The organism is Acidovorax sp. FW305-C-20-28 (assembly GCF_058783375.1).
Map to the genome: position 1 here is coordinate 1 of NZ_JBYSYM010000044.1, position 41,427 is coordinate 41,427.

38 protein-coding genes and 1 tRNA gene are annotated in these 41,427 nt (G+C 67.7%); 18 read left to right on the forward strand and 21 right to left on the reverse strand.

Annotation, left to right across the window (positions count from 1 at the left end; genetic code table 11):
* The 3 genes from AC3WOH_RS31310 to AC3WOH_RS31320 form a co-directional block, all read left to right on the forward strand.
* Positions 1–576, forward strand: a 576-nt coding sequence (locus AC3WOH_RS31310; RefSeq protein WP_492233211.1) for a hypothetical protein, incomplete at its 5' end; no start/stop codon positions are given.
* A gap of 10 nt (positions 577–586) precedes the next feature.
* A complete protein-coding gene (locus AC3WOH_RS31315) occupies positions 587–862 on the forward strand; it encodes a hypothetical protein (RefSeq protein ID WP_492233212.1) in 276 nt (91 codons plus the stop codon).
* Between the two features lie 207 nt (positions 863–1,069).
* Complete coding sequence (locus tag AC3WOH_RS31320) at positions 1,070–1,723, forward strand: hypothetical protein (RefSeq protein ID WP_492233213.1); 654 nt, start codon at positions 1,070–1,072, stop codon at positions 1,721–1,723.
* A gap of 592 nt (positions 1,724–2,315) precedes the next feature.
* Here the strand turns inward: AC3WOH_RS31320 and AC3WOH_RS31325 are convergent.
* Positions 2,316–4,169: an RCC1 domain-containing protein gene (locus AC3WOH_RS31325; protein ID WP_492233214.1), complete on the reverse strand. Its 1,854-nt coding sequence runs from the start codon at positions 4,167–4,169 to the stop codon at positions 2,316–2,318.
* Positions 4,170–4,616: 447 nt separating this feature from the next.
* Between AC3WOH_RS31325 and AC3WOH_RS31330 the strand changes: the two genes are divergently transcribed.
* Both AC3WOH_RS31330 and AC3WOH_RS31335 read left to right on the forward strand, forming a co-directional pair.
* Entirely contained in the window at positions 4,617–5,069 is a 453-nt protein-coding gene (locus AC3WOH_RS31330) for a hypothetical protein (RefSeq protein WP_492233215.1), read from the forward strand.
* A 51-nt stretch (positions 5,070–5,120) separates the two neighbouring features.
* Positions 5,121–5,468: a hypothetical protein gene (locus AC3WOH_RS31335; protein WP_492233216.1), complete on the forward strand. Its 348-nt coding sequence runs from the start codon at positions 5,121–5,123 to the stop codon at positions 5,466–5,468.
* A gap of 118 nt (positions 5,469–5,586) precedes the next feature.
* On the opposite strand, the gene AC3WOH_RS31340 is transcribed toward AC3WOH_RS31335, so the two are convergent.
* The 5 genes from AC3WOH_RS31340 to AC3WOH_RS31360 all read right to left on the reverse strand — a co-directional run bounded on the left by AC3WOH_RS31340 (position 5,587) and on the right by AC3WOH_RS31360 (position 14,386).
* A tRNA-Arg gene (locus tag AC3WOH_RS31340) sits at positions 5,587–5,661 on the reverse strand.
* Positions 5,662–5,826: 165 nt separating this feature from the next.
* On the reverse strand, positions 5,827–6,732 hold the full coding sequence (locus AC3WOH_RS31345) for a GSU2403 family nucleotidyltransferase fold protein (protein ID WP_492233217.1): 906 nt from the start codon (positions 6,730–6,732) through the stop codon (positions 5,827–5,829).
* Positions 6,729–7,844 (reverse strand): type IV toxin-antitoxin system AbiEi family antitoxin, encoded by a 1,116-nt coding sequence (locus AC3WOH_RS31350; protein ID WP_492233218.1) that lies wholly within the window; start codon positions 7,842–7,844, stop codon positions 6,729–6,731. Before AC3WOH_RS31350 ends, AC3WOH_RS31345 begins: the two co-directional genes overlap by 4 nt.
* 193 nt (positions 7,845–8,037) lie before the next feature.
* A complete protein-coding gene (locus AC3WOH_RS31355; protein ID WP_492233219.1) occupies positions 8,038–12,465 on the reverse strand; it encodes a translocation/assembly module TamB domain-containing protein in 4,428 nt (1,475 codons plus the stop codon).
* A 64-nt stretch (positions 12,466–12,529) separates the two neighbouring features.
* Entirely contained in the window at positions 12,530–14,386 is a 1,857-nt protein-coding gene (locus AC3WOH_RS31360; RefSeq protein WP_492233220.1) for an autotransporter assembly complex protein TamA, read from the reverse strand.
* 363 nt (positions 14,387–14,749) lie between these two features.
* On the opposite strand from AC3WOH_RS31360, the gene AC3WOH_RS31365 reads away from it, so the two are divergent.
* From AC3WOH_RS31365 to AC3WOH_RS31395, 7 genes are all read left to right on the forward strand, one after another.
* A complete protein-coding gene (locus tag AC3WOH_RS31365; protein ID WP_492233221.1) occupies positions 14,750–15,724 on the forward strand; it encodes a Bug family tripartite tricarboxylate transporter substrate binding protein in 975 nt (324 codons plus the stop codon).
* Positions 15,725–15,761: 37 nt separating this feature from the next.
* Positions 15,762–17,000, forward strand: a complete 1,239-nt coding sequence (locus AC3WOH_RS31370; RefSeq protein ID WP_492233222.1) for an amidase — start codon at positions 15,762–15,764, stop codon at positions 16,998–17,000.
* Positions 17,001–17,035: 35 nt separating this feature from the next.
* Complete coding sequence (locus AC3WOH_RS31375) at positions 17,036–17,413, forward strand: cupin domain-containing protein (protein WP_492233223.1); 378 nt, start codon at positions 17,036–17,038, stop codon at positions 17,411–17,413.
* 10 nt (positions 17,414–17,423) lie between these two features.
* Positions 17,424–18,326, forward strand: a complete 903-nt coding sequence (locus AC3WOH_RS31380; protein WP_492233224.1) for a LysR family transcriptional regulator — start codon at positions 17,424–17,426, stop codon at positions 18,324–18,326.
* 170 nt (positions 18,327–18,496) lie between these two features.
* Positions 18,497–19,189, forward strand: coding sequence for a hypothetical protein (locus tag AC3WOH_RS31385; RefSeq protein WP_492233225.1), 693 nt, complete (start codon positions 18,497–18,499; stop codon positions 19,187–19,189).
* Positions 19,190–19,572: 383 nt separating this feature from the next.
* Positions 19,573–19,959, forward strand: a complete 387-nt coding sequence (locus AC3WOH_RS31390; protein ID WP_492233226.1) for a hypothetical protein — start codon at positions 19,573–19,575, stop codon at positions 19,957–19,959.
* A gap of 423 nt (positions 19,960–20,382) precedes the next feature.
* A complete protein-coding gene (locus AC3WOH_RS31395; protein ID WP_492233227.1) occupies positions 20,383–23,169 on the forward strand; it encodes a hypothetical protein in 2,787 nt (928 codons plus the stop codon).
* 142 nt (positions 23,170–23,311) lie between these two features.
* On the opposite strand, the gene AC3WOH_RS31400 is transcribed toward AC3WOH_RS31395, so the two are convergent.
* Positions 23,312–23,743 carry a GNAT family N-acetyltransferase gene (locus AC3WOH_RS31400; RefSeq protein WP_492233229.1) on the reverse strand — a complete coding sequence of 144 codons (432 nt, stop codon included), beginning with the start codon at positions 23,741–23,743 and terminating at the stop codon, positions 23,312–23,314.
* A gap of 247 nt (positions 23,744–23,990) precedes the next feature.
* On the opposite strand from AC3WOH_RS31400, the gene AC3WOH_RS31405 reads away from it, so the two are divergent.
* Together AC3WOH_RS31405 and AC3WOH_RS31410 are read left to right on the forward strand one after the other, a co-directional pair.
* Positions 23,991–24,824, forward strand: coding sequence for a Bug family tripartite tricarboxylate transporter substrate binding protein (locus AC3WOH_RS31405; protein WP_492233230.1), 834 nt, complete (start codon positions 23,991–23,993; stop codon positions 24,822–24,824).
* Positions 24,758–24,976 (forward strand): hypothetical protein, encoded by a 219-nt coding sequence (locus tag AC3WOH_RS31410; RefSeq protein WP_492233232.1) that lies wholly within the window; start codon positions 24,758–24,760, stop codon positions 24,974–24,976. Before AC3WOH_RS31405 ends, AC3WOH_RS31410 begins: the two co-directional genes overlap by 67 nt.
* A 24-nt stretch (positions 24,977–25,000) precedes the next feature.
* On the opposite strand, the gene AC3WOH_RS31415 is transcribed toward AC3WOH_RS31410, so the two are convergent.
* The gene (locus AC3WOH_RS31415; RefSeq protein WP_492233233.1) at positions 25,001–25,993 is read right to left on the reverse strand and encodes a Bug family tripartite tricarboxylate transporter substrate binding protein; all 993 of its coding nucleotides are present in this window, start codon (positions 25,991–25,993) and stop codon (positions 25,001–25,003) included.
* A 46-nt stretch (positions 25,994–26,039) separates the two neighbouring features.
* A complete protein-coding gene (locus AC3WOH_RS31420; RefSeq protein ID WP_492233234.1) occupies positions 26,040–27,020 on the reverse strand; it encodes an amidohydrolase family protein in 981 nt (326 codons plus the stop codon).
* 108 nt (positions 27,021–27,128) lie between these two features.
* Here AC3WOH_RS31420 and AC3WOH_RS31425 point away from each other — a divergent pair, with 108 nt between their 5' ends.
* Positions 27,129–28,127, forward strand: coding sequence for a LysR substrate-binding domain-containing protein (locus AC3WOH_RS31425; protein ID WP_492233236.1), 999 nt, complete (start codon positions 27,129–27,131; stop codon positions 28,125–28,127).
* A 12-nt stretch (positions 28,128–28,139) separates the two neighbouring features.
* On the opposite strand, the gene AC3WOH_RS31430 is transcribed toward AC3WOH_RS31425, so the two are convergent.
* From AC3WOH_RS31430 to AC3WOH_RS31450, 5 genes are all read right to left on the reverse strand, one after another.
* Entirely contained in the window at positions 28,140–28,709 is a 570-nt protein-coding gene (locus AC3WOH_RS31430) for a 2OG-Fe(II) oxygenase (RefSeq protein WP_492233238.1), read from the reverse strand.
* 75 nt (positions 28,710–28,784) lie between these two features.
* Positions 28,785–29,330 carry a hypothetical protein gene (locus tag AC3WOH_RS31435; RefSeq protein ID WP_492233240.1) on the reverse strand — a complete coding sequence of 182 codons (546 nt, stop codon included), beginning with the start codon at positions 29,328–29,330 and terminating at the stop codon, positions 28,785–28,787.
* 162 nt (positions 29,331–29,492) lie between these two features.
* Entirely contained in the window at positions 29,493–29,849 is a 357-nt protein-coding gene (locus tag AC3WOH_RS31440; protein ID WP_492233241.1) for a hypothetical protein, read from the reverse strand.
* Between the two features lie 33 nt (positions 29,850–29,882).
* Positions 29,883–30,203, reverse strand: coding sequence for a MafI2 family immunity protein (locus tag AC3WOH_RS31445; protein ID WP_492233243.1), 321 nt, complete (start codon positions 30,201–30,203; stop codon positions 29,883–29,885).
* 706 nt (positions 30,204–30,909) lie between these two features.
* Complete coding sequence (locus AC3WOH_RS31450; RefSeq protein WP_492233245.1) at positions 30,910–31,068, reverse strand: hypothetical protein; 159 nt, start codon at positions 31,066–31,068, stop codon at positions 30,910–30,912.
* Between AC3WOH_RS31450 and AC3WOH_RS31455 the strand changes: the two genes are divergently transcribed.
* A complete protein-coding gene (locus AC3WOH_RS31455) occupies positions 31,067–31,630 on the forward strand; it encodes a dihydrofolate reductase family protein (protein WP_492233246.1) in 564 nt (187 codons plus the stop codon). The two genes, AC3WOH_RS31450 and AC3WOH_RS31455, sit on opposite strands and share 2 nt — an antisense overlap.
* Positions 31,631–31,644: 14 nt before the next feature.
* Complete coding sequence (locus AC3WOH_RS31460) at positions 31,645–32,001, forward strand: hypothetical protein (protein ID WP_492233248.1); 357 nt, start codon at positions 31,645–31,647, stop codon at positions 31,999–32,001.
* Positions 32,002–32,012: 11 nt separating this feature from the next.
* On the opposite strand, the gene AC3WOH_RS31465 is transcribed toward AC3WOH_RS31460, so the two are convergent.
* From AC3WOH_RS31465 to AC3WOH_RS31495, 7 genes are all read right to left on the reverse strand, one after another.
* The gene (locus tag AC3WOH_RS31465; RefSeq protein ID WP_492233249.1) at positions 32,013–32,576 is read right to left on the reverse strand and encodes a hypothetical protein; all 564 of its coding nucleotides are present in this window, start codon (positions 32,574–32,576) and stop codon (positions 32,013–32,015) included.
* A gap of 120 nt (positions 32,577–32,696) precedes the next feature.
* The gene (locus AC3WOH_RS31470) at positions 32,697–33,314 is read right to left on the reverse strand and encodes a hypothetical protein (protein WP_492233251.1); all 618 of its coding nucleotides are present in this window, start codon (positions 33,312–33,314) and stop codon (positions 32,697–32,699) included.
* Between the two features lie 324 nt (positions 33,315–33,638).
* The gene (locus AC3WOH_RS31475; protein WP_492233253.1) at positions 33,639–34,943 is read right to left on the reverse strand and encodes an aminotransferase class V-fold PLP-dependent enzyme; all 1,305 of its coding nucleotides are present in this window, start codon (positions 34,941–34,943) and stop codon (positions 33,639–33,641) included.
* Positions 34,940–35,086 (reverse strand): hypothetical protein, encoded by a 147-nt coding sequence (locus AC3WOH_RS31480; RefSeq protein WP_492233255.1) that lies wholly within the window; start codon positions 35,084–35,086, stop codon positions 34,940–34,942. The genes AC3WOH_RS31475 and AC3WOH_RS31480 overlap by 4 nt, the downstream gene beginning before the upstream one ends.
* Before the next feature lie 137 nt (positions 35,087–35,223).
* Complete coding sequence (locus AC3WOH_RS31485; RefSeq protein WP_492233257.1) at positions 35,224–35,664, reverse strand: hypothetical protein; 441 nt, start codon at positions 35,662–35,664, stop codon at positions 35,224–35,226.
* A gap of 120 nt (positions 35,665–35,784) precedes the next feature.
* Positions 35,785–36,057: a hypothetical protein gene (locus AC3WOH_RS31490; RefSeq protein WP_492233258.1), complete on the reverse strand. Its 273-nt coding sequence runs from the start codon at positions 36,055–36,057 to the stop codon at positions 35,785–35,787.
* 71 nt (positions 36,058–36,128) lie between these two features.
* Complete coding sequence (locus AC3WOH_RS31495; RefSeq protein ID WP_492233260.1) at positions 36,129–39,506, reverse strand: InlB B-repeat-containing protein; 3,378 nt, start codon at positions 39,504–39,506, stop codon at positions 36,129–36,131.
* A gap of 457 nt (positions 39,507–39,963) precedes the next feature.
* Between AC3WOH_RS31495 and AC3WOH_RS31500 the strand changes: the two genes are divergently transcribed.
* A complete protein-coding gene (locus AC3WOH_RS31500) occupies positions 39,964–41,064 on the forward strand; it encodes a hypothetical protein (protein ID WP_492233261.1) in 1,101 nt (366 codons plus the stop codon).
* Positions 41,065–41,427 lie beyond the last annotated feature (363 nt).

Below are 41,427 nucleotides of genomic sequence, written 5' to 3' on the forward strand. Positions count from 1 at the left end.
AAGGACGGTGCGGGGGCGGCGTCGGAGAAAGGCCCGGTGGGGTCGGAGAACAATCCGCGTCCGGTTCCGCTCACAGACCTCAAGGTTCGGATATTTTCGCAATATGATCCAAATAACGATATTGCGATGCTCGTGGACGGTGAGTATGTGGGGTTTGCCAACATCGATGATACGGATGATGGCCCTAGTCTGAGTATTGCCAAAGTAGCAAAAATAGAATCAACAGGAGAATTCGTGAGGATCGATGCCCCTGGAGTGACGGAGGCAATGTTGAGAACATTGATTTCTTATTACGTTGAAACGAGGGGGGAGCCTCCAGTTGGGTTGCCGGGTAAGCTGGCTGATAGTAATCTTAGGAATTTTCAAAAAGAATTCGACAAGCATCGCGAAAGCAATCAAAATGGGACAGCAGATGATTGGGCGCAGGCCGCGATAAGGGATATATCGTTCGGTAAAGCCAGGCATAAGGTTGGGTATGGGATATTCGAGATAACGTTGAAAGATCCTGTTGGTGTAGATGGATTTAAAAATGTTCCTAGCAAGGTAAATATTATTGCAAGGATGAATGGTCGTTAAAGGAGTTTTTATGGCTGGGTTGCGTGATTCCACTTTGGAGTTGCTGAAGCACGATCTCGGGAGGGATGTTTCCCAGGAGGGTGGGAGCTGTCGTGACTATATGGATGTGTACAATTCACATTTGGAGGATGTCCGAAAACTTGCGCCATTGCATGCGGAAAAATACATAAGATATCTTCTTGGGGGAGGGGCTCGTCTTGGAAATGCAAAACTGTTTGTGTACTTTGTCGCCAAAGAGGGCATGGACATTGGCCACTGGATGAAAAATTATTACGAAAGCGAATGAAGTAAATTTCTGCAAAAGTTAAATCGTTGGCAGTGATGGGCGCGTTGGCTCTGGAGCGCCGAAACCGTTGAGAAAACCCTCCGGCGGAAGAACGGCGCCGCATGTCCGTCCGGGATCTGTCCGCCCGGTCGTTGGAATGGGTGAGTTGACGCCGACGAACTGCTCGCTGCCCTGACCGCGCCCACCTCACGCCAGCGCCCGGTGTGGGTGCACCCCACCACCAATCCACGATCCACCTTCGGCGCCACCCAGCCCCAGGCCGAGCAAACCTGGCAGCCCGAGCAAACAGAGCAGCCCCTCACCGCGCCCGACGAGGCCCCCGCCCAGCCCCTGGGCCTGCAGATGTGGCCCACCGACAGCGCCACCGAGGCAACGCCCGAGCCCCTGCTCGCCCAGCCCCTGCACACGCCCGAGCTGCCCCCGCTGGAGCAGGCCTTTGCGCAGACCGGGCAGGAGGACGGGGACGGCTACAGCTACAGCCCCGCCCCCGTGTTCGAAGCACCCACCCAGCCCTGGGAGCAGGGCGCCCAGAGCGCCCCCAGCGCCGGCGCCCGCAACAACAACGCAATCCACAGCAGCGACTACAGCTTCATCAGCGACAGCCTGCAGGCGCTGGCACAAGAACAAGCACAGGCACAGGCACAAGCACAGGCACAGGCACAAGCACAGGCACAGGCACAGGCACAGACCAGCGCACGGGCCGCAACGCCCGCCCCACGCCAGCCCGGGGCACGCTATCGCTTGAACAGCAAGCGCTGCAGCTGGTGCAGCAGCCCACTCTTGCGGGGCGCAGGCGCGCGCCACCAGTCGACATCGTGGGTCGGTGCGGACAGGCTGGGGTCGCGGCGCGGCATGGTGTAGTGGATGCGGCGATGCCACGCGAGGGCCGGGTCGCGATCGCCGCCACTGCTGCTGCCACTTCTGCTTGCGCTGCCGTCATCGCCAGCGCTGTCGTTGCCGCATGGGCCCACCAGAATGCCGCCGTCGAGGCCTTGGCGCTGTGGGGTTGAGGCTTGTTGCTGTTGCTGCTGTTGTTGTTGTTGTTCCATGGAGGTGCTCGCAAGAGACAGACAGACAGACAGACAGGCAGACAGGCTGCTGCTGCCTGCACCAAGGCCCCGGAAGTCTGGCACGCCCTCGGGGACAACCCCCGACCGTTGCACCATTCCCCCGCGGCCATGTGCATGGTAGCCCCGGCTTCGGGGATCGTGTAGCACTGTCTGGGGGGCTCTATGCCGTGACCGGCGCGCCCGGTGCGGTGACGCAAGGCGCGTTGGCCCCCGCCGCCCACGCGCCTGGCGGAGCCGGCACCACCGCATGCGTGCGCCATGGCAAGGGCGGGCAGGGCCTGCCCGGGGCTTTTATCGCCAGGCGCTAAAACGCACTAAACCAGACAGGGCAGGGCGGGGCATGCCGCTGACCGCGTGGCGGGCACCGGCCCCATCTGGCGACCTCACTTGCAAAAGCGCGCGGAGTAGGGGTTGACCTCGGCGGTGCCGGCGTAGGTGAAGGCGTACATCACCGAGTAGACCTGCGAGTTGAGGGTGAAGCCCTGGGGGTAGTAGCCCAGCGCGAGCACGCGGCGGTCGGTGAGCACGGTGCCAAAGCCCAGGTAGTCGGGTTGGTAGCGCAGCGCCGCCAGGCTCAAGATGGTGCTTTGGCCCGAGATGATGTCCACGCGGTCGGCGCCAAAGCCGAAGCGCAGGGGCTCGATGAAGCGGCCGCCGCCGTTGTAGCACAGGTAGGTGCGCGCAGCGGGCGGGAAGGCGAAGTCCGCCGGGATGACCGGGGTGGGCACGGGCACGGGTGTTGGTGCGGGTGCTGGCGTCGGGGCGGGTGTGGGTGCAGGTGTGGGTGCCGGCGCTGGTGTGGGCGCGGGTGTCGGGGCTGGCGTGGGCGCTGGTGCCGGGGCCGGTGGGGGCGGTGGCACGGGCGTGGGGGTGGGCGTGGGGGCCGGCACATCCACGGGGGCCGAGGGCGTGTTCTGGTAGATGGTCTTCTGGTAGGTCTTGCCGGTGGCGGCCGACGAGTAGCCCGCCGTGACGATGAGCCCGGGTAGGCCCGACACGTCGAGCGCGCTGGTGATGGCGAGCGTCTTGCCCGCCAGGGCCACGGGGCTGGCGAAGTAGGGCACGGGCTTGGCGAAATCGCCCGCCACCCAGCCGGCCTGGGTCAGGTTGAGCACAATGCCCGAGGTGGGCTCGGTGGCAGAAATAAAATAATTGCCCTGGCCTGCGTGCAGCGTGGAGGGCTTGAACACCGCGTCCAGCGTCAGCTTCTTGGCGTCGCCGGTGACCTTGGCCTCGATGCGGTAGTGCTCGGGGTTGTACACGTCGCCCAGCGAGGCGCCTGAGGGCAGGAGGATGGGGTTGGTGTTGGCCGAGCCGCCCAGCGTTGTGTAGATGGTGCCGTCGTCGAACACCACGGCGGTGCTGCGGTTGCCCGCCGCGATCAACGAGACGCCCTTGCCATTGGTGGGAATGTTGAGCTGGCCTTCGCCATACGCGCCCCAGGCCACCACGGTGCCGTCGCGCTTGAGCGCCACGGAGTGCAGGCCCCCGGCGGCGATGGCGACCACATCGGTCAGGCCCACGGGCACATCGCTCTGGCCGTGCTGGTTTCTGCCAAAACCGACGACCGTGCCATCCTTCTTGAGCGCCAGCGTGTGCATGTAGTTGACGGAGATGGCCGCCACGTCCTTCAGCCCGGCGGGCATATTGGTCTGCCCGTAGCCGTTGCCTCCCCAGACGCGCAGCGTGCCGTCCTTGAGCAGCGCGACGGCATGCTCCTCACCGGCGGCCACAGCCACCACGTCGCGCAGGTCCGCTGGCACCTTGGCCGGCGGCTGGTCGCCCCAGGAGACGACCTGGCCGTCATCGCGCGCTGCCAGGTGGTAGCGGTTGCCCCCCGCGATGCTGACGAACCGGCCCGGGTACTCGCGCGCCAGCACGGTCTTGGTGAAGCTGCCGATCCAGTTCTTGTGCACCTCGATGGAGCCGTCGGACTTGAGCAGCATCGCGTCCCACGCGCTGTTGTCGATTTTCTCCACGCCGCTGGTGCCCGGCTCGATCCACGGTGCGGTGCTCCAGTTCTTCTCGCCAAAACCCATCACCCGCCCATCGCGGCCCAAGGCCGTGTAGTGGGACGAGCCACCAACGATCGCCGGCTGCGCGGCCTGCGCTAGCAGAGGGAACGCGGCCAGGCAGGCCAGCACCACCAGGCCGCGCTGGAAGCTGGCGAAGGGCTGGCGGGGGTGGTTGTGTTGGTGGTGTTGGCGGAGGCGGCTGTTGCGTTGCTGTTCTTGCATGGCGTGCAGTGCCCCGTGGTGGGCACGAATGGTTCGTTCAGGTGGATTGGCCGCCGCAGGCCCTGTTGTTGTGGTGGTGCTGGTGCTGCTGGGCGCGCGGCGTCGTGCAGGGGCTGCTCCCATCGGCCTTTCCATGGCATCCCTCAATGCGCGTGGAATGGACTGGGATGGGGGTGTCTTCTGCGTGGGGGAACGTACCACATCGGGGTGACGGGGCCAAGGGGAATTGGGGTGGGGCGGGGCGGGGGCTCTGCACCCCGCCGATGCGCGCCGCAGCGGTGGCCAGCGATGGCCATCGATGGCCATCGTTGGCGGATTACCAGCTGCGGGCCCTGCCGAGCGCGCTACTGCCCATTCGGGTGGCTCGGGCCGTCACCGTTCCACGCCATACTAGACATCACACCATGGCTAGCAGAACAGGGAGGAGATGGAATGAAGGTTTGGATGATGGCGGGCATCGCCGCCGTGGCGCTGGCCGCATGTGGCGCACACCACGACGCCAAGGTCGCAGTCAAGAGGCTGCTCAATGACCCCGACAGCGCGAAGTTCAGCGAGATGCGGGACGGCAAGAACCCGGGCGACGCATGCGGGCTGGTGAATGCCAAGAACCGCATGGGCGGCTATGTGGGCAGCACCCCGTTCTTCTACCAAAAGAGCACGGACACCGTCGCCATCGTGAAGGGCCCGGAAGACTCGGATTTTCGGATGCTCTGGCTCGGCATCCAGGCCGGCAATTTTTCGGACGACCTGGACAAGGTGCTGGCGAAATGCCGCGTGGCAAGCCAGTGGGACACGGTCTGCACCAACTCCTTGCCCCAACCCGTGCACCCCTATTGCTCCGTCGTGCAGGGCAACGCGAGCGGGATCTATGAAAAGCTGAGGGACGCCTACGGCCGGTGATTGGTTGCCGCCCGGCGCCGTCCCTGGGTGCCAGAACCAGAAGGGAAAAAAATGCACCGACATCCCATCATTCTTGCCGCGGCAATGTGCCTTGCAACAGCGCCAGCCTGGGGCCAGCGACCTGCCGAGATCCGCGGGGCAGCCCATGCCACGTGTGGCGATTTCTCCAAGGCCCGGGGCACTGCGGGTGAGGGCCTGTACACCCAATGGCTGATGGGCTATCTCTCCGGCTACAACAACTTCGCCGCGCACGCGGAGGTGGACATCCCCGACAGCGCAAAAATCTTGCGCTATGGCGACAAGTTCTGCCGCGACAACCCCCACCTGCATGTCCGCGACATGGCCGTCGGCCTGATCGCAGATCTTGGCGGGTATAAGACACCCACACCGGGCAAGTGACCCCTGCCCGTTTCCATTTCTGCTTGTTGCCATTGCGGTGCCATCCCCGCGCTGAGGGGGCGCAGGCTCTGGACGTGGGGCGCCGCCGCGCGGTTGATTCCCCCAGGGCGGGGGAAATTGGTCCCCTCGACAGGAATCGAACCTGTATCTAGCGCTTAGGAGGCACTCGTTCTATCCATTGAACTACGAGGAGGACGCAGCCGGCGATTGTAGGGGCAGTGCGGGGCGGCCTTCCGGTGCGGCCGGGTTTTTGTGCCGCAGGGTGCGGTGGCGCTGCCCTTGCCATGGTGCATGCATGCCGCAATGCCACGGCATGCCCTCGCATGCGGCCATGCCTTTCTTCAGCCGCACGCCACGATCAGCTTGTGGTGAGGCGGTCCCTGGCCAGTTGTACGAAGTGTTCCACCAGCGCGCTCACCTGGCGTCGCTCCTGCACGTTGACGTCGTCGCCGGGCGCTCCGATCTTATGAAAGTTGGCGAACTTGGTGGGCCCTTCCTTCTGCCAGCCTTCCTGGCCTTCCTGGTCGACAAAGTGCCGCACCAACAGCGCCAGCGTTTCCTCCAGCGCATCCCGGTGGTGGCCTTCAAGAGCGCGCTGGGCAAAGAGCGCTGCCAGGTCTTCGACACGCCCCCAGTGCCGCATGACGTGGATCAGGTCGGCGACATCCTTGCGCTCGCGGCGGTGATCGAATGCCAGCGTCTTGAGGACCATGAACGCCACGGGATCGGCATAGCGAACCGTCTCGGTTGCGCGCCCGTCGCCGCTCGGCAAGTCCACCGTCACTTCGCGCTCGAGGTACCACTCGTGGACGAGGCCCGCGTGCAGGAACCGTATTGCGGAGATCCCCTCGCCATCCAGCGATTGGAGGGTGCCGCTCTCGTCGGGGTTTTCGGTGCCCTGGATGAATTCCACGCAGATCTCACGGCCATCCAGCAGGTAAACCCATTGCCAGCTGCTGGGGCTGCCTTTGTCGGTCACATGGGGCGTGAAGCCGAGCTTCTTGAGTTGTGCACGGAGCCGGGCGTAGGCGCCCTTTGCGGCCAGCACGGAGACGTTCAGGACCACGTCCACATCCGTGGTGCCCACGTGCGCGGGGATGTCCGGCGGTGCCTCGGGGGCCAGGTACCTCGGGGTCAGCCCACCGACCAGGCGGACCGATCCTTTGAATGTACCGAACGCCTGCAGCAGCAGAACCAGAACGGTGTCGCAGGCCCGGCTGAGGTCTGCGCTGTAGCCGTCCCTGGTGCCAAACTTTTCGCTCATGTTGTTGTGTGCTTGAGCTGCAGAACCGTGCTCCTGTACTGGTGCGCGAGTTCCTGGTTGCGGCCATACCCGTCCAGCAAATCCAGGTACTGGATGAATGGGCTGGCAAACCGGGAGTCAGGGCGGTCAGGGTGCTGGCTGCAGAACATCAGTGCTGCCCCGGTTCGCTCGATGAATTCCACGTTGGAGCCTTTGTCGGCCCGCTTGAAGCCCATCTCCTTCGCCCAGGCACCACTGCAGTCAGGCGGCACGATGACCTGGACCCTTTCCACGCTGGTGAGCGTGGGGGCGACGGCATTGGCCGCAGCCGCGCCGGTGAGCGCCCATCCTGAGTGTTCGGCGAACTTCGACAGGATGTGGTCCACCAGGTGGCCACGGGGTGAGTAGGTGAACCAGTGGGAAACCTTTTCGCGGCGTGTCGCCCAGTCGGCCGCCCAAGCGTCCAGCAGACGCCCTGGGTCGAGCAGCCGTCTGCGCTGGGCTGGTCCTGAGCCCTTGGTTTCGACCCATCCCTCGCGTTCCAGCTCCTGCATCGTCTGCGACACGGTGTATGCAGAAACCGCCGCCTCGGCGGCCAGTTCCGAGCCCGACAGGAAGGCGCTGGTTTTCGTTCGCAAGCCATGGTGGAGCAGTGTATGGATGACCTGTTCCCGCGCCCCGATGAACAGCCGTACGGGCCGCCGTTCTTCGCGTGGCTTCTCGCCGATCTCCTTGAGGATCAAGACCGAGCGGTGCTGGAACCGCATCGAGCCGGTGCTATCGAAGTAGTTGATGCCGGCTTCGGTCAACTCTTTGCGCGATGTGGGAGTGAGGTAGTTGGCCACGACGCAAAGTGGTGTCGCTTCACCCTCAAGGCCTTGGGCTTGTGCGTAGGCACGCAGGGTTTGCATCGCCAATCGCACGTCGCGGGGATAGCCAGCGCTCAGCTGTTCCACGGCCATGTCAAGAACTCCCCCCCCGGGCATTTTCAGCCGCACAAGGTAGTCCAGTGCAAAGCGCCTCTCGCCCATGGCGAACCCATGCTCCACCTTCAGGTGCTGAAGCCTGATTCCAGCGTCGATGCCAAGACTCTGGATGAACTGCTCGACCAGATCCTGGGGCTTTGCTGGCATGTTAGGTGCTGGGCTCATATTTGCTGCTGCGCAAATATAGAACAAACAGCTAACTTAGGCAAATTTTGAATATTTGCTGCACAGCAAATATGCCACCGGGCTTTTGTGCCGCGCGGGGGCAGTGGTGCTGCCCCTGCCATGCCGCCGCACTACCACCACGGCGTGCCTTCGCATGCGGCTGAAGGCCAGGCCATCAGTCGTACTTCACCGTATAGATGATATCCACCGCACTCTGCGCCCCCGTCTGCCCGCGCAGGGTCAGCCGGCGCGACAGGTCATAAAAGATGTACAGCGTGCCCAGCGTGCCCGACAGGCTGCGCTCGTACGTCACGTACAGGTCGGTCGACAGCCGCTTGCCAAAGGTCAGCGCCGCGCCGGTGGCGTCTTCCCCCGCGCCGGGGCCCTTGAAGCCGATTTCGTCCAGGCCCAGGCGGCTGGCCATGTTGGCGGTGGGGCTGCCGGCGCCGCCTTTGCGGCCGAGCAGGGCCAGGGCGGCTTGCTGCAGCACGGCGGCTTCGGCGCCGCCGGCGGCGGCGTCGCGGCCCAGCACCACCCAGCTGAGCTTTTCGGCGTCGGGCAGGTCGGGGTCGGAGTACAGGCGCACGCGCGGGGCCAGGGCCGAGCCGCTGACCTGCACGCCCGCGCGCACGCTGATGTTGGGGCGCAGCGCCAGGATGTCGAGCGAGGGGTTGTTGTACGGGCCGCTGAAGCGGATGAGCCCGGTCTCCACGTCCAGCACCTGGCCCCAGGCGCGGTAGCGGCCCTGCTCGGTGCGCACCTCGCCGATCACGCGCGGGGGCGCGCCGGGCACGGGGCTGCTGCGCACGTCGAGCTCGCCCGTCAGCCGTGTGGTGATGCCGTGGCCCTGCAGCGCGAAGTCGCGCCCCAGGTTCAGGGTGATGGCGATCTCGGGCGGCTTGGCGGTGGTGGGTGCCGTGCTGGCGCCCGCGGGCTGCTCGGCCGCCTGGTTGGCCTTGGCGATGGCCTGGGCCTTGGCCTGGGCCTCGCGGTCTTTGGCGGCCGATCGCACCACCACGTCGCTGCCCAGGCTGGGGGCGGTTTCGTCGGGCAGGATGATGGTGGCGCGGTCGGTGGTGAGATTGCCGCGCACGCTGAACTGGCCCTGCTGCAATTGCGCCTGCAGCTTGCCCGACACGTTGACCTGCCGGTCGGCCCGGCCCAGCACCTGCAGGGCCTTGGCCTCGGCCTGGAAGTTCATGGCCAGGCCCGAGGTGGTGTCGCTGTCCGCGCCCCAGCTCACGCGGCCGGTGCCGCTGAGGCTGCCGCCGTCTTGCGGGGCGCTGGTGCGGTTGCCGCTGTAGCCGGGGATGCGGGCCTTGCTGCCCGTGCCGCCGCGCAGGCGGAACTCGGTGATATCGAGCTGGTTGCCGTTGAGCGCCGCGCGCAGGCGCCCGCCCTGCAGGTCCACCCCGTCGAGGATGGAGCGCACGGCCAGCTCGTCGGCCCCCAGCGTGCCGGCCCAGCGCGGCGCGGCGCGCGTGCCCGACAGGGTGGCATTGGCATCGAGCGTGCCGCGCACGCGCCAGCCCGGCGGCGCCAGGGCCGACCACACGCCCACATCGGGCAGGCGCGCGCGCAGCGTGCCGGCCAGCGGCGCATCGGGCGCCAGCGTGGTGGCGCCCAGGGTGCTGCCCAGGGTGAGGCGGGTGCTGGCGGTGGCGTCCACCTCGCCGGCGCGGGCGCTGGCCCACACCAGCTTGGCGCGCAGGGCGTCGCCCTCGGCCTCCACGCTCAGCTCTGCCTGGCGCACGCCGGCGTTGCTGCTGCTGCCGGGCTCTTCGGTCACGGTCGCCTTGGGGCTGCCAGCGCCCGCGCCCTGGCCGCTGCTCTGCACGGTGGTGATGGGGGCCGAGTCCACGGCCAGAATGCGCAAATCGCCCGAGGCGCGGCGCACGCTGGCGCTGGCTCGCAGCGGGCCACTGGTGGTGTCCACATTCCACTGCCCGTCGAACACGATGTTGCCGGCCAGGCCCAGGCGGGCCAGCAGGGGTTGCTGGGCGGGCTTGCCGGTGGCGGCATCTGCTGCCCCACCAAACGCATCCACCCAGGCCATGGGCAGGCCCTGCAGGCTGCCCTGGGTCTGCAGGCGCAGCGGGCCGCCGCCACCGCCTGCATAGCTCACGGGCTGCCAGCGCAGGGTGACGGTGCCCGCCACCGGCCCGGTGATGCGCGCCTGGCCCGCCGATGCCTGCACCGACAGGGCGGCTGCGCTGGTCGTGGCTGGGCTGGACGCAGTCGTGGCCGGTGCCGGGGCAGAAGCGCCCATGCGCAGCTTCACGCTCACGGGCTCGGCCAGTTGCACGGCCCAGGGGCCGGGCAGCTGCGTGTCTTGCGCCTGCAGGCGCAGCTCGCTCACCTGGGCCTGCCATTCGTTGGCGCCGCCCATGCCGCCCGACAGGCGCGTGCGCAGCGTGGCGCGCTGCGTGCCGGTGCGGGCCTCGCCGTCCAGCGCCAGCGTGGCCTGGGCCAGCGAGCCCGAGAGCTCGGCATTCACGCCGCGCAGCTGCACGTTGGACATCGCGCCCGCACCGCCCTGGCCCGGGGGCAGGGCCACGTCGAGCTGCGGCGTGTTCAGGCGGGCTTGCACGGTGAACGGGTTGGCACCGCCCTGGGGCAATGCCTTGCCGGCCAGCAGCGCCTCCACCTGGCGCTGGGCGGTCTGCCAACCGCCCGTCCAGCGGGTGTTGAGCTGGGCCTGGCCCTTGGCGGTGGTGCCCTTGGCCGCATCGGCCATGCCCGGCAGGCTGGCCAGCCAGGCCTGGGTGCGCTCGGCATCGGCCAGTTGCAGCTGCAGCTCGCCCGCACCCTGGGTGGGCGCGATCTGGCCGTTGGCATTGACCGTGGCGCCGGGTACCGTGGCACGCAGCTGGCCCTGGGCCGATTGCACGCCGATGGCCACGCGCAGTTGCGTGGCCTCGACCTTGGCCTGCAGGGCGTCGAGCAGCAGGCGGTCCAGCTGCACCGTGCCGCCACCCGTCTGCGCCAGGTACTGGCCCTGGGTGGTGAAGGTGTTGATGCGCAGCAGGGGCGGCGCGCCTTTCTTTCCTGGTGCCGGTGCGGTGGGGGCTGGCGCAGCGCCGGTGGCACGGATATCGGCGGTGAAGCGCACCGCCTGGTCGGCCTGGCCCTGGGCCGTGATGCGCCCGCCCAGCGGTGCCGCCGCCAGCGCGGTGTGCAGCGCATCGGGGCGCAGGTTGCGCAGCTCGGCCTGGCCCTCGGCCGCGCCGGTGGCGGGGGTGAACTGGCCTTTGAGCGCCACGGTGCCCGCGGCCTTGCCGGTGCCGATGGTGGCCGTGGCCTCGGGCACGCTCCAGCGCGTGCCGTCAAAGCCCGCGCGGGCCTGCAGCGCGGCCAGGGGCAGGTGGCGGGTGTCCCAGGGGCCGGGCAGGTCGTTGCGCAGGTCGGCCGCGATGTTCCAGCCGGCGATGGCAGAGGGGGAGGCCGGCGCAGGCACTGTGGCTGCGGCGGGTGCATCCACCGGGTCCACCTTCACCGTGCCGTGCAGCAGGGTGCGTGGCGCCTGCGGCCACAGGGCCGCCAGGTCCAGCGCCTTGAGCGTGGCGTTGGCCTGCTTGAGCGGCTGGGGCACCCAGGGCAGCACGGTGGCCTGCACATCGGCCTGCATGGGCTCGGTGGGTGGGGTGGGGGCCGCAGGGGCGGCCTTGCGTGCGGAGGGCGATGCGGCCGATGCCGCTGGCTCTGCCGCCACGGCCACCACCACGGGCTTCAACTGCGCCGCCGCCTGCAGCTGCGCGGCGGCCGTGGCCAGGGTGCCCTGCACGGTGGCGTGTGCGGCCACGCGCAGCGGGTGGCCGCCGCCCGGGGGCGTGGTCTGTACGGTGCCGTCCAGCGTGACGTCGATGGCCATGGGGGCCTGGGCCTGCAGCTTCACCTGGGCGCTGTACTGGCCCTGGGCCAGCTCCACGTTGGCTATCTTCAACTGGTGCGCGGTGCCGTCGTAGCGGTAATCACCGGCCAGGCGCTGGGCCTGCACGGCGGGCCGGCCGGCCCGCCCTTCCTGCTGCGGCGGTTCACCCGCCAGGCTGATCTGCTGCTCGGGCGAGCCCGCCCACTCCAGGCTGTCCACCTGGAAGGGCACGCTGATCTGCACGGGCAGCAGCAGCTGTTCCAGCGGCTTCACCGGCTCGGTGCTGGCAGGCGCCGTGGCCTGGGGGGTGATGCGCACGCGCGCGGCATGCACCTCGCCCAGCTCCACCTTGCGGTTGAGCAGCGGGGCCAGCTGCCAGCCGATGCGCGCGCCGTCCACCTCCACCACCAGGGCCGGGCTGCTCCAGCGCAGCCAGCCAATGCGGCCGCCCGTGCGCAGCGAGCCGCTCACGTCGCGGCTCTCCAGCTTCTGGTCCGCCGGCAAATACTGCGCCGCGCGCGCCAGCGCCATCGCCAGCGAGGTGCTGCTGCCCGCCCACCACCACAGCGCGCCGGCCGCGGCCAGCACCAGCGCCAGCAGGCCCAGCAGCAGCCACGCCAGCAGCCGCAGCCCGCTGCGCCGGCGCGGGCGGGGCGGCGGCGGGGCCGAAGACCCGGCGCTGAAGTCGGGCGAACGGTTGGCGGTGGGGGCGGGCGGATGGCGAGAAGGCATCAATCAATCAACAAGTCAGGAAATCAGGGGCAGAAAAAAGGGCGCAGGGCGCTGGCTGGCCCCGTCAGAACGTAAAGCCCAGCCGCAGGTGCAGCCGCAGCTCCTTGGCCTTGATGCCGTAGGCCAGGTCGGCCTGCAGCGGGCCCACGGGGCTGCGCCAGCGCACGCCGGCGCCCACGCCCACGCGCGGGTCCAGGTCGCCCACCTTGTCGGCCACGGCACCGGCATCCACGAACAGGGTGCTCTCCCAGTCCGTCATGGTGCCCTTGTAGACGATGGGGCGCTGCCACTCCAGGCTGCCCACGGCCAGGTAGCGGCCACCGTAGAGCTGGCCGTTGTCGGTGCGCGCACCGATCTTGCGGTAGCCATAGCCGCGCACCGTGGTGTCGCCACCGGTCAGAAAGAGCTGCGTCACCGGCAGCTGCGCGCCCTCGCGCGCCAGCACCGCACCGCCCTCGGCCCGCACCGCTAGGCGCGCCGCGCGCGAGCTGCCGTCGTCGGCCTGCACGCGGCCCGCCGGTATGAAGGTCTGCCAGCGCAGCAGCGTGCGCACAAAGGGGTCGCGCTCGGGCGTGAGCGTGGTGCCCACGCCCAGTTCGGCCGCAATGCCGTGGCCGCGCGTGGGGGCGGTGTTGTTGTTGAAGTAGCGGCCCGTCCAGCCGTAGTTCACACTCACCGCCGTGCCCGAGGGCGGGGCGTTCAGCCCCTGGCTCTTGGCATAGTCGTACTGCAGAAAGTAATTGCGGTCGATGTTCTTGGTGCTCTTGCTGCGGCCGCCGCGCCAGCGGGCGCTGTTGGTCTCGTAGTCGCCCGTGTCCTCACGCTGCACCTGGCCGCCGGTGAACCAGCGCCAGCCGTTCTCGCCGGGCAGGTCGGTCCACTCGGTGGAGAGCAGCTTGTTTTTGCGGTCCAGCGAGAGCTTGCTCACCGCGCGCCAGCCCAGGCCCGGCATCTGGTTGTGGATGTGGTCGATGGTCAGCCGCGGCCCGCTGTCGGTCGACAGGCCGGCACCAAACACCACCTTCTGCAGCTGCGCCTCGCGCACCTGGGCCACCACGGGCACGGCCAGCGGGTCGGTGCCCTCGGTGTCCAGCGTCAAGAACACCGCGTCGTAATAGCCGCTGCTGGCCAGGCGCAGCTGCGCATCGAGCAGCTCCGCCTCGTCGTAGATGGCGCCCGTGGGCAGGCGCGCCAGGCGGCGCGCGCCATCGGGGTCGTAGCGCTGGTGGCCCTCTACCCGCAGCGCGCCAAAGCGGTACAGCGGGCCCGTGTCGTAGGCCACGCTCAGGTTCGCCTCGTTCTTGTCGGCATCCACCTCGGCGCGGCTGTTGGTGATGCTGGCCGTGGGGTAGCGGCGCACCTGCAGCTGGCGCAGGCCATCGTTCTTGGCCCCATCCCACGCCGACTGGGTGAAGGCCTTGCCCGGCGGCAGGCCCCAGCCGTTTTGCACGCGGCGCAGCTGGCGCGCGCGGCCTTCGCCGTCCTGCGTGGTGTTGTTAGCGGCCACCGCCTCGGCAAAGGTGATGTCGGCCTTGGCGATGCGTGTCTGCGGCCCCGGGTCCACCGTGACCACCACGGTGCGCGGCGCCAGTTTGGCATCGGGCGTTTCGGTCATCTCCACCGTGATGGTGGGCGAAAAATAGCCCAGCGTGCCCAGCAGCTCGCGCGCGTTCGCATCGGCCGCGCCCAAGAGGCGCTGCAGCTCGCTGGCCTGCAGGTCGGGCAACTGGCGAAAGCGCTGCAGCTCCAGGTGCTTTTCCAGTGTCTCGCGCACCGCATCGGGCGCGCGCACCTGCACGTCGAACGAGGGGCTGCCATCGCTGTCCGCCGCAATCGGGCTCGACGCCGCATCGCGCGGCGCCTCTTCGCCCCCGCGCCCGGGCAGCAGGCTGCAGCCCGGCAGCAGCAGCAACACGCCCATGGCACTGCAAAGCAGCAACGCCGACCATCGGGCCGGCGTTGCGGAAGGGGCGGCAGGGGGCAAGAGGGGGCGACTACGGGGCACGGCGGCAGGCTTGGGTTGGGGTGGCGGTCATGGTACGGCATGGCGCAGGCGGCAGCGCCGGGGGCGGCCCAGGGCCCGCCTGCGAGGCCCCACTATCGCCGCAAAAACCGCGAATCCTTGTAAGACAGATTCCCGCAGCGTATCGGGGTGTGACAGCGCGCTCTGGGTGCCGTGGGTTGGCCTTTTAGCGTTTGTCTTTGACAAACGCTGCCCTTGTGAGATCTCACTTGTCCCAATGGGCGGCGCTGCAGACACTGGCGTCTCTTTAGGAGATGCCTTATGACTCTTGCCCGACGCTCCATCCTGGCTGCGGCCGCTGCCCTGGCGCTCTACGCACCGCAGGCCGCCCTGGCGGCGGACTTTCCCAGCCGGCCCGTCAAGATCGTCGTGCCCTACCCGGCCGGGGGCTCCACCGACGTGCTGATGCGCGTGATGGCGCCCGTGCTGCAGGGCCAGTGGGGCGTGCCGGTGGTGATCGAGAACCGCCCCGGCGCGGGCAGCGTGATCGGCGCCACGGCCGTGGCCAAGGCCGCGCCGGACGGGTACACCCTGGGCATCTTCGCCAACGCCTTCTCGGTGGCGCCCAGCCTGCGCGATGTGATGCCCTACGACACGCTCAAGGATTTCACGCCGCTCACGCAGCTCACCTTCACGCCCAATGTGCTGGTCACCAGCGCGGCCGAGGGCTTCAAGAGCATGAAGGACCTGCAGGACGCGGCCAAGGCGGGCAGAAAGGACCTGTCCGCCGGCTCCATCGGCAACGGCACGGCCGCGCACCTGGCGCTCGAAAAGTTTAAGAACTTGTCGGGCATGAAGATCCTGCACGTGCCCTTCCAGGGCTCGGCCCCCGGCCTCACGGCGCTGATCGGCGGGCAGACCCAGTTGCTGATGGCGCCCCTGCCCGATGTGCTGCCCTTTGTGCGCGGCGGCAAGGTGCTGGCGCTGGGCGTGGGCAGCGCCGCGCGCGTGCCGCAGCTGCCCGAGGTGCCCACCTTCATCGCATCGGGCTATGCGGGCTTCGAATCGGGCGCCTGGTTCGGCATGCTGGCCCCGGCCGGGCTGGAGCCGCGCATCGCCGCGCGCATCAGCGCCGACTTCGTGGCCGCGCTGGCGGCCCCCGCCGTCAAGGAAAAGCTCACGCTGCTGGGCCTCACGCCCGTGGGCTCCTCACAGCAAGACTTTCAGAAGCTGCTGGCCGCCGAGGTCAAGAGCAATGGCGACATCGTGCGCAGCGCCGGCATCCGCATCGACTGAGCGTTTCTTCTTCTCTTTCTTCTTCCACCGCGTACCCATGAACGACAACCACAACGACCTGCTGCAGCCCGGCCTGGCCGGCGCCTTCGTGCGCGACGGCTTTGGCGCGCTGCCCTTCACCCCGCACATCGCCTCAAGCCAGCTCGCGGGGCTCACCCTGTCCGTCAAGGATGTGTTCACCGTGCAGGGCCTGCGCACCGGCGCCGGCAACCCGCTGTGGCGCGATGGGCAGCCCGTTGCCACCACCAGCGCCAGCGCGGTCACTGCGCTGCTGGGCGCCGGTGCCCAGTGGGTGGGCAAGACGGTGACGGACGAGCTGGCCTACAGCCTGGCGGGCAACAACATCCACTACGGCACGCCCGTGAACCCCATGGCGCCCACGCGCATACCGGGCGGCTCGTCATCGGGCGCCGCGGTGGCCGTGGCGGCGGGCCACTGCGACATCGGCCTGGCCACGGACTGCGGCGGCTCGGCCCGCCTGCCGGGCAGCTACTGCGGGGTGTGGGGCATTCGCCCCTCGCACGGGCTGGTGGGCGGGGTGTCGGGCTTTCCGCTGGCGCCGGGGTATGACACGGTGGGCTGGTTCACCCGCAGCGGCGCGGTGATGCAGCGCGTGCTCGACGTGGTGGCGCCGCACGCCCCGCAGGCGCGCGGGTGGGGCTGGTGGGCCGCGCACGACGCACTCGACGCCTGCGACCCGCGCGTGCAGGCGGCCTACCGCCAACTCGTGGCGCGGCTGCAGGAGGGCACCACCCCCGTCACCTGGCGCGCGGCCGGCAGCCTGGCGCTGCACGACTGGGCCGTGGCCAACCGCACGCTGCAGGGCGCCGATGTGTGGGCCCAGCACGGCGCCTGGGTGCAGGTGCACGGGCACTCGCTGGCGCCCGCCATCCGCGAGCGCTTTGGCCACATCGCCCAGCTGCAGCCCCACCAGGTGCTGGCCGCCGAGGCCGTGCGCGAGCACGCCCGCAGCACGCTGGCCCACCTGTTCGCCCAGCACGGCCTGCTGGTGCTGCCCACGGCGCCCGGCATCGCGCCGCTGCTCACGTCCAGCGACGAAGTCTTCACCGCCACGCGCGAGCGCTGCCACCTGCTGCTGGCGCCCGCGGCGCTGGCGCGCCTGCCCCAGGTCACGCTGCCCTGGATCACGCTCGACGGTGCGCCCGTGGGCCTGTCGGTGCTGGGCCCCCGGGGCTGCGACAAGAGCGTGGTGGCCGCCGCGCGCCAGCTCGAAGCCCTGCTGGCCACGCAGGACGCACCGGCACTGGCCGCCTGATGACGACCATGGCCCACACGAAGGAGCCCGCCCCCATGACCACGACCACCGCCGTGAAGTACACCACCGACTTTCGCCACCGCGTGGCCGAAACGCCCGACTACTGCATCACCGAGTACAAGGTCAGCCCCGGCCAGCAAAGCCCCTGGCACTCGCACACCGCCACCACCGACCTGTTCTACGTGCTGCACGGCCGGCTGGACATCTGGCTCGCCGCGCCCGACGAGGTGGTGCCCCTGCGCGCCGGCCAAAGCCTGCAGGTGGCCAGCGGCCGGGTGCACCGCTTCACCGCGGGTGAGGCGGGCGAAGGAGAAGGAGAAGGAGAAGAAGCCGGCGGCGCCCACTACCTGCTCATCCAGGGCGTGGGCAAGCCCGACTTCATCACCGTGGCGCAGGCGGCGCAGGGCGGGTAACCTCGCCCCCATGCACTACAGCCTCACCGACCTGCGCCTGTTCCTGGCCATTGCCGAAGAGGGCAACCTGTCGCGCGGGGCCGCGCGCTGCCACCTGTCGGCCCCCTCGGCCAGCCTGCGCATCAAAGACCTGGAAGAGCGCATGGGCCTCACCCTGTTCATCCGCGGCGCGCGCGGGGTCACGCTCACCACGCCCGGCACGGTCATGCTCGACCACGTGCGCCGCTGCATGGCGGGGCTGGAGCAGATGCACTCCGACCTGCTGCCCTACACCCAGGGCCTGACCACGCACCTCACGCTGTTTGCCAACAACAACGCCATCAACTCCTTCTTGCCGCAAGACCTGGCGCGCTACTTCGCCGCGCACCCCACGGTGCGCATCACGCTCGAAGAGCGCATGGGCCACGAGATCGTCGCGGCGGTCGCCATCGGCCGTGCCGACGCGGGCGTGGTGGCCATCGACATCGGCCACCCCGAGCTCGATTTCATCCCCTACCAGGAAGACCAGTTCGTGCTCATCACCCCGCTGGCGCACCGCCTGGCGGGCGCGCCCTCGGTGCGCTATGCGGACTGCCTGGGCGAGACCTGGATCTGCCTGCAAAGCGGCTCGGCCCTGCACACCTACCTCGTCAACAAGGCCAACGAACTCGGCGGCCGGCTCGACGTGAAGGTGCAGGTCGCCGGCTTCGACGCCATCGCCCAGCTCGTCGCCGCGGGCGCGGGCGTGGCCGTGGTGGCGCGCACCGTGATTCCCCAGGCGCTGCTGGGCCGCATCGCCACCGTGCCCCTGGCCGAAGCCTGGGCCCAGCGCCACCACCGCGTGTGCGTGAGAAAAGGGGCGCTGGCATCGAACACGCAGCTGGCCAACCTGGTGGCCATGCTGTGCGAGGGGGCGGGCGAGGGCGCGGACTGAGTGCCACGCACTTCGGCATGGGCATGCGCCCCCTGGCCCGGGTCTTGGCCAGGGGCACGGGCATGGCGCTGCCCGCCCTGGGTCACCTTCTTGGGTGATACAGGGTAGGAGGCGGCCGGCTAGACTTTCGAAATCGGCCGAATCCGTATAGCAGCAGTCCTTAAATTCCCATGCAAAACCAGGAAGCGGTAGAACAGATATCGACGTTGATCCGCTCAGGGGAACTGCCCTCCGCTGTTTTGCGCAACCTCATGGCGGGCCCGCAGAAGTGGAGCAAACACAGCTTGGCCAGCCCCATGGCAGAGGCGTTTCCAGAATGCGGTTATCACTGGCACCTCATCTATCCCGTTTGGCATTGGAAGGAACGAGAGCGCTCCGAAACATGGGATGCGTTGTTCGACTTCACCCTGATCCGCGCGCTGGTGGGTGCAGGCGTCCGTTTGCCTTGGACGCAAGAGCAGTGCACCGCCGAACTGGAGCGCATAGAGCCGCTGCTGCAGCACCTGAACGAGGCAAAGAAGGCCAAGGCCATGGAGGCCGTGTCCTTCGACAATCTCAGGGTGAAGGTGGAGGCCATGGCGGGAAAGCTGGCCTGCGTCCAAGTGCTGTGGGACGGAGATACGAACGGGTGGTTCCTTTGCATGTCGGCGATCGTTGAGCAGGGCGGGGAATACACCGAAAACCACCTCGGCACCTTCACGCAAGGTGGTGACATCCGGCTTTTCAATGGGACTGTCCCGCCCTGGCCCGAGGCCGTCGCAGCCTCCGAAACGGGAGCCCGGCTTGCGGCGCACTTTGGAGCCGTGTTGCACTTTCCCAGCCCCGATCAGCCGAACGACGGCTGTGCAGCGTGGGCGCCCTGACCCAAGTCCCTCCCGGTGGGCATCCTCTCGGCTTGGCTCAGTCGCCTGCTTGGGCGATAAAGGGCACGAGCGTGGGCGGCTAGACTTTCGCTGTCGGCCAATAGCGCACGTCTGCAGGGGTACAAGCTCGACAGCAAGGTTCTCGTGCGCAACTGCATGCCACGTTGTCAGAGCAGTGGCGGAGGTCTCGGAGTTCGGAGTTGGCGCGTCCGATCGGACCCTTGCAGTTTGAATGGTCCTGCAGCTGTACGCCCAGACTGCAAGCCACTTACAGGAGGAATCAGTGCCCAGAATCTCCCACACGGTCCAGCACATCCTGCGGGTTTTGCGGGATGCGTGAAGTCAGGCCGCACAGGGCACATAGGGCACATGGGCTCTCGTTCGTGGTTGCCTGGCTGGGTGCCGTGCTCGTTGGCGTGCTGCTTTTTTATCGGCAGTGGTGGCACGAACTGTTGGGCCCTTTGCTCTCAGAACTCACGCACGTGCAGCAGACCTCCTTTGTCGGCATCGCCCAACTGGTGGTCTGTGCGGCGCTCATCGCGGTGACTGCGCGCCATCGAGTCCTTGGGTTTTCGCTGATCAGTTTTTTCTTTTCTGAGTGTCTGTTGGTGCTCAGTATGTGGCGCTACAACCAACAGCATTCTTCGGATCACCTCGCCTACTCGATGTACGCATTCGCTGAGGCCGCTTTCACCATGGTCTTGTTCGCAGGCATGTCGTGGTGTTGGTGGCGGTGCCTGGGTGCTGGGAGGGTGAAAGATGCAACCTGACCTGAAGGCCAAGCTTGGTGCTCTGACCATCGTTTTTCAACAAGAAGAGTGCATCAAGGTGGAGGTCTAGCCGTCTCATTGCGGCCGGTGGATGTTGCCGGACAGCCGGGGCGAGTTCTGGGGGATGGTAAGCGGGCGATCATGCCATCGTGACCGCAAGTGACCGCTGGCGGCTGGACTTCGGCTGTTGGCCTGGCGTGGGCATTCGGGGAGTGAGAGCATACGTCCGCTGCAGGCTGGTCTGAGCCGTTCGTTTCGCCTGCCCGGGCGACAGCTTTCGTTCGCGCCGGTCGTTGAATGCGGCGTTGAAAGCGTGAAGGCAATGCCGCCGCCGCCCGGCAAATCCATGGCCTTTGTTAGCATCCGCTACAAAGAATTTGCAAACAACGGCAACGTATGAAAGCAACCAACGGAGCGAGTCCAATGAGCCGACTGCTGGCTATCTGTCTTTTGCTGTGGGGCACAGCTGTAGCGCAAACGACGGAGACCTCGACATTTGCCTCGCGAGACGATTTGAATGCCTTCAAAGAATTGCAGCAAAGCAAGTTGGATTCACAAAAGGAGCTTCAAGTCAAAGATATTGAAGCCGTCCGCCAACAGATCACTGCCGTTGACAAGCGTGTAGATGACCAGTTGGCGCAGTTGGGTCAAAGCATTGACCGGTTTGGCATCTTGACCACCCTGCTGGGCGTCGTCATCACGGTATTGCTGGTTTTGGGTGGATTTCTCGGGTACCGCAATGCCAAGTCGGAAGCCAAGGAGGCTGCCTCTGATGCTGCGGGAGCTAGCGCGCAAGAGTGGTTTGACGAACAGGCAAGCCAGTTGAAAGAGAAAATTAAAGCAATGGAGCAGAAAGCTGACCAGTTGCATGTGGAAATGGATGGGCATGCGCAAGGGGTTCAAGCGTACGCTGCCGATGTCACAAAGGCTATCAGCACCGTACAAGAGTCCATTGGCAAAACCGGGGCCCAAACCCCATCTGCCCTGGCCGAGTCAACCAAAGTGCTTGCTCAGCGCGACCGTGAGCTGAAAGCCTCCAACGAAGACAGCTACTCTTTCGATGACTGGAACACTCGCGCCCACGCCGCGTACACCGCCGGGGCCTTGGAAGACGCTGCCTATTTTTGGCTCAAAGCTGCAGGAGTTGCCAATGCCGGTGCCGCAAGTGTTGCGAAGGTGCTAGTCAATCGCGGCATCACCCAAGGCCAACTGAACCAGAACGAAGCCGCGATGGCCACCTACGATGAGGTGCTGCGCCGCTTTGGTGAGACTGCCGAGCCCGCGCTGCGCGAGCCGGTCGCGACGGCCTTGCTCAACAAGGGCATAACCCAAGACCAACTGAACTACAACGAAGCCGCTGTTGCCACCTACGATGAGGTGGTGCGCCGCTTTGGTGAGGCTCCCGAGCCCGCACTGCGCGAGCACGTCGCGATAGCCTTGGTTAACAAGGGCATCACCCAAGACCAACTGAACCACAACGAAGCCGCTATGGTCACCTACGATGAGGTGCTGCGTCGCTTTGGTGAGGCTGCCGAGCCCGCGCTGCGCGAGCAGGTCGCCAGGGCCTTGCTCAACAAGGGCATCACCCTAGGCCGACTGAACCAGAACGAAGCCGAAATAGCCGCCTACGATGAGGTGCTGCGCCGCTTTGGTGAGGCTGCCGAGCCCGCACTGCGTGAGCAGGTCGCGATGGCCTTGGTCAACAAGGGCATCACCCAAGACCAACTGAACCAGAACGAAGCCGCGATGGCCACCTACGATGAGGTGGTGCGCCGCTTTGGTGAGGCTGCCGAGCCCGCGCTGCGCGAGCAGCTCGCGATGGCCTTGGTCAACAGGGGCGGCGCCCAAGGTCGACTGAACCAGAACGAAGCCGCTATGGCCACCTACGATGAAGTGCTGCGCCGCTTTGGTGAGGCTGCCGAGCCCGCGCTGCGCGAGTCGGTCGCCAAGGCCTTGGTCAACAAGGGCACAACCCAAGGCCAACTGCACCACAACGAAGCCGCTATGGCCACCTACGATGAGGTGGTGCGCCGCTTTGGTGAGGCTGCCGAGCCCGCGCTGCGCCAGTCGGTCGCCAGGGCTTTGGTCAACAAGGGCACAACCCAAGGCCAACTGCACCACAACGAAGCCGCGATGGCCACCTACGATGAGGTGCTTCGCCGCTTTGGTGAGGCTGCCGAGCCCGCACTGCGCGAGCAGGTCGCGATGGCCTTGCTCAACAAGGGCATCACCCAAGGCCGACTGAACCAGAACGAAGCCGAAATAGCCACCTACGATGAGGTGGTGCGCCGCTTTGGTGAGGCTGCCGAGCCCGCGCTGCGCGAGCAGGTCGCGATAGCCTTGGTCAACAAGGGCATCACCCAAGACCAACTGCACCACAACGAAGCCGCGATGGCCACCTACGATGAGGTGGTGCGCCGCTTTGGTGAGGCTGCCGAGCCCGTGCTGCGCGAGTCGGTCGCCAGGGCTTTGGTCAACAAGGGCATCACTCAAGGCCAACTGAACCACAACGAAGCCGCTATGGCCACCTACGATGAGGTGGTGCGCCGCTTTGGTGAGGCTGCCGAGCCCGCGCTGCGCCAGTCGGTCGCCAGGGCCTTGGTCAACAAGGGCGTCACCCAAGGCCGACTGAACCAGAACGAAGCCGAAATAGCCACCTACGATGAGGTGCTTCGCCGCTTTGGTGAGGCTGCCGAGCCCGCACTGCGCGAGCAGGTCGCGATGGCCTTGCTCAACAAGGGCATCACCCAAGGCCGACTGAACCAGAACGAAGCCGAAATAGCCACCTACGATGAGGTAGTGCGCCGCTTTGGTGAGGCTGCCGAGCCCGCGCTGCGTGAGCAGGTCGCAAATGCTCTGAATAGTGCAGGCTTTGGCCGCTTGCTCGAAGCCAAAAGGCTGCTGCAACTCGGCAATCCAGAAGGGAAGATGTTATTGAAAACCGCCTTGAATCAACTGGACGATGCCGTGAAACGCCGTGCGCAGTCCGACGGCATGATTCTCGGCAACCGGGCTTACGTGTGGTGCTTGCTTGGCAACTATGCCGCGGCAGAAGACGATTTCGCCGCAGCGCTGCGAGCATCCGTACGTGGAGGGAAGGAAATTTATGATGGTACGCTGAAGGATCTGGTACTTCATCCTTTGGCCGAAGACGCTCGTATGCGTGAACTGGTGGAGCGGGCGTGGGCAGCTTTTCAGCAGCGCCCATAGAGGCCAATCGCTCCGTTGCGCGCTGCACGGCATTTGCGACTCCGAGACCAGACCCTGGCGTCAAGGCTGGCTTCATTTCGGGATGACTGCATTTGGCCAAACAGTGTCAGTACGAAGACAGACACCGACCGCCCGAGGTCGATTAGGTTTCGCTGAGGTAGCCCGCCTCCACCTGCTGCTGCTGATTCTTGAAAATGGCCATGGCCGTCTTCATGCGCATGAAGCCGAACTTTCTGTAGAAAGGCTCTTTGCCAGGGACGGCATACAGGATGATTTTCTTGTGCTCGCCTGACATTTCGACCAGGGCACTGACCACCTGTTTGCCAAGGCCCGTGCCTTGATGGCTGGGCATTACCGCAATGTCGCATATGTAAGAGCAATCGCCACCATCCGCGAGCGCGCGCCCCGCCGCCACGAGCTTCGCATGCTCGTAAACGAAGCACTTGAACATGCTGTTCGAGAAGACTTTCTGCAGATGGAGTGGCGGCTTCTCGCCCAATGGGGCGGCCCGGTACAGGGCAGAAAGCTCTTCCCAGTCGATTCCATCGGTGGATTGTTTCCATTCGAGTGTCACTCGCGGCTCCAGTGTCTGCTTGTACCGATGGCGAAAGTCTAGCCCAGCACCTCACCTGGGCGCGCTGTGGGCCTGGGGCGGCAGGACGCCCGGGACGACCGACCAAGGCCCGTTTGTCTGGCGCAAACAGGCCCTTCCAATCTTCCAACTTGTGGTGGCGGGCCTTGTCGCCAAAGATCAGGGCGTCCATCGACAACGTTCAATCACCCTTCCTTTCCCTCCATCCATGCAAAAAGCAATCTCTCCCATGGCGCGGCTCGTTCAGCAGTGGATCGTGCGACTGGCCGCCATCGTGCCCGCCGCGGTGGCACTCGGCTTCTCGGGCGCTGTAGGCGCCGCACCCAACGACACCCCGCTCAAGATCGTCGTGCCCTACCCGGCCGGGGGCAGTGGCGACGCAGTGGCCCGCATGCTCACCGATGGCCTGCGCGAGCACCTGGGCGGGCGCACCGTGCTGGTGGACAACCGGCCCGGCGCCAACGGGCGCATCGCGCTCATGGCGCTCAAGGGTGCGCCGGCCGATGGCTCCACCGTGGTGCTGGCCTTCAGCGGCGTGCTGGTCAACTCCATCATTTTCCAGAACTCCAAGGAGTTCAACTTCCGCACCGACTTCGCCCCCATCGCCCAGGTCGGCGCCATGCCCGCGGCCCTGGCCGTGCCCGCCAGCCACAAGGCCAACAACATCGAAGAATTCGTGCAGCTGCGCCGCAAGGAGGGCGACTTCACCTACGGCATGCAGGGCTCGGGGTCCGTATCGCACCTCACGGGGCTGCGCTTTGCCACCGCCGCCAAGATGAATGCCAACCCCGTCGGCTACCAGGGCGGCGCGCCCATGGCCAACGACCTCATGGGCAGCCAGCTCGATGCCGGCATCGACACCGCGGGCGACTTCGTGGAGCGGCACAAGGGCAAGAAGCTCAAGGTGCTGGGCGTCTTTGGCGCCAAGCGCTTCCCGCTGCTGCCCGACGTGCCCACGCTGGCCGAGCAGGGCTACCCCAACCTGGATGCCGAGGTGTGGCTGGGCTTCATCGGCAGCAGCAAGCTCCCGCCGCGTGGAGCCAGAATTTTCAGGACGCGCTGAAGAAGACCCTGGACAACCCCGCCACCAAGGACAAGATCGCCAAGCTGCTGGCCGTGGACTACAAGGGCAGTGAGGACTTTGGCAAGGTGATGGCCAAGGACTTCGAGGTGTGGACGCCGGTCCTCAATTCCCTGGGCCTCATCAACAAGTAATGCGAATGCATCCCCGGCGTCTGCCTAGTCGGGGGTATAGCCCGAGGCCTTGATCGGCCGCTCCCAGCGCTTGAGGTCGCCGGCCTGGATCTCGGCCAGCTGCGGGGCGCTGGCGTAGTGGGGCACGAGGCCCAGGTTGCGGATGCGGGCCTGCAGCTCGGGCGACTTCAGGGCCTCGTTCACCGCGTCGGACAGGCGCTTTGCCTTGTCGGCCGGCACGTTGGCCGGGCCGTACAGGCCGAAGAAGGCCTCGGCCGTGGCGTCGATGCCCGACTCCTTGAGCGTGGGCACATCGGGCAGCGCGGCCGAGCGCGTGGGGCCGGTGACGGCCACGATGCGCAGCCGCCCCGCGCGGTGGTGCTCGATGGTCTCGGATGCGGTGTCCACCATGATGGGGATCTGCCCGCCCAGCAGGTCCTGCACGGCCGGCGCGCCGCCCTTGTAGGGCACGTGCATCAGCGGCACGCCCGAGGCCTGCGACAGCAGCACGCCCGCAAAGTGGGGCACCGTGCCCGGGCCCGAGGTGCCGTAGTTGGCGCGGTCGGGGTGGGCCTTGAGCCAGGCCATCACGGCGCGGATGTCGCCCGCAGGGATGGCCGAGCCCGCCGTCACCGCAAAGTCGAAGGTGGCCACGCGCGCGATGGGCGCGAAGTCTTGCGTGGGCTCATACCCCAGGTTCTTGTAGATCCACGGCGATATCACCAGCGCGCCGCTGGGCGACAGCACCAGGGTGTTGCCATCGGCCGGTGCGCGCTTGACCTCGCCGAGCACCAGGCGCCCGCCGGCGCCGGGCTTGTTCTCCACGATCACGGGCTGGTCCAGCAGCGGGCGCAGGCGCTCGGCCAGCAGGCGGGCCACCACGTCCACCGAGCCGCCGGGCGCAAAGCCCACCAGCAGCTTGAGGGTGGGCTTGGCGTCCTGCGCCAGGGCGCCCAGCGGGGTGAGCGTGCAGGCCAGGGCGGCTGCGGCCACCGCGTTGCCAAGCAGGCGACGGTTCATCTTCTTCATCATCATCATGGGAAGCTTCCTTTCCACAAGCTGTTGGTCGAAGGGGCGCTGGTGTTCAGAAGCCGAACACCCGCACCGCATTGCCCGAGCGCACCGCATCGCGCTGCGCGGCGGGCAGGCGCTCGGTGTTGGCAAAGGCGCCGCTGGTGTCGTGCACCCAGTGCGGCCAGTCGGTGCCGAACATCACCTGCTCGGACCCCACCACCGAGATCAAAAACTCCAGCGACGCCGGGTTGTACGAAATGCAGTCGTAGTAGATGTGGCGCAGGTAGTCGATGGGCTTGCGCTGCATCTTGCGGCGCTGCGCCAGCTCCACCTCGTCGCCCTTGGTGAAGCGGCCCGCCAGGTAGGGCAGGGTGCCGCCCGCGTGCGAGGCGATGATCTTGAGGTTCGGGAAGCGGTCGAAAAAGCCGTCGAAGATCATGCGCGTGATGGCCAGCGTGGTGTCGAACATGAAGCCCACCGACCAGCTCAGGTCGAACTGCGTCATGTCCATCAGGTCCACGCCCGGTGGGTCGGTGGGGTGCACCAGCACGGGCAGCGCGCGGCGGTCGATCTCGGCCCAGATGGGCGCGAAGGCCGCTTCGGTCAGGCTGCGGCCGGCGATGTTGGCCAGCACCATCACGCCGCTGGCCCCGTTGTCGCAGGCGCGCTTGAGCTCATCGAGCGCGCGCTCGGGGTATTCCCACGGCAGCGAGGCGAACCAGCGCAGCCGGTCCGGGTAAGTCTTGCGCGCCTGGGCCAGCGAATCGTTGGACTCGCGCGCGGCCTCGCAGCTGGTTTCCTCGTCGCCCCAGAACACGTTGGGGCAGGTCAGCGACATCACCGAGATGTCGATGCCGGCCTGGTCCATGTGCGCAATGCGCAGGTCGTAGTCGAAATGCCCTTTTTGCGGAATCACCACCGGCGTGTTGCCGCGAAAGATCTCGCGCTGCCCATCGGGCCGCACCTGGATGTTGTAGCTGCCGCCGCGGCGCGCGAGCAGGTCGAGCCAGGGGTGGGTGAAGATGTGGGTGTGGACGTCGATGACGGGCATGGGGGTCTTGTCTCCTGCTGGGCTTGGTGGGTGATTGCTGCAGTCCACTGTAGCCAGATGGCATAGGCGAATTGACCTAATTCTTTATGTTTGCATAATCGAATGCTTATGCAAGAACGCCCCACCGGTCGCCCCACCGACCGCCTCACGCACACCGCGCTCGACACGCTGGACCGCCTGCGCTCGCGCCTCAAGGCGCGCCACCTGAACCTGCTGGTGGCGCTCGACCAATACGGATCGCTCTCGCGCGTGGCCAAGGAATGGGGCGTGACCCAGCCCTACCTCACCCAGGCGCTCGGCGAGGTCGAGTCCATGGTGGGTGCCCAGCTCTTCACGCGGGCGCGTGGCGGCGTCACGCCCACGCCGCTGGGGGCCATTGCCGTGTCGCGCGCGGCGCGCCTGCTGGCCGACCTGGAGGACTGGGCCAACGACATGGCCGCCACCCAGCTGGGCTACAGCAAGCGGCTGAACATCGGCGTCATCCACTACCTCTCGGGCCAGCTGCTGTGCGACACGCTCACGCGCACGCGCGAGCAGATCGGGGCCTTCGTTTTCTCGGTGGAAGAAGACACCAGCGCCCGCCTGCTGCAGGGGCTGCGCGAGCACCGGCTCGAAGCCGTGGTCACCCGCGCCTGGGGCGCCGAGCAGGTGCGCGACCTGCACTGCGAGATCCTGTTCCATCAGCGCCCCGCACTGGTCTGCCACCCCAAGACCGCGCGCCAGCTGGGCAAGCGCGCGCTCGACTGGCACGAACTGGCCGGCATGGACTGGCTGCTGCCGCCGGCCGGCACCTCGCTGGGCGTGTCGGTGCTCGACATGTTCTTGCGCGCCGACGAAATGCCGCCCGTTCCCGCCATAGAGACCCACTCGCTCAAGGTCGTGGGCCGCATGATCGAGCGCAACCCGAGCATGGTCGCCCTGGTGCCCGCCGACGTGGCGCACGACCTGTCGGCCCGCGCCCAGGTCGCCAGCGTCGCCTGCAACCTCGACTGGCCCCTGCCCCCCGTGGCCCTGTACCGCCGCCAGGGCGTGCCCGACTCGCCCACCATGGAGACCTTTGTGCGCACGCTCAAGGGGCTGTGCAGGGAGCGGTTCGAGGCGGGGTGAGGGTGCGGCAGTTCAGCCCTGCAGGTTGCGGTACATCACATCGGTGCGCAGCACGTACTTCACCCCACCCGTCACCACCGAACCCTGGTGCCGCAGGTGGTGCGGAAACACCAGCGCCATGCCCTGCTCGGGCTTGACCTTCTCCCAGCCGAACTCCGTGCTGCCGCCCTCGAAGTCATCGTTCAGGTAGATCATGAAGGTGAGAAAGCTCTCCTCGGGCCCCAGGCGCACGGTGCCATCCTGGTGCCAGGTGAACTTCTGCTCCTTCTCATAGCGGTAGTAGCGCAGCCGCGGGTTGAAGCTGCTGAGCTGCCAGCCCTTCACCTCGGCGGGCAGGGCGGGGCGAGCGCGCTCGAACAGTGCGGCAGCCAGATCGGCGCGGTCCAGGATGATGCGGTCGTTGTTGCGCGCATCCTTGTACAGCAGCTCGCCATCGTCGGTGCGCACGGCCGCCTCCTCGTAGCCCAGCCCCTCGCTGTCGGCGATGTAGCGGGCACACTCGCCGGGCGACAGAAAGCCGCCGATGGTGAAGATACCGGCACCGAGGGCGTGGGCTTGCAGGGGTTCAGCGGGATTCGACATGGCGCGCATCGTACCTGCGGCGCTGGGCAAAGGCGATCAATGAATGGCAGGCGGGCAGGCGGACAGGGAGCCCCATCAAATCACCACCCACAGCACCACCCCCATCACCGCGGCCGCCAGCAGCGCGGGCGCAGCCACCGACCAGTCCTGCGTGGACGGCACGCTCGCCCCGAAGGCCGAGGCCGCCAGCCAGGCATGCAGCCAGTAGGCCACGCCCGACCCGGCCCCGGGCAGGAAGGCCGTGGCCCACCAAAAGGCGAGCGGCGCCAGCGCCACCGGGGCCAGCGCGATGGGCAGCGAGCGCACATACCCCGCCTGAAAGCGCACCGACCCCAGGCGCCAGCCCCCGAGCGTGCGCTGCGGCACCAGGTTGGGCATGGTGGGCTTGGCCCCCAGCAGCGCCGCCACCACCCAGTGCATGGCCTCGTGCAGCGCCGTGCCCGGCAGCACTGCCAGGCAGTAGGCCCACATGCCGATATGCACGCACAGGCGCTGAAAAAGCAGGATGCCGCCCAGCACCAGCCAGTCCCTGGTCTCCAGGGCCTGCGCGCGCGCACTGGCCCAGGCCAGGGGGTGGGCGAGGGCGTCGGTGAGCATCATCCCTGTGGTGCTGCTGTCCATGGGCGGTCAATGGTTTGTTCGTTGAAGAGGCGCGAGAGGTGCGGGTGCGCCAGGGGCCTGGCACCCAGGGGCCATTGTCACGATGAAATCGGGGGCGCGTGTCGGAGGGGATGCCTTGTAGGGCGCAGGTTTGCGCGCAGGCTCCGATCCGCTGGGCAGGCTCTATTTCGAAGCCTGCGCTTGCGCCCGGTCTTCGCTCGGCGTCACATCCAGGAGCTTTCCTTGCCCGTCAAACTTCAGCCCAATGTAGCCCACCCACAGGTAGCCGAATTTCTCGTAGACCTCTTGGTGCGCGACGTCACGCGTGGCCGCATCGATGATGGACGCTTTGGTCGCATTCGGGCTCAGTGATTCGCGCAACACGGCTTCGAGTTGCGCTGCCACCCGCTCCGTGGTCTCCGCGCTGATGCTCAAGTAGGTGAGCGAAATGCCCGTGTCGATGGAGCGGTACAGCCACCACGTATTGCTTGCGATCAGCAGCAGGGTCAGTGCCACAGCGGTGGCTTTCAGGCGTCTCATGTGGGATGCAGGTTGTTGGTCGCCCATTGGACGTCACGGCGTTGGAGAGGGGTTGGGGGCTGATTCGGCAGGGCCGCAAGCGATGAGCGAGAGCGGCGACAGAGCGGGGGTGACCAGGTACTCCACCTCAACGCGCCATGGCGCTGGGAAATCCGCCACCACCTCGGTCGCCACCACCGATAGCCGCTCCAGCTCCTCCGCGGTGGCATCCGCACTCACCTGGAACCGAATGTTGACCAGGCAGCGCCCCTGTGCAGCCTCTATCGAGGCCTGCCGCAAGATGGGCACGCTTGCACCACACAGTGCACGCTTCAACGAGGGCAGCAGCAAGGCCTGGGCTTCACTCTCGGTCATGGTGTTTTGAAAAGGGGATGCCCGTTCATGGCAGGCAGGCCGCGCCCATGGCGGTGGGGCCGAAGTGGAGCGGCGTTCATGGTCATGGTGTTGCAAAAGTGTGCCACGGGCTTGCCCGGTGCGCAGGCTATAGTGTCCGCCACGAATTCGCTTGCGGCCAAGCGCTCAACTGCAGGTCGCGCAACGTGGGAGGGGCTGTGGATGGCCATGGTGGTATCAGGCAAGAAATTTTCATGCGGCAGCAAGCGCGTACAGAAGCGGGGTTGCGGGCCCCTGGCTGCTGATGCCACCGCCGTCGCCGCTTCGCTCTGGCCGTGCCCAGCCGCGCGGCAATCGCCAGGCAAGGTCTGCGGCGTGGTACCGACGACCTGGAGGTGCCCTGCATGATGAAAAAGCACCACGTCGCTGCCGGGGTGGCTGCAGCCCTGTGCGTTTACCTTGGCCTGCATGCTGCAGTGGGCGCATACGCCTTCCATGCAGTGCACGGCCTGGCGAATGACCCCGTTGGCAGTGCGAACCACTATGTCGCCAGTGCGCAGGCGTACTACGGCCTGATTCTGTCCATCGCCGCCACCACCTCCTTGCTCACGGTGCTCAGCGCCGCAGCCTCGGTCGGCTTGCTCAAGCGAGCCGTTTGGGGGCGGCATCTCTGGCTCGCTACGACGCTGGCCTTGCTCGCTGCGTGCGCAGTGGGGGCGTTCCACCTTCAAGTGAGCGTGGACGAGTACATCTTCCCGCTGGGGGCCTTGGCGATGGGGTGGTGGAGCTTGCTCAGGGCGGACACAGCGGGCGCGGGGTAGAAGAACACAGCCCGTTCGCCATCGGCGCGCCGCTCGCCACGCACCTTGACCGGAAGAGACACCATGGGACTTCTCACCTTCAGCATCAACCTCACCCTCGATGGCTGCATCGACCACCAGGAAGGCATTGCCGACGAGGAGACGCACGCCTTCTTCACCCGTCTCATGGACACGCACGGCGCCATGCTGTGGGGTCGCACCACCTACGAGATGATGGAGGGCTACTGGCCCGCAGTGGCCCGGGGCGAGGTGCAGGCGACGCCCGCGGTGCGCGCATGGGCGACCCAGCTGCAGGCCAAGCCCAAGTACGTGGTGTCTTCCACGCGCACGCATTTCCCGTGGGTGCACAGCCACCTGATCGCCGGCGGTGACGGCCTGCGCGCGGGCATCCAGGCGCTCAAGGATGCGACGCCCGCCGGCGTGCTGCTGGGCAGCGGCCTGCTCGCCACTGCGCTGGACCGGCTGGACCTGATCGACGAGTACCAGCTGCTGGTGCACCCCCGCATCGCCGGCCACGGCCCGACCCTGTACGCCGGCGGGCTGCCCGCCACGCGGCGGCTCGATTTGATCTCGGCCACGCCGCTGCGCTGCGGCGCGGTGGCCCTGCATTACCGGCGTGCGGGGTGAGGGGGAGAGGGGCCATGTCCGAAGCCACCGATCGTGCGCAGGTGAGAAACTGCTACTGCCGTCTTTGGGATACCGCGCCATCGGTTCTTGAAGACCAGGGCGTGCCAGCGGGCTACTGCGGCATGTGCGTGGACTGTGGCGCGCCAGGGCACCTGCGGCACGGGCCAGGCGCCATGCCCGCCACGCTGTCCTGGTGTGCCCGGTGCTACGGCAAGGTGACCATCGCCGCGTACACCCGTGAGCTGTCCATCTGGCTTGCGATCGGCGCGGCGGCGTGGGGTGCATGGATCGTCGCGGCGGCTGCGGGGCTGGTGTGGGCTGCAGTCACCTGCTGGATGGTGTGGCCGAACCGGCGCAAGGCGCCGGCTTGACTGTCAGACGCTCACGGGCCTTCAACCTGCTGCGCTTCGTAGTACGACCCACCTTCCACCAAACCCGTTGCCAGCGCAACGGTGAAAGGGTGCCATGTGTCGTCAAACATCCATGCCTCGCCCTTCAGCTCGCCGCCCTGCAGCGACAGGTTGCGAAAGCCGTCCCAGGAGATGCGGCGCGAGCGCCAGACGGCACGGCCGCCCGTCCGATGGAGTTCAACGTCCGTGGGGCTAAGAAACACCACACTGCCCAGGCCAGGCACGTCGATGGCCGATTCGATATCGCCCCCGAACTCGCCCAGCAGCGCCCCGGTCACCACGTTCACCCTGTAGCCTTGGCCGCCAGCGAGCACGGTGGCTTCCAGCCCTTCTGCATCGGTGAACACGGCCGAGAACCGTGTGCGCCCGGGCTGGAAGTTGCCGACCCAGCGCGCGCTGGTCGGGGGCTCATCAGCGCCAAACTCCACGACCAGGCCCTCGCGGTGCATGCCTTGCCCGGTGGCGCTGAACTGGCGTGGGAGGCTGCCCACGCCGGGCAGCCCGGGGAGGATTCTGGGAGTGTTCAAAAGGTCCATGGGGTGACTGTGACCGGGTCTGCGTGGTGGAACTTGCGCGCGGCGCCGCGGGCAGCGCAGTAGTTTGCGGTGGGCGTGCGCAGCAGCTTTCCACATGCAGAGCAAGTCAAAAGGCTGGGCTCATGGAGTGTCCTTGCGCAGTGGCATGAGACCCGTCAGCGCCTCCACGCGGCGACGTATCGAGGCGTCGGACTGCTCCAGCCAGACGATGCACGACTCCGGATTGCCCTCGATGCCTGCGTTGGCCGCATCCACCAAAGGCGCGGGGACGTAGCAAAGCAGGTAGCGGCGTGCGGAAAACCGGGGATGGCTGTTCTCGACAAAGAACGACACCCAGGTGTCGCAGGCCGGCAGGTTGTCCACATCGAAGAACCCGCCCGAGACGGATGCTGCGTAGCCGTCCGAAAGGTTCTCGTCCGGAAAGAACAGCATGAACCTTCCCGTCGCGATGACGGGTGATCCGCTCTGGACCGGCAGTTTTCTGTAGCGCAGCAGCTGCTGCCGACTTTGGCCGAGATCGCAGACAAGCTCGTTCGGGCCATCGTGGAACAGGCTGGGCCTGAGCGCCTCGGACCTGAGGTCGGCCAGTGCGGTGAGCGCATCGCACCAGGCGACGGTCTCAGCCAACCGCGCGCGCAGGTGCTCGTCGTCCAGGCCTGGAGTGCCGGTGCTGAGACGTTGCCATACATCCAGATTGGAGGGGCTTTGATCCAAGGTGATCGCGGAATTGGGCTGCACAGTGGGCCGCCTTTTTCTCAGGATTCCAAACACGAAACTCTCCCTGGCGCTCGGGCGCGCATGGCGCGCATGGCGCGCATGGCGCGAGCCTACATCATGGACGCCTTCAACAACACGCCTTCCCCGACGACGAGACCCACGCCTTCTTCACCCGCCCCACGGACGCGCACGGCGCCATGCTGTGAGGCCGCGCCACCTGCGCAATGATGGAGGAGGGCTGCCGGCCCGCCGTGGCCTGCCGTGCCCCGTGGGGATGACCAGCGATCCTCTGCGCACGCTTCGTGGGTCGGTAGTGTTGGCCACTCTCAGATCGCAAACACGTTCTTAGCCGGTCATCACCTTCAGCGCCGCCACCAGCTTGTCCATATCGCCCTCGGTCGTATAGAGCGCCGGTGAAATCCGGATGCACTGGCCCTTGGCCACGCCGGCGCGGCGCACCGAGAAGATGCCGTGCTTGTCGCGCAGCTCGGCGACGATGGCGTTGTTGTCCGCCGCGCTGGTCTTGCCTGCGAAGCGGAACGAGGTGATGCCGGCGGCCATGCCCGGCTCGTCGGGCGTCAGGATTTCCAGGCCCTTGAAACCACGCGCGCGGCTGACCCAATGGTCGCGCAGATGGCGCAGCCGCGCCTGCTTGGCGCGGGCACCGATGTCCTGGTGCAGCTTGAGCGCGGTGGGCAGCGTGAGAAAGGTCGCAAAGTTGGCGGTGCCGGTGTGCACGCGCGAGCGGATGTCGGTTGGCGGAAAGTCTTCGTCGCCCAAGGCGCGGTCGATGTCGGGCAAACGGTCCTTCTTGATGTACATGAAACCCGCGCCCAGCGGGGCGCCGATCCACTTGTGCAGGTTGAAGCCCACGAAATCGGATTGGAGGTCGCGCACATTGAAGTCGATCTGGCCCCAGGAGTGGGCCGCATCCACCACCACGTCCACGCCGCGCGCGCGGGCCATGGCTGCGATTTCCGCCACCGGAATCACCAGGCCGGTGCGGTGGCTCAGGTGCGTGAGCAGCAACAGGCGCGCCTTGGGGTTGCTCTCCAGCTGCTTTTGGTAGGTCTGCAGCACGGCTTCGCGCGTTGCGGGCTCGGGGATGGCAAAGCGCACCACGTCGACGCCGCGGCGGTCCTTCAGCCAGTTCATCGCGTACTGCATGGAGTCGTAGTCCAGGTCGGCGTACAGCACGGTGTCGCCGGCCTTGAGCTTGTTGTAGCCGGCGATCAGAAGCTGCAGCGCCTCGGTGGCGCCCCGCGTGAAGGCGATTTCTTCCACGGAGCAGCCCACGGCGGCGGCCAGTGCGGCGCGGATCGGCTCGATCTCGCGGCCGTAGGCGTTGCGCGCATAGAACGAGTTGTCGCGGTTCACCAGGTCGGTCTTGGCAAGGTACTCGCGGCGCACCGGCTCGGCCATGACGCCCCAGTAGCCGTTCTCCAGATTGACGATGTCCGGCGTGACCGCGTAGAGGGAGCGCACTGCCGACCAGTAGGGGGCGTCGGTCGCCAGGGCCTGGCCCGGTGCGGCGGGCAGGCTCACCAACGAACTGGCCGTTTGTGCGACGGCGCGGCCCACAGAGGCCACGGTGGTGGCGGTGGCCGCCAGACCCAGCATGAAGCCACGGCGTTCGGAGGATGTGATCATGGTTTTTTTCCTTCGTCAAAATGGTGTGTGCCTGCGGTTGTAGCAGGCTGGCATGACAGAAGTTTTTGCACATCACACCACCGATCCACCACAAAGCGTGCGCAGATGTTCGCTGCCGCCAATTGCAGCAGCGCTTCGCGCATGTCCAAGCGCCGTGCAAAGCGAACGATCCGCAAGTCCTGCCCAGGGCGTCATCCGATCCAGATGTTGGTGGCTCGGGGGCGCATGGCAGGTTGACGCGGACCCCAGCGCCGGGCGCCGGCCCCATGGCCAGGCGCCATCACGCCGGCCCAGGGGCGCTTGCTGGCACACCGCCATCCCGCTGCCTGCGCCACCACATCCACGCGAATGCCAGGCCAACGCCTGCAAAAACGAGGTGCAGATCCCATGCTCCGAACACGTACAACTCCCATCGGAAGGGGTAGTTGCGCCTGAAAAGAACCAAGAGACCCAGCCAGACGCCGAGGGGGCCGGACAAGGCCCCCAATACCAGCCGCAACAGGAGTGGCGCCGAAGCGGAAAGGCACAGCTGGATCGGCAACGCAACGGTCACCAGGAAGAGCGCCGTGAGCGCTATGCCAAGGCCTGCAGGGGCCAAGAGCTCCATCAAAAAGATGTAAGACCATTCGTGGCTGCGCGTCCTGAGCAATACCCACGCGACAAACGCGCACGGGCCGAGCAGCAGTGCCCGAACAGCGAGGAAGCGAGCGGTATTCACCATGGTGGTCCGTGTCCTGTCCCGTCAATAAATGCCCATCAAACCGCGTCTTTCACGCCAGGGCCGCGTTGCTGCGTGTGCACCCATCCGATCATGCCACCGGGCCTGCGCACCATGCCCGATTCAGCCGCGGCCGCGGCGCTGCTGCTGCTCCTGCCTGAGCACCCGCGCGCTCAACCAGGCCACGCCAGCGCCCAGCGTGGCCCAGAGCAGGTGGTACACGACCCAGCCGGCGGGCGTGCCCAGTGCGGCCTGCAGCGCCTGCACCATGGCGCCCCGCAGCAGCGATGGGGTGGGCGGTGGTGCGGCCAGGGTGAGGGCGCCCCAGGCGCTGAAAACGAACACGCCGCCGCCGACAACGGCGAAGAACCACGCCAGCCACCTTGCCTCTCGCATCCCTGCACTCCTTGTTTGCCATCGCGGGCCGCGACACGCTGCCTTGGCCGTTCCATCGTTCAATCAACTGCTCAATCAGCGATGCGCAGCCCCTGCACCTGGGTGCCGAGCTGCAGGTACAGCACGCCGTCGGCGCCCATGCGCCAGGGCCCGGTCTGGCCCGCTGTGTCCGTGGGCAGTGCCCACTGCGGCAGCAGGCGCCAGGTCTGGCCGGCCAGGGTGAGGGTGAGTGCGCCTTCGCTGCTGCCTGGTTGCACGGCCAGTGTGGCGCCGGGGAGGGCCGTGCTGAAGATGCCCTGCGCCTGCGCGGTGTTGAGCAGCGCGGGCAGCAGCCACTGGCCTGGGCCATCGCCGAGCTGGAAGGCGATGCGGCCCTGCGCGTCCACGCCGATGCGGGGCGTGCCCGCGCCGGTGCCGGCGCCCGTCCAGTCGGGCTTGAGTACATAGGTGGTGCCGCCCAGGCCCAGCTGCAGCACGCCTTCGGCACCGAGCCTGAGCGTCGCGCCCGGCAAGGCTGCGGCCACCGCCGTGGCCAGGCCCGCCAGGTCGGCCACGGCCGGCGCGAACTGCACCACCACCCCGCCGCGCACCCAGCGCAGCTGGCCCAGGGGCGTGAAGGCCAGCCCGTCGGGCAGCGTGGCATCGATGCCGATGGGCTGCGTGGGCAGCAGCTGAAAGACCCGTCCGCCATCGCGCAGCAGGAACACGCCCGAGGGCGCCACCTCCAGGCCCTGGGCCAGGTTGGCCCCGCCCAGGCGCGCCACCGCGCCGGCCAGGCGCGCAAAGGCCTTGCCATCTGCCGTGATCGTGCCCGGCAGGTTGGTGAACACCAGGGCATCGCCCACCTGCTGCCCATCGCCCCTGACCGAGCCGAGGGTGATGGACACCAGCTTGCCGGCCGCATCGACCCGCAGGCGCTCGCCCGCCAGCAGGCCCGGGCCGCCCAGCGCGGGCAGGCTGCCCTGCGGCGGCAGCAGCGCGCCGCTGACCACCGCCACCGTGAGCGGCTGCGCATCGATGCGCGTGCCCACGCTGCCCGAGCGCAGCAGCACCGTGCCCGCCAGCGCCATGGGCTGGCCTGCCGCGGTGCTGGCCATGGAGGCCGAGCCCTGCAGCACCACCAGCACCAGCACGCCCTGGCCGTTGACCTGGGCCACCTGCAGCTGGGTGCCCGGCAGGGCCGACACCGTCAGCGGCTGGCCGTTGACGCTGATCTGCAGGTTCACCGGCGTGCTGCCGGTGCCGGGCAGCACCAGGGTGGCACCGCCTGCATGGGGGCCCACCACGATGGGCAGCGACGGGTCGGTGATGGTCACCACGCCCGGGCCCGTGACGGGCGTCTCCGAGGGGCCTGCCGGCCCGGTGTCGTACAGCGTGAAGCCCGCCGTCACCGCGCGCGCGGCCGTCACATTGTTCAAGGTGCAGGTGGCCACGGTGCCGCTGCAGTCGCCGCCCCAGCCGCTGAAGACATAGCCCACGGCCGGCGATGCCGTGCAGGTGGCGCTGGCGCCATGGGCCACCGGGTTGGGCGTGCAGCTGGCGCTGCCGCCGCTGCCCGGCGTCACGCTGATGGCGTAGGTGGGGAGCGTCACCACCAGGTTCACCTGGCCCGCCGTGGCGGTGGAGATGGCGGCCGAGAAGCCCGCCGGCACGGTGCCCACGGCCAGGGTGCCGCTGAGCGCGCCGCCGTAGTTCACCAGCCGGTAGGTGCCGACGCCAAAGCCCGCGCCGGCCGTCACATCGACCGTGACCGTGCCGGTCGCCGTGAGGTTGCCCACCACGTCCACCCGGTCGCTGCTGGTGCCCAGCTGCATGCGCAGCCCGGCGCCCGTGGCCAGCTGCAGCGCGCTGACCCCCAGCGTGCCCACGCCCGTGCCGCCGCTGCCGCCCGGGGCCAGCCGCGCACTGGCGGCCACGGTGACGCTGCTGCCCACGCTGCCCGCACCCGCCAGCGTGCCGGCGTTGACCGCCAGGGTGCCGCTGTAGTCGGGGTTGGCGCCCGCAATCTCCAGCGTGCCCGCGCCCGCCTTGGTCAGCGCCCCGGTGCCGGCCAGGGCGCCGGCGTCCAGGCTGGTGGTGTCGCCCGTGGGCACGTCGAGCGTGGCCGCGCCGCCGCTGCCGCCCAGGTACATCAGCCGGCCCAGGGCCTGGCCGGCGCCGCCGTCGTCGGTGGTGGCCCCACTGTCGCCGCCGCTGCCACCGACCCCCGCCGTCACGCTGAAGCTGCCGCTGAACCGGGTGGAGGCCACCGTCAGCTGGCCCCCCGGGGCCACGAAAACCGCGCCGCCCAGGGCCCCACCGCCGCCGCCGCCGGCGCCGGTGTTGAGCACGCCGGTGTCCGAGCCGCCATGGCCGCCATACTGGCCGCCCAAACCGCCGGTGCGGCTGCCGCCACCGCCGCCGCCCAGGCCGCCGGCGCCGCCCACGCCGTTGGCGGTGCCGCCCATGGCACCGCCGCCGCCACCGCCCAGGTTGCCCGCGCCCCCCACCAGGTTGGAGGCATTGGTGGCCCCACCCCCACCGCCAAAGGCCCCGCCGGCCCCGCCGTGGCCATTGAACCCTGCACCACCCCCACCGCCGATGCCCCCGGCCCCGCCGAGGCCGCTGCCGCCGCCCCCGCCGCCGCCATGCAGGCCCCCGCTGCTGCCATTGGTGCCGCCATTGCCCCCGCCGTCTGCGCCCCCGGTACCGTGGGTGACGAAGGCGGTGGTGCCCGCTGCAACACGGCCGCCGCCACCGCCGCCCAGTTGCGGAAAGGTGGAAGAGCCGTTTCCGCCATTGCCGAATTCGCCGCCGCCGCCACCGGCGCCGGAGACTCCTCCGGTGCCGCCCTTGCCGGCATAGCCACCGCCGCCGCTGGCCGCCTGGCCTGTGCCGCCATTGCCCCCCAGGCCACCGCCACCGCCAGAGCTTTGTGTCGCACCACCCCCGGCGACCACGATCGAGTCGCCGCCGTTGCCGCCCCGGGCCTGGGCGTCCACCACGTCCAGGTTGCTCACCAGCGCCGTGGCGCCGGTGTTCACGAACAGCACCGCGCCTGCCCCCAGCCCCCCACCGCCGCCAGCGCCGGCACTGACCAGGTTGCCGCTGGCCCCGTTGCCGCCTTTGCCGCCCTGTGCCAGCGCATTGGTCACCCGCACGTTGCGGATGGTGGCCGTGCCGGCCTGCACGAAGAACACCCGGCCGGTGCTGTTGGCACCGATGGTGAAGCCCGCGCCATCCACCGTCACATCGGCCGTGAGCATGGGCAGCGACTGGGTGAGCGTGATGTCGCCCGCCAGGGTGATGGTGTCGCCCGCGCTCAGGTTGAAGAAGGCGTTGCGCAAATCGGTCTCATTGGCCACGGTGATGCCCCAGGCCGGGGCCATGGCGGCCAGCAGGACCGTGGTGGCAAACAGGTGGCGCGGCGCGGCGGCCGGGCGAACGTGGCGAGGGAATGCGTGCTTCATGCGGGTGGGGGTTGTTGTGGATTCGAATCGATCGGCCATCTTGCCGGGGCGCGCCTGCAGGTCCAGGATTTTTTGGTTGTTCCTCTGAACCGGTTGCCGTGGCCAGCGCTCATGCGCGCAGGGCCGGCAGGCTCTTGGTGCGGGCGATATCGTACAGTTGGTTACGAGCAGCCAAGGCGCCTGAGTGCAGCGCCTGCGCGCACTTCACCGCGCACCAGGGCGTGGGAAGGGAGATGGCTGGAGCACCGGTCTGCCGCAGCAGCAAACCACGGAGGTGACCGGTGTCACAAGCACCGGTCTGCGGCAAGCCACGCTGGTGACCGGCGTCACGCGCGCTGAAGCCCCCTCGCCAGCACACTGGCCCACCACACCAACCAGGTGGAGCCAGGGCTGCCAAGCCATGCCATGCATGGGCCATGCACCGCGAGCCTCCACCCCCATCGAGAGGAGCTTTTGCATGTTGTCCATTCCATCCCTGCTGGCGCCGCGCGCCCAGCCTCTGTCCCGGCCTTTGCCTGCACGCGCCGCGCGGCGCATCCTGCCCCTGGGCCTGATCGCTGCGACCGCCGCCGTGCTGAGCGGCTGCGGCGGCGGCGGTGGCGACGACACGGCACCCCCACCCGGCCCGACCCACCAGACGCTGGGCCTGTCGGTCACCGGGCTGGCGGCGGGCCAGAGCGTGGTGGTGCAGAACAACGGGGCGGACGATTTCACCGTGGCCGCCAATGGCTCCGTGCGCACCGCCGCCAGCTGGCCGCTGGGCAGCAGCTATGCCGTCACCGTCAAGACCCAGCCCGCGGGCCAGCGCTGCACCGTGGCGCGGGGCACGGGCACGCTGGCTGCAGACAGCCCTGCGGTGCAGGTCGACTGCGTGCCCTTGCCAAGCGACCGCACCCCCCTGGGCGGCACCATCAGCGGCCTGTTCAACGGCAGCACGGTGGTGCTGACCACCGGGAGCGAGGACCTGGCCCTCACCGCAGACGGCGGCTTCACCTTCCCCACGCCGCTGGCCACCGGCGCGGCCTATGCCGTCACGGTCAAGACCAAGCCCGTTGGCCTGGGCTGCGTGGTGCGCAATGGCGCGGGCACGATCACTGCCGCCGCGGTGGACCCGGTCGCCGTGCGCTGCGCCAGCTTGAGCTCCCTGGACGCCGGTTTCTGGGAGCAGGACCAGTGCCTCCCCGGGCCAGGCGGAACCGGGCTGAAGAACGGCTGGCGCGTGTCGCACGGCAGGCCCGCCCTGCTGACCTTCGACGCGGGCTCGGTCAGCTACCGCAATGCGCAGTGCACCGGCGTGGGAACGGTCGCGGCGGGCCCCTTGCCTGGTGGGTTCACGACCATCATGATGCGCCAGGAGTTGGTCAGTGATCCCTCGGCCACCTGGGTCTCCGGCGAGCTCATGAACCCCCCCAGCAAGCCCATGGTGCTGGTGCGCAAGGACAACCACCTGTGCCTGCTGGACGACACCGCCACCCCCTCGGCCTACCCCAACGCGGCCAGCACGGTCAATGCGGCCACGGCCGCCATTGCCGCGGGCACCTGCTACACGCCGCGCTGAGCCTGCGGCCCGCTTCGCCCCCGCGCCGGCCTGCGGACAAAAAGCACCGCGCGGATGGCGATGAACGCCCCCTGAAAACATGGTGTCGCTCCACCGATTTTGTGACACTTTGTTTGCCCGCCCGGTGTGATGCGCGTCACCGCTTTTCGCGGGCCTGCGCAATACGATCGCTAGGGCCTGTTCACACTGATTTCGGGGATCGCGTTGCCTGGCCTGGGGGCTGGATGCTAGGCGCCCGTGCGCAGCAAGGTGCGCACCTTGCAAGCGCGGGCAACGCCGCAGACGGCCCCCAGGCCGGGCAACCCGAAGGGAAGGCCCTTGCCGGCGCGCCACTCGTCGTTGCGCTCCTTGCGTGTGCAAGGG

Excerpts from the sequence above, each read along its gene's own strand:
- AC3WOH_RS31315 (WP_492233212.1), top strand. The coding sequence starts at position 587 with ATGGCTGGGTTGCGTGATTCCACTTTGGAGTTGCTGAAGCACGATCTC.
- AC3WOH_RS31325 (WP_492233214.1), bottom strand. The coding sequence starts at position 4,169 with ATGCAAGAACAGCAACGCAACAGCCGCCTCCGCCAACACCACCAACAC.
- AC3WOH_RS31330 (WP_492233215.1), top strand. The coding sequence starts at position 4,617 with ATGGCGGGCATCGCCGCCGTGGCGCTGGCCGCATGTGGCGCACACCAC.
- AC3WOH_RS31335 (WP_492233216.1), top strand. The coding sequence starts at position 5,121 with ATGCACCGACATCCCATCATTCTTGCCGCGGCAATGTGCCTTGCAACA.
- AC3WOH_RS31345 (WP_492233217.1), bottom strand. The coding sequence starts at position 6,732 with ATGAGCGAAAAGTTTGGCACCAGGGACGGCTACAGCGCAGACCTCAGC.
- AC3WOH_RS31350 (WP_492233218.1), bottom strand. The coding sequence starts at position 7,844 with ATGCCAGCAAAGCCCCAGGATCTGGTCGAGCAGTTCATCCAGAGTCTT.
- AC3WOH_RS31355 (WP_492233219.1), bottom strand. The coding sequence starts at position 12,465 with ATGCCTTCTCGCCATCCGCCCGCCCCCACCGCCAACCGTTCGCCCGAC.
- AC3WOH_RS31360 (WP_492233220.1), bottom strand. The coding sequence starts at position 14,386 with ATGGGCGTGTTGCTGCTGCTGCCGGGCTGCAGCCTGCTGCCCGGGCGC.
- AC3WOH_RS31365 (WP_492233221.1), top strand. The coding sequence starts at position 14,750 with ATGACTCTTGCCCGACGCTCCATCCTGGCTGCGGCCGCTGCCCTGGCG.
- AC3WOH_RS31370 (WP_492233222.1), top strand. The coding sequence starts at position 15,762 with ATGAACGACAACCACAACGACCTGCTGCAGCCCGGCCTGGCCGGCGCC.
- AC3WOH_RS31375 (WP_492233223.1), top strand. The coding sequence starts at position 17,036 with ATGACCACGACCACCGCCGTGAAGTACACCACCGACTTTCGCCACCGC.
- AC3WOH_RS31380 (WP_492233224.1), top strand. The coding sequence starts at position 17,424 with ATGCACTACAGCCTCACCGACCTGCGCCTGTTCCTGGCCATTGCCGAA.
- AC3WOH_RS31385 (WP_492233225.1), top strand. The coding sequence starts at position 18,497 with ATGCAAAACCAGGAAGCGGTAGAACAGATATCGACGTTGATCCGCTCA.
- AC3WOH_RS31395 (WP_492233227.1), top strand. The coding sequence starts at position 20,383 with ATGAGCCGACTGCTGGCTATCTGTCTTTTGCTGTGGGGCACAGCTGTA.
- AC3WOH_RS31405 (WP_492233230.1), top strand. The coding sequence starts at position 23,991 with ATGGCGCGGCTCGTTCAGCAGTGGATCGTGCGACTGGCCGCCATCGTG.
- AC3WOH_RS31415 (WP_492233233.1), bottom strand. The coding sequence starts at position 25,993 with ATGATGATGATGAAGAAGATGAACCGTCGCCTGCTTGGCAACGCGGTG.
- AC3WOH_RS31420 (WP_492233234.1), bottom strand. The coding sequence starts at position 27,020 with ATGCCCGTCATCGACGTCCACACCCACATCTTCACCCACCCCTGGCTC.
- AC3WOH_RS31425 (WP_492233236.1), top strand. The coding sequence starts at position 27,129 with ATGCAAGAACGCCCCACCGGTCGCCCCACCGACCGCCTCACGCACACC.
- AC3WOH_RS31430 (WP_492233238.1), bottom strand. The coding sequence starts at position 28,709 with ATGTCGAATCCCGCTGAACCCCTGCAAGCCCACGCCCTCGGTGCCGGT.
- AC3WOH_RS31435 (WP_492233240.1), bottom strand. The coding sequence starts at position 29,330 with ATGGACAGCAGCACCACAGGGATGATGCTCACCGACGCCCTCGCCCAC.
- AC3WOH_RS31440 (WP_492233241.1), bottom strand. The coding sequence starts at position 29,849 with ATGAGACGCCTGAAAGCCACCGCTGTGGCACTGACCCTGCTGCTGATC.
- AC3WOH_RS31445 (WP_492233243.1), bottom strand. The coding sequence starts at position 30,203 with ATGACCGAGAGTGAAGCCCAGGCCTTGCTGCTGCCCTCGTTGAAGCGT.
- AC3WOH_RS31455 (WP_492233246.1), top strand. The coding sequence starts at position 31,067 with ATGGGACTTCTCACCTTCAGCATCAACCTCACCCTCGATGGCTGCATC.
- AC3WOH_RS31450 (WP_492233245.1), bottom strand. The coding sequence starts at position 31,068 with ATGGTGTCTCTTCCGGTCAAGGTGCGTGGCGAGCGGCGCGCCGATGGC.
- AC3WOH_RS31460 (WP_492233248.1), top strand. The coding sequence starts at position 31,645 with ATGTCCGAAGCCACCGATCGTGCGCAGGTGAGAAACTGCTACTGCCGT.
- AC3WOH_RS31465 (WP_492233249.1), bottom strand. The coding sequence starts at position 32,576 with ATGGACCTTTTGAACACTCCCAGAATCCTCCCCGGGCTGCCCGGCGTG.
- AC3WOH_RS31475 (WP_492233253.1), bottom strand. The coding sequence starts at position 34,943 with ATGATCACATCCTCCGAACGCCGTGGCTTCATGCTGGGTCTGGCGGCC.
- AC3WOH_RS31480 (WP_492233255.1), bottom strand. The coding sequence starts at position 35,086 with ATGCGCGAAGCGCTGCTGCAATTGGCGGCAGCGAACATCTGCGCACGC.
- AC3WOH_RS31485 (WP_492233257.1), bottom strand. The coding sequence starts at position 35,664 with ATGGTGAATACCGCTCGCTTCCTCGCTGTTCGGGCACTGCTGCTCGGC.
- AC3WOH_RS31490 (WP_492233258.1), bottom strand. The coding sequence starts at position 36,057 with ATGCGAGAGGCAAGGTGGCTGGCGTGGTTCTTCGCCGTTGTCGGCGGC.
- AC3WOH_RS31495 (WP_492233260.1), bottom strand. The coding sequence starts at position 39,506 with ATGAAGCACGCATTCCCTCGCCACGTTCGCCCGGCCGCCGCGCCGCGC.
- AC3WOH_RS31500 (WP_492233261.1), top strand. The coding sequence starts at position 39,964 with ATGTTGTCCATTCCATCCCTGCTGGCGCCGCGCGCCCAGCCTCTGTCC.